This is a genomic window from Pseudoalteromonas sp. MEBiC 03607, assembly GCF_004792295.1.
Lineage (GTDB): Bacteria > Pseudomonadota > Gammaproteobacteria > Enterobacterales > Alteromonadaceae > Pseudoalteromonas > Pseudoalteromonas lipolytica_C.
In genome coordinates this window covers 1,557,574-1,615,244 of record NZ_SRRY01000001.1, presented here as the reverse complement: position 1 = coordinate 1,615,244, position 57,671 = coordinate 1,557,574, and the positions used below count along the sequence as shown (strand labels likewise).

Sequence of the window (57,671 nt, the reverse complement as noted above, 5' to 3'; positions counted from 1 at the left end):
AATTTCTTTGGTAAGAAATCAAGCGCACCGGCATCTAATGCATCAAGAGTGGCTGTTGCACCATCACGAGTAAGCGATGAAAACATTAAAATAGGCGTGGGTGTGGCTGCCATAATTTCTTTAACGGCACTTATGCCATCAAGTACAGGCATTTCCACATCCATGGTAATTACATCAGGCTTTAGTTCTCGGGCCTTATCAACCGCTTCGCGCCCATTTACTGCAAACCCTATTACCTGAATATTGCTGTCTTGCTCTAATATTTCGCTCACTCTACGGCGAAAAAAGCTTGAATCATCAACAACTAATACTTTGACTGCCATTGGCACTCTCTTGTTATTTATCGTATTTAATGCAGCCTATTGGCTGCAAATTACTATTTCTTATTAGCCAACGTAGTGCTTGAGCATACTCGGTACATCTAAAATTAACGCAATGCCACCATCTGATGTGATTGTTGCACCAGCCATACCAGGTGTACCTTGAAGTAATGCATCAAGAGGTTTAATTACGACCTCTTCTTGACCAATCAATGAGTCAACAACAAACCCTACTTGCTTGGTACCAATTTGCACAATCACCACGTGACCTTCTGCTTTTCGCTCTTGGCGGTTGGCTCCTTTCACTAACCAGTGTTGTAAATAGAAAAGCGGAATTGCTTTTTTACGCACAATAATTGTTAGCTGACCATCAACAACGTTAGTTTTAGTTAAATCAAGATGGAAAATTTCGCTAACACCTGCAAGTGGTAATGCGAAAGTTTGCTCACCTACCACAACCATAAGGGTCGGTAAGATAGCCAGTGTTAATGGCACCTTGATTTCAAGCGCAGTACCTACTCCCAATTCTGACTGGATATTAACCGAGCCATTAAGCTGGGTGATCTTCGTTTTTACTACATCCATGCCGACACCACGGCCTGAAATGTCAGAGATCTCTTCTTTCGTTGAGAAACCCGGTGCAAAAATTAGATTATAAGCCTCGGTGTCAGATAAACGACTTGCTTGATCATGGTCAATAACCCCTTTGCTAATCGCTATTTTCTTCAGCTTTTCAGCATCCATACCTGCACCATCATCACGAATGGTCAGTAAGATATGGTCACCTTCTTGAGATGCCGATAAAGTGACAGTACCTGTGCGAGGTTTACCCGCAGCTTCACGCACTTCTGGCATTTCAATACCATGGTCAACAGAGTTACGCACTAAGTGCACCAATGGATCTGCTAACGCTTCTACAAGGTTTTTATCTAAATCTGTTTCTTCACCAACCAGCTGCAGATTAATATCTTTTTTCAAGCTACGTGCTAAGTCTCGTACTACGCGAGGGAAGCGACCAAATACCTTTTTAATTGGTTGCATGCGGGTTTTCATAACCGCACCTTGCAAGTCTGCTGTAACCACATCAAGGTTTGAAATAGCTTTGCCCATTGACTCACTGTTTGTGTTATTAGCAAGGCTCACTAATCGATTGCGCACTAATACAAGCTCGCCCACCATGTTCATAATTTCATCTAGGCGTTTTGTATCAACACGTACAGTGGTTTCGGCCTGAGGTGGCGGCGCTTTTTTCGGTGCAGCAGCAGACTCAGGCGCTTTAGCTGGTGCAGGAGTCGCTTTACTTGGTGCTGCTGGTTTACTCGGTGCAGCTTGTTGTGGCGCAGCTTTAGCAACAGGTTTCTCTGCTTGCGTTGGTTTCTCTGGCTCTACGCTCGGTGCGGCTGTTGGGGTGCTTTCAAGTGACTTTGGTGCACTCCCTTTGCCATGTAATTCGTCAAGTAATGCTTCAAATTCATCATCACTGATCTCGTCATCACCATCACTACTTACACTGGTGGTGCTAGGAGCAGCAGGTTTTAGAGCTTCAGGTTGAGGGGTATCGGGTTGTTTAACTTCACCAAAACTGCCCACACCATGAAGTTCGTCTAATAAGCTATCAAACTCATCGTCGGTAATGTCATCACTATCATTGCTGCTTGAATCGAGAGTCGCAGCTGCAGGTCCTTGACCTTTACCATGTAACTCATCAAGTAAACTTTCAAATTCGTCTTCAGTGATTTCATCAATATTCTGTGAAGCACTCTCTTGGGCTAAACCACCACCATCAAATAGCATATCAAAAGCAAACGGGTCGCTTTCATCAATATTATCAGTGTTTATGTCGGCTGTTACATCAGCAGTATCAACAACAGGTTCTTCTACTACTGGCTCTTCAGGTGCAGGGGTTGTGTCTTCAATAACACTTGTGTCTTCTCCTGCAAGCTCTTCTGCTGTTGGTGGCTGACTTAACTTATGAAGTACATCAAGTAGAGCAGGATCGGCAGGCTCTGGTTGCTCACGATTTTGAATAGTTGAGAACATTTCGTTGATGGTATCAAGAGCTTGAAGAATAACATCCATTAATTCAGGTGTTACACTACGCACACCTTGGCGAAGTAAATCGAAGACATTTTCTGCACCATGACAAGCGTCAACAAGCTCTGTCATACTCAAGAAACCTGCCCCACCTTTTACAGTGTGGAAACCTCTAAAAATTGCGTTAAGTAAGTCTTTGTCTTCTGGGTTGTTCTCAAGCTGAACCAATTGTTCTGACAAAAGCTCTAGAATTTCCCCTGCTTCAACAAGGAAATCCTGTAAAATATCTTCATCGACTTCAAAGCTCATGCAGTTACTCTCCTCTTAGAAGCCCAAACTTGATAATAGGTCATCAACTTCATCTTGTCCTGAGACAACATCATCACGTGACTCTGCATCAATAATTGGCCCTTCAGGACCTGCTAGCGTATCGCTTGTTGCAGGTGCTTGTTCTGTGGCCTGTTTTTCTTGTTTTTGCTGACCATCTTCTTGACTGCCGAATACAGTTAAGAGATTAATTAAACTGTCTTCAACTTCTCGTACTAGTTCAATAACACGGCGAATTACCTGACCAGTTAAATCTTGGTAGTCTTGTGCCATAAGCACATTGGTCATCAAGCCTTGTAATTCATCAGTTTTAGTATGAGAGTTGTTCATGAACTTATCTAAGCTATGGCATAAGGTTTTAAACTCACCAAGCTCAATTTCTCGGTTCATCAATCGATCCCACGTGGGCTTGATTGTTGCAATTTCATCAGCAAGTTGTTGTGCAATAGGTAAACTTGCCTCAACAGCATCCATGGTTTTATTTGCTGCATTTTCTGTCATTTCCATGACATAGTTTAATCGCTGTTTAGCGTCGGGTATCGCATCGGTAGTTAAATCGGCGAGACGAGTATCAAGATCAAAGTTCTTTAACGCTTCATGCAGTTGACGCGTCAATTTACCGACTTCGGCAAACAACTCTGATTGTTCTTTTGATGCGGCTTCAAGAATTAGCTTATCTGCCTTCTCTTGTTCACCTTTTTCAAGATACTCAACAAGTTGACGAGCTTGCTCTAAACTTATATGAGGCGCAGCAGGTGCTGACATAAGCCTCTCCCCTTAGATTAACCTAAACGTTCAAACACTTTTTCCAATTTGGTTTTAAGTGTCGCAGCAGTAAATGGTTTAACAATGTAGCCATTAACACCTGCTTGAGCAGCAGCAACAATTTGTTCTTTTTTCGCTTCAGCTGTTACCATTAAAACAGGAATGTGTTTAAGGCTATCATCGGCACGTATAGCACGTAACAAATCAATACCTTGCATGCCAGGCATATTCCAATCTGTTACAACAAAATCAAATTCTTGATTTTGTAGCATTGGTAATGCTGTTGAACCATCATCAGCTTCCTGCACATTGGTAAAACCTAAATCCCTTAATAGATTTTTAATGATACGTCTCATTGTAGAAAAATCGTCAACAACAAGAATCTTCATGTTTTTATCCAAAACATCCTCCGGTGAGGTTTGAACCTATATTTACTTACTACTAATTAATCCAGTCATTGATTTTTGCTTTGAGCTTAATCATCGCCTGACCATGTATTTGACTCACACGCGACTCGCTAACATCGAGTATGTGTCCTATTTCTTTCAAGTTCATTTCATCGTTGTAATACAAAGACAAAACAAGGGCATCTCTTTCTGGTAACGATTGGATAGCCGTTAATAGAGACTGGTTAAACCGCTCATTTTTAACGTTATTAAACGGTTTGTCTAGTGCTAAATCATGACCCATTGGTGTTATTACGTCTTCATCTACACCTAAATCCTCGATACCTAATACTTTACTAGAATTAACGTCATGTAGAATATGATGGTACTCATCTAGTGTAATATCAAGTTTTTCAGCAACTTCTGTGTCTTTGGGCTCGCGGTTTAAGGTACTTTCTAATTCAGCAATTGTTTCTGCGACTAGACGTGCATTTCGATGCACAGAGCGTGGTGCCCAATCGCCTCGACGGATTTCATCAAGCATTGCACCGCGAATTCTGATACCTGCAAAGGTTTCAAAACTTGCACCTTTACTAGCGTCGAAGTTTTTTGACGCCTCAATAAGGCCGATCATGCCTGACTGAATTAAATCATCGAGCTGAACACTAGCAGGTAAACGAGCAATCAAATGACACGCCACTTTTTTGACTAAAGAGGCGTGCTTTTCAACAATCGCATTTAAATTCTGTGCTGATTGATATCCCATCGCTTTATTCACCGATGTTGTCATAGTTAGCCGTTTACTAGTTTCTCAATAAAAAATTCTAAGTGACCAGACGGTTGGTTAGGGATCGGCCACTTAACTGCTTTCGTTGCTAATGTTTTAAACGCCACCGCTGCTGGTGAGTTTGGAAATAACTCAACGATAACCTTTTGACGTCGCGTAGATTTACGCATATTTTCGTCATAGGGAATCGTTGCGACTAATTCCATAGAAACATCTAAAAAACGATCCGTTACTTTTGAAAGTTTAGCAAATAATTCTTGCCCTTCACGCATGCTACGCACCATGTTGGCAACAATTTTAAATTTATATACACCATGCTCTCGGCTTAACACTTTAATAAGCGCGTAGGCATCTGTAATTGAGGTAGGTTCATCACATACAACCACAACGACATCTTGTGCTGCACGTGAAAAGCTTAATACCATGTCCGAAATACCTGCGGCGGTATCGACAATTAAAATATCAAACTCGGTGTTTAATTCGCTAAAAGCGCGAATAAGGCCAGCATGCTCAGAAGGAGTTAACTCCACCATGCTTTGCGAGCCAGACGTTGCTGGCACAATTTTAATACCAGCAGGGCCTTCTACAAGAATTTCATCAAGCTCACATTCGCCAGATAAAACATGAGATAAATTACGTTCAACACGTAAACCAAGCATCACGTCGCAGTTTGCCAACCCTAAATCGGCATCCAATACTAATACGCGGTTTCCTTGCTGACCTAATGCAATTGCAGTGTTGAGTGATACATTCGTTTTTCCCACACCACCTTTGCCGCCAGTAACAGCGATAACTTTAACGCCACTATTATTATTTTGATTCATTTTGCGCAGGCCGCTTGCTTGATCTAATACTGTGTTAATCATACATCCCTACTGTGTTCGACGCTACTGCTTGACGTCGTGAATGTTGTGCTTTTGCTCGTTTTAAATACAATTGTTCAGCTTTTTTCACTAGTTTTTCAGCATTCGCTACGCGAATATCTTCTGGAACACGCTGACCATTAGTAAGATACCCTATTGGCAGGCGATTTTGAATCGCTATGCTAATAATCTCACCTAAACTCAACGATTCATCCAATTTAGTGAAGATACAGCCACTTAGCTGAACCTTTTTAAAGTGTCTTACGGTTTCTTGTAGCACATTAATTTGTGCTGTAGCACTCAACACTAAATAACTACGAATATCAACTCGCTGATTACGCATTAAGGTATTAAGTTGCTCAGTTAAGCGTAAATCACGTTGGCTCATACCTGCAGTGTCTATTAATACTAGACGCTTATTTCGTAAATGGTATAGCACTTCAGCCAATTCATTGGCATCTTTTACTTGCTTCACACCACAACCAATAATACGGCCATAAGTTGCAAGTTGCTCGTAGGCACCAATACGGTAAGTATCAGTCGTGATAAGCGCCACTTTATCGGCACCATATTTTTGTGCACCAAGTGCTGCGAGTTTTGCAACAGTGGTTGTTTTACCAACACCTGTAGGGCCAACTAAAGCGAATACACCACCTTGACGCAGGATTTCGTTATTAGTTGTATGCATTTGGTTTTCAACCATTTGCAGAAGTGCTTGCCAAGCTTGTTGACGTGATACATCGTCAGGAATAAAACAGGCCATTTGCTCTGCAACGTCACGCTCAATACCCATACCAGCTAAACGGTCAATCATACACGCACGAGTCGGATCGCGACGCGCCATATCTTGTTGCATTAAGCCTGATACTTGATGTTCAAGTAATTGACGAATGGCATTCATTTCTTCGCGCATTGTCGCAATTTCAGATTGGTTTGCCGGCGCTGCTTGTTTGCGCTCTGTAGGTGTATCAAGATCATCAAATCCTGAGTCTAAGTCATCATCAAAACCTAAACTGTGCGCTTGTGTTTGCATACGTGGAGCAGCTTGCTCTTGATAGCGTGGTTTTGGAGCATATTCAGGACGAGGTTGGTCATAACTTTGCTCTTTAGGTTGATAGTGTTCACTCGTATCAATACCTGACTGACTGAACATTGACGCCAGCTCTGGCGAACGAGGGCGTGGGGCTTGACGCTCTAGTAACGCTTGTAAGCTATCGGCAACTTTTGCTTGCGGCTCAGGCTTGGCACGCATTGGCTCAGGTTTGACGAAGTTATGCTGTGGCGCAGGTGCTGATTGCACTGGCGCTGGGTTTGCTTCTGCTTTCGGGGCTGCTTTGTCATAATCAACAGCTGCAACGATTTCAACGCCGTTGGCTAGCTTTTTGTTTGACATAATTACCGCATCAACACCTAACTCGTCTTTCACTTCCTTGAGTGCTGTGCGCATATCTTTGGCAAAAAAACGTTTAATTTTCATGGTTCAACCCCTTTACTATCCTATTGTTGGCCTACTGAGCTGACAATCTTGATCTGTCTTTCGTCTGGTACCTCTTGGTAAGACATCACCCTTAAACCTGGGATGGTGTACTTAACGAAGCGAGATAACACAGTACGTAACATTCCTGACGTTAACAGTATCGAAGGTTCACCGGCCATTTCTTGGTTTTGATGCGCTTCGTTCAATGATTGTTGAAGTCGCTCTGCAAGGCCTGGCTCAATTCCGGCACCTTCGTCACCTGCATTCTGAAGTGACTGATGCAACATCTGTTCCAACTCAGGCGCCAAGGTTATGACAGGGATTTCTGAAGACATACCAACGGCGTCTTGAACGATTAGTCTGCGCAGTGAAATTCGCACTGCAGCCGTTAGTACATCTGGGTCTTGGCTACGTGGGCCATATTCAACAAGGGTCTGTACAATTGAGCGCATATCGCGAATTGCCACCCCTTCGTTTAGTAAATTTTGTAGCACTTTTACGATTGTTGTGAGTGGTAATACGTCAGGAACCAGTCCTTCAACTAAACGAGGATGACTCTTCGCTAACATATCTAATAAGTTTTGCACTTCTTCATGGCCAAGTAGTAACGCTGCACTGTTAGTAAGTAACTGACTAATATGAGTCGCAACAACAGTTGCTGAGTCGACTACGGTGTAGCCTAATGATTGCGCTTCATCTTTTTGATCTGGTTTGATCCATACCGCATCTAAACCAAATGCAGGGTCTTTAGTAGCCACGCCTTTGATTGGACCAAATACTTGACCAGGATTGATCGCGAGCTCATCGCCATGCTTAAGCTCGCCCTCGCCGCTTGAAACACCCATCATCGTGATTCTGTAAGCGTTAGGGTCAAGTTCTAAGTTATCGCGAATGTGTACAGGAGGTACCAAGAAGCCAAGTTCCTGAGACAGCTTTTTACGCACACCTTTGATACGATTTAACAGTTCACCACCTTGAGATTGGTCAACAAGTGGAATTAAGCGATAACCTACTTCTAAACCAATCACATCAACTTGCTGTACATCATCCCAGCCAAGTTCTTTTTGTTCTTGTTTGTTAGCAACACCTGTACCCGTTGCACCGCCATTAGCTTCTTGCTCTGCTTTCTCAGCTGCAGCTTTAAGTTTTTGTTGTTGCGTGTAATACGCTAAATAACCTAACAATGCACCTAAGCTTAAAAATGCAATATGTGGCATGCCCGGTACTAAGCCCATAATGATTAGGATACCAGAGGCAATGAATAACGATTTTTCATTACCCAATTGCGTTTTAAACTGATCGCCCATGTTGTGCGATTCATTTTGACGGGTTACAACAATCGCTGTGCCGATTGATAATAATAGCGAAGGTAATTGCGCAACAAGACCATCACCAATGGTTAGAAGAGTGTAAACTTCCATTGCACGACCAAAAGTAAGATCATGCTGGATCATACCAACAAATAAACCACCAACAATGTTAATAACCAAGATGACAATACCAGCAATCGCATCACCTTTTACGAATTTACTCGCACCATCCATCGAGCCATAGAAATCGGCTTCGCGAGTTACTTCTTCACGGCGTTCACGGGCTTGCTCAGCACTAATAAAACCAGCGTTTAAGTCAGCATCAATTGCCATTTGTTTACCTGGCATTGCGTCAAGGGTGAAACGAGCTGACACTTCAGAAATACGGCCAGCACCTTTGGTGATAACCACAAAGTTAATAATGATTAAAATCAGGAAGACCACTAAACCAACCGCATAGTTACCACCGATAACCACCGAGCCAAAGGCCTCGATTACTTTACCCGCAGCGTCCCCACCATTATGACCTTCAAGCAATACCACACGGGTACTGGCTACATTCAGTGCTAAGCGCATGATGGTTGCAATCAGAAGTACCGCTGGGAACATACCAAACTCAAGCGGTTTCATGGTGTACACAGTAACAAGTAACACCACTAGGGCTAACGCGATATTAAACGAAAAAAGAATATCTAAAAGAAATGGAGGCAGGGGTAAAATAACCATACCCAAGGCTGCAAGTACCAGCAGTGGCGTACCGACACCCTTAGCATATTCTTTTTTATCTCTGTTAAGTTGTTGTAATACCGCTTTAAATTCCATAATTCAACAATTTCAAAAAATTGACACTACACGGAATTTGCAATAACTATTCCAAGTTATAAGGCTAGGAATTAATATTTGTAACCATCTGGAATCGGTAACTTTTTGTCGAGTGGAACAGGCCGTTTACCACGCCCTTTTTGGAAGCGTTTTAACTGGAATACATAAGCGAGAACCTGAGCAACTGCAGTGAACAGCTGATCCGGAATTTGCTGGCCCACATCGGTGGTGTGATAAAGCGCACGAGTAAGCATTGGAGACTCAACAATAGGCACATCGTTTCCTTTACCAACCTTACGAATTTGCATAGCAAGTTCATCAACCCCTTTAGCAAGCACAATAGGCGCACCCGCTTTGGCTGTATCATATTTTAGCGCCACAGAGTAATGAGTCGGGTTGGTAACAATAACATCGGCATCGGGGACATCTTGCATCATGCGCCTTTGCGACATTTCACGCTGCGTACGGCGAATACGCGCTTTAATTTGTGGGTCACCCTCTGAGTTTTTGTATTCGTCTTTTACTTCTTGTAGGGTCATCTTCAGCTCTTTATGATGCTTGTGGCTTTGATATGGAGCATCAATCGCTGCGATGATTATCAACGTGCAGGTCAATCCTAAAAACATCCAAGAGAGGATCTCAAGCGCATGAATAAAATTACTGGGTGCGCTTTCTTGGCTCAAATGAAGTATTTCATCAAAAAAGGTATTAATTAAAAACACCGCAAAGCCTGCAACCACTGCAAACTTCAAAATGGATTTAACAAGCTCTACGCCAGCTTGAGGGCCAAGCATACGTTTAATACCTTTTGCAGGCGACATTTTACTCGCTTTTGGTGCTGCGGCTTCCCAGCTAAAATTAAATCCGCCTAGCAAGGTATTTCCTATAAAACCAGCAATGACAATGATAAAAACGAACATCGCCATAGGGAAAATCAACGCATCAGCAACAATTCCCCACACAGAGAACATTTTAGTGGTGTCGTAGGTTTCATTGCGGTTCAGGCTCAATAATCGGCCCATAATGTTGTACAAACCTTTGCCGATTTCAGGACCATAAATTAGTAACGAAATTGCTGAGAAAATAAGTACAAACATAGTGCCGAGCTCTTTTGAGCGCGCTACTTGGCCTTTTTTCTTGGCATCTTCTATTTTTTTCCCGGTGGGTTCTTCGGTTTTTTCTTGACCTGAATCTTCAGCCATGGCTCGCTCCTAAGGTGTACAACCAACAAGGCTGCACATTAACTCAACCATTTTTAACCACTGAAACTCAAACTGAGTCATAAAGTTACCAAGCGTTGCCCAAATAATCACAAGCCCAGCAACAAGAGTAAACGGGAAACCTATGGAAAAGATATTAAGTTGCGGCGCTGCACGGGTCATTACACCAAACGACATGTTAATAACCAGCATAGCTGTTAGTGGTGCCAAGGCAAGTACTAAGGCTGTGGTAAACATCCAACCGCCCCAAGTAACGATATCCCAGTAATGATCCACCGCCCACCAATTACCATCGATTGGCAATACCTCAAAGCTATGAATAACCATTTGAATCATCATCAAATGACCGTTAAACACAAAGAACAGCAAAGTAGCCAAAATGAGATAAAACTGGCCCACTGCTGGAACATTCATACCGTTTGACGGGTCAACGACCGACGCAAAACCAAGACCGGTTTGCATTGCTAGTATTTGTCCGGCAAGAACAAAGGTATTGAGCAGTAAGACTGAAGCAAAGCCAATCGCAACACCAATCAGCATTTGCTGTATCACGACTAATATCATTTCAAATGAGAAAAGATTATTAAAGCTTGCCTGCGGCAACATAGGTACAGCAACAAACGTTACTACAATAGCTAAACCTAGTTTAATTCGTGTGGGAACGTTTTTCGCGCCAAGACCAGCCATAATCATGATCATTGAGCTTATGCGGACCAACGGCAGTAGAAAATCACTGAGCCATTGAATTATGACTGCAAATGGAAACTCCATTTAGCCTGCAATCTCCGGTATCGACATCACTAAACGCGTAAAGTAATCCATAAGCTCTTGAGTAAACCAATGGCCCCCGATAATAAGTGCACTTATGGTAATTAACAAACGCGGTAAGAAGCTTAAGGTTTGCTCATTGATTGATGTTGCCGCTTGGAAAACTGCCACTACAAGACCAACTAATAAGCCTGGCACCACGATTGCTGACACTAACTTTATGACTAAAAACAGCGCGTCACTGAGTATATCGACAAAAATTTCTGGTTCCATTTTGTCTCTCCTACCTAATTATGTGCTTGTAATTGCATGGCTACACCCCAAGCCCAAAGCTCTTCGCCAATGTGCCCATCACAAGGCTCCAACCATCTACTAGCACAAACAGCATAATCTTAAAGGGTAAGGACACAATCATAGGTGAGAGCATCATCATACCCATGGCCATTAATACCGAGGCGACAACTAAATCAACTATCAAAAACGGGATGAAGAACATAAAACCAATGATAAAGGCCGTTTGCAATTCGCTGGTAACAAACGCAGGAATTAAAACAATTAGCGGAGTATCTTCTGGTGAATCTAATTTATCGTAGCCGGCAATTTTTGCGAAGGTTTCTAAATCTTTTATGCGAACTTGCGAGAGCATAAAAGCTTTCATTGGCTCTTTTGCAAGCTCCAATGCTTGTGTAGAAGTAACCTGTTCATTTAAATAAGGCTCAATTGCACGTTCGTTTACCTGCTGGTAGATAGGAGCCATTATAAAAATACTTAAGAACAATGACATACCAAGCAATATCTGATTCGATGGAGTTTGTTGTAAACCAATAGCCTGACGCAAAATAGCAAGTACAACTATGATACGTGTAAATGAGGTCATCATGATGACTGCGGCAGGAATGAAGCTCAGCGCAGTCATGATCGCTAACACTTGCAGCGTTACCGAGTAATCTTGCGAGCCATCAGGGTTAGTGGTGATAGTGAGCGCTTCGACACCTTCTGCATTGACGGAAGGTAAAAACAACACACTTGCTAAAATAACGAGCCACTTGATCATAGCGTTAATTCTTTTTATTAGAAGGTGATTGTGGGTTTAATAGTTTGCCAAATCGTTTTGCTAGTTCTGGCAATTCTTTTTCTTTTAAGGGTGTTTCAAGCTTATGTAAGTAATTAATACTGTGAGGTGTCACACCAATTAAGTGTTGAGCGTTATCTATTTCAATCACCATTAATCGCTCACGTGAGCCTAACGGTAAACTTCGGACAACTTTAAACTCATCACTGTTAGCGAGATTCGGATTAAGCTTTTTTACAAAAAAGGCTAATCCAATAATAACAACCAACACCAAAAGCAAAGACATCACCATAGACAGAAGATCTGCCGTCGGTGATGCCGTTGGAAACACAGTGCTCGACGCACTCGATAAAGCGATAAGTGCGTTCATCGTAACTTTTTAATACGCTCTACTTGGCTAATCACATCCGTTAAGCGAATACCAAACTTGTCGTTTACAACGACCACTTCACCATGCGCAATTAGCGTACCATTAACCAACACATCAAGCGGTTCACCTGCAACCCGATCAAGTTCAACCACAGAACCTTGGTTTAATTGCAATAAGTTACGAATATTGATTTTTGAACGACCGACCTCCATCGAAATAGTCACCGGAATGTCTAAGATGGTATCAAGCTTTCGTTTTTCGTCACTTGAGAGCTCATGCCTTTCATCTTTTAATTCATCAAGCTCTGCCACAGAAGCATCACTTGTGGCATTTTCGGCTTCCTCAGCTTCGGCTAAGGCCGCAGCCCATTCGTCCATTGTATCTTGATCATCACTCATTATATTTAACCTTATAAATCGACTACCAGTCTAAATCGACACCATCAGAAAGGTGTAGATCTTCTTCTAGTTCTGCTAATTCTGCATCTGAATCCAGTTTTTTGCCACCTTTTGTGAACACATGAAGCTCAGACTTAACTGATTCAGGGCGTTTAATTTTTTCGCTAATTTGTAGAGCAACATTATCTCTAGAGCGGCCCATTTTTGCTCTAAATGTCGGTAACTCTTCAACAAACACAGTGATATGCTCTGGCATTTCAACCGGAATAATATCACCCGCTTTAAGCTCCATAATCTGCTGTAGCGTTAAATCTATTTCGAGAAGCTGTGTTGATAAGTCAACCTCAACATCCATAATTTCGTCGCGCAGTGCTTTACTCCAGCGTAAATCAGTATCTTCTGTATCTGATTGCACACCGGCATCAAGTAATTCACGGATAGGTTCAAGCATTGAGTAAGGCAAGGCGATGTGAAAATCACCACCACCACCATCAAGTTCAATGTGAAATGAACTGATAACAACCACTTCTGTTGGGCTAACGATATTGGCCATGGCTGGGTTTACTTCTGAGTCTAAATACTCAAACGACACATCCATTACCGGCGCCCATGCTTCTTTATAATCTTCGAAGATAATTTTTAGCAGCATTTGCACGATACGGCGTTCTGTTGGGGTAAATTCGCGGCCTTCAATTTTGGCATGGTAACGACCATCACCACCAAAGAAGTTATCAACCAAAATAAACACCAAGCGTGCTTCCATGGTGATAAGCCCTGTGCCTTTTAGCGGACGAAAACGCACCATATTCAAGCTTGTAGGAACAAATAAGGTATGAATATATTCACCGAATTTGATCATTTGTACGCCGTTAATCGAGACTTCAGCGGTGCGGCGCATCATATTGAATAAGCTAATACGCATGTGACGCGCAAAACGTTCATTCACGATTTCCAGCGTCGGCATTCGACCACGTACGATACGATCTTGTGAAGAAAAATCATATTGCAGTGTATTACTGTCTAAGTCATCACCTTCGTGAATATCTTCCTCATCGACTTCATCAACACCATGTAAGAGCGCATCAATTTCGTCTTGAGATAATAAATCGCTCACGCTGACCCCTTATTGCATCACAAAGCCGGTAAACAGTACCCGCTCGATCACTTTGCTGCCTTCCACATCATTTAAAGCAGATTGCACTTTTTCAAGTGCTGCAACACGAACAGACTCTTTACCTTCACTGGTACCTAGCTCATCCGCTGTCGTTGTTGACAGTACGCTTAATAAGGTACTTTCAATGAGTGGAATATGCTTTTTGGCAGTTTCTTCGTTCACTTCACCGCGAACAAGTAGCTGCACTTTAATTTGCACAATACGGTCACGACTAGCGCCCGGTACATTGAAAACAAAAGGACGAGGCATAGCAACATACAAAGCAGAGCCAATTTCAGCAGAACTTGAAGGTGCCGCGGCTTCTGCTGCCGTTGTTTCGTCGGCAAGACTTTCTACTGGTTCTTCACCACCCATAAATAAAAAGTAGCCTGCTGCAGCAGCCACTATCACAACGACCGCAGCAATGATAATTATGAGCTTCTTTTTACCTTTACCTGTATCTTCTATTTCTAAATTTGCTTCTTCGGCCATTGTCACTTCCTTAAGCGTTACAACAGTTAGGAAATATACTCATTGTAACTATTTTATTTCTTATAATAGCAGGACTTATGCATAGTAATCTATTGATGATGAAGATTGTTGTCGAGAAGTTTCTGCACTTTGTGCTGTTACCTCTTGTTGCTGCTCTTCATTGTGCTGATTACCAGCTAACTGGCCTTGACCAGGCTCTCCATCCTGCTGCTGCTCAGGGCTACCCTGCTGAATACTACTTTCACCTAGCTCTATTCCCTGCTGAGCAAGCATTTCGCGTAGTCGGGGCATAGATTGTTCAAGCGCTTCTTTAGCTTGCTGGTTTTGTACTACAAAGTTTATTTGTGCCTGCTCTGCGTCACTGCGGATACGTATTTGCATACTGCCCATTTCAGGCGGATCAAGACGGATTTCAGCTTCTTTATTATTAATATTTAACAAAGCACTGACTCGTTCCTGAAGCATTTTCGCGGCATCACTTTTAATGATATTAATCGCTTGCATAACCCCAGGATCTACACTCACCGATTTGCTCTGCGCTTGCTGAGTTGTTTGCGTCTGCATAATATGCGCATCTATTGCATTTTCATGATGATGCTGAGCAATATCATGTGCAGTTGGCTGAATCGACGTCGCCACAGGCGACGTTAACTGATTTAATAACTGAGTAACTCGCGGGGTACTAACCTCCTGCGAACGTTCAGCATTAAGCTTAATATCTCGCTCAGCTGATGACTCTTCAGAATTATTTACGTTACCTACCGCAAGGGCTAACTTTTCAGCTCGCGTAGGTGTTGTATTACTATTTTCTACCGCGCTTGCATTGGCTGTAGTAACTGGCGTAGTTAGATTTGTTTTCTCGGTAGTGTTAACAGCCTCTGAAAGCCAAGCCTTAGCTGCTGTTAGCTTTTCAAATTGGCTAGTACCAGCTGTGACTGTTTGTAGTTGTGCATTAACCTTGTTCAACAGCGCTTGTTGCTCATCTTTTGTCAATGCAGCCAGTTGCTTTTCAACACCTACAGGCAATTTAAAGTCACTTGTTTTTTGCTCAGATAACTTAACATCTTGCTGTATTTGCGACTCATCAGCCGTTAATTGTGAGGCTTGATTTTGCGTGACTTGCAACGGCGTAGTTTTGTTCATCAATTCTGTAAGCAAGTTTTTAATAGTTTCAGCGTCTTTTGAGTCTAACTTGTGATCTGTCTTTAACTGATTAATTTGTTGTTCAAGCTGTTGTTGCTGCTCGTGGGTAAGTGATAAACCTTTTGCAAATTCACTAACAGCTTTACCATCACCGCTTTGCACCTTAGCAAACAAACTGATAATTGATTTATCTGTTACAGAATTTTCTATCCCTTGGTTAACTTTAGGTGAATCAAGGTTTTGCTCAGTAGAGGAAACAGTTTTGGCATTAGTGACTTCTGCAACCACAGAACTGGCGACACTAGCTTGGTTATTTTGAGCGGCGAGCTGTGCTGATGTTGGTTTTTGAGCATCAGCCTCTCCCGTAGCCTTTAACAGACTATTAAGGCTATTTTTTTCCGAGAGGTTTGCTTTTGTCTCTTTAGCTGATTCGGACTGTTGCGGCACTGTATTTGGCGTATCAGCTGCAGAAACAGTTAGTTTTTTATCGATTAATGGGCTATCACTATCAGACGTTTTTGCATCTTTCTGCGCTATTTCAGTACCAGCTTTTAACTGATTATCGACAGCTGTCGCAACTTTTGATTTATGTAATACGCTCGCAGCAGTATTGTTGATATCAGAATTGCCAGCAGACTTATCAGCATCAGACATAGAGTTCATTGGTGATGGAATTATTGGGGTAACAGAATCACCAGAGACTGGCTTTTTAGCAGTTACATCATCGCCTAACTCATTATCTTCAATAAGTTTATTAACCCGTGTACTCATCGCTTGGGCTGCATTAATTTGCGAAAGTAATGAGTTTTCTTCATTTAGGCTTGAGTCTGTTTGTGACTCATCTTGCTCTTTTGTTACAGTCTCACTCGTATTCTTTTTGCTATCGCTTACATCTGCTGTGGCTGATTCGTGGTCATAGTCTGTATCGACAGTCAGCTCTTCAGACTCTTGTTCACTTTTTTCAAGACGAGAATACTCGTTGTCATTTTTAGATTGAGAGGTTGTTTGGGCATTTGCCGCTTCACTTGCTTCTGTTAATGACGTTAAAAAGCGCAACCCTGAAGCTGTATCGTAAGACTCCGTCTCTTTGCTAGAAAAACCAGTACCTTGCTCAGTTTTAACCTGCAAATTGATATCACTGATCGCCATAATTCACCTAAAAAGAAAGAGGCAATTTGCCGCCGCAAGTGCCAAAATTAATGCTTCTGATTAAGTAAATGCAATTAACATGCCTAAAAAGATTAGGATTTTAGAGAAGTGCGTTTTTAAGCTGACGTTGATAAAACTGATTTGAAGCAAATTCGTCCAACATTTTTTGCTCCGCTTTTGCCACTAGCATCGCTTGCTTTTCAGCTTGTTTCTCAATTAACTTTGCCACCGCTTTTGCTTTCACTTGCTGTTTTAACCACAAGGCTTTGCGCTGCGTAACAACTTGCTTTGCAGTGTTAACAGTGCTTGCTTGCTGGCGAATCGCTTCTTCTATTTTGGCAATAAAAGCATGGTATTGGCTAAACCCAGCACTAGACAAACCTGAGCGCCCTTTCAAATGTAACTGCTGAGAATACTCCATGCGAAAGTTATTCAGCCCCTGCAGTTTTTGTTGATTACTTTGTAAGTGCTGCTGCGCTTTTAAGTAATCCATGCGTAAAGACTCTTCTTTATCACTCTCAAGCTTTAACAATAAATCAAGTTTACTTTTAGCCATTAACCTTGTCCTAATAACTGCGCTAGACCTTGCAGACCATCATCATAACTAATAACGTCTTTCATGCCTTGCTGAAGGAATTGATTGACTCGCGGCATCATATTGATTGCTTGGTCGAGCATAGGGTCGGTACCTTTTTGATATGCACCTAACGTAATCATGTCTTTATTCTGTTGATACATTGAATACACTTGCTTGAGCACTCGCGCTTGTTGCATATGCGCTTCAGAGACCACTTGCGGCATAACACGGGAAATTGATTTTTCGATATCAATAGCCGGGTAATGACCACTGTCGGCTAAATCCCGAGATAAAACAATGTGACCATCTAAAATAGCACGGGCAGAGTCTGCAATTGGGTCTTGCATATCATCGCCCTCACTGAGCACGGTGAAAAATGCCGTAATCGCACCTTGCCCTTCACCACCATTACCAGCACGCTCCACCAGCGCAGGCAGTTTAGCAAATACTGAAGGCGGGTAACCTTTGGTTGCAGGCGGCTCGCCAACCGCTAAAGCGATTTCACGTTGTGCCATGGCATAACGGGTAACAGAGTCCAGTAACAACAATACGTTAAGACCTTGATCACGAAAATATTCAGCAATGGTTACTGCACTTTCGCAACCTTTTAAACGCATTAATGGTGAAGCATCGGCCGGAGCAGCTACTACAACTGAACGTTTACGACCTTCAACACCTAAAATCTCTTCAATAAATTCTTTTACCTCGCGGCCGCGTTCACCCACCAAACCGACCACAATCACATCAGCCTCAGAGCCACGTGTCATCATCCCAAGTAGCACTGACTTACCAACACCAGAGCCTGCAAATAGCCCCATACGCTGGCCTTGACCTACGGTAATAACAGAGTTGATAGCCCGTACACCTACATCCATAGGCTGGCTAATTGGACGTCTTGCAAGGGGGTTTATGGAATTTTGGGCAAATTTAAGATGGTGCTCAGCATTAATCGCCCCTAAACCATCGAGTGGACGACCAAGACCATCAACGACACGCCCAAGCAAACACATACCCACAGGTAAACCAGTTTCATTCATCTGCGGGATCACTCGTGCCCCAGGCAATACACCAGAAATATGGTCATTGGGCATTAAATACAAAGTTTGGTCGTTAAAGCCAACCACTTCTGCATCAACAAAGCCATTTATCGTCTCAATTTTACATTGACTGCCAACCGGCGCTCTGAGCCCTTTCGCTTCGAGTGTTAAACCAACAACACGCGTCAAAATACCAGCAACAGCTGGTTTTGGGGCTTTGATATGTTTTTCGTAGCGTTTTAAGCGATCGCTAAGGGTCATTGCGTGAGTACTCATAAAGAGCCTAATAAATGTTATATACCACTGCTATGCAAAAAGTTTTCCAACGTTTCTTTGACGCGGGTTTTAACTGTCATATCCAAAGACGACTGCGGGGTTTTGATTTCACAACCACCACGTTCTAAGGTTGGCTCTGCAACTAACTGCCAATGATTATCTGCAATAGTTTGTTCGCCATAGCTTTGTGTAATTAATGCTATGTCATCAGGATGTAAGTGAATACGTACTTTCGCTTGTTCTTCGCCTAATGCGTCAATGGCTTGCTTTAATGCATGCAAGATGACTTCTGGTGAGGTTTTAATTTCTTGGTAAACTAATACCTCAGTTAGCATGACCGCTAACTGCACCAACTGCTTCTCTGCACTTTCATCAACTTTTGCTAATGGTTGAGATAAGCTATCAAGCAAACTTCTCAGTGTGGTTAACTGCTCTTCTAAAATTGGCTTTATTTCTTCTTGGCCTTGCTCTTTGCCTAGTTCAACGCCTTCTTTGAAGCCTGCTTCTTTGCCTTCATGAGCCCCTTTTTCAAAGCCATCAATATAGCCTTGCTCATGACCTTGCTTAAGCCCTTCTTCGTAAGCATCTTGGCGAATTTTTTCAAGCTCTGCCATGGTCAGAGCAGGAATTTCCGGCTCTTCGGGCTGTTCTTCTACCGCTTGTTTTTGACGCTCCTTGCGGTACATGTCAGCTAAAGGCGTACCATAGGCAGTTGAACGTCCAGCCAACTTTCTGGTGTCTTGTGCAACATCAGGAATTGGCCAGTTTTCAAGAAGTTCATCCACTGCTTCACTAGGGTGAATTGGCCGACCTTTATGTAAAGAAGGTTTAGACATGGTTTATAGGAACTCCTCACCACCGCCGCCGCCAAGCATTATTTCGCCTGAGTCAGCTAAACGACGTGCTGTCGACAAGATTTCTTTTTGTGCAGCTTCAACTTCACTAATACGCACAGGTCCCATCGCCTCAAGGTCATCTGCTAATAGCTCAGCAGCACGTTTCGACATGTTACTTAAAATCTTCTCTTTCAGTGCTTCATCTGTTCCTTTAATTGCTTTCATAAGTACATCTTGTTGTACTTCACGAAGAATTGCTTGAATGCCTCGGTCTTCAACATCCATTAAGTTTTCAAATACAAACATGAGATCTTGGATTTGCTGCGACATTTCTTCGTCATGCTCACGGATCGAATCCATCAACTGACCTTCAATATTGGTATCTAGGTAGTTCATGATATCTGCCGCTGCTTTCAAGCCTCCCATTTTCGCAGCTTGCGCACCTGCTTGACCTGCGAACTGTTTCTCCATGATTTCGTTTAGCTCTTGGAGTGCTGCTGGTTGAACTTCTTCAAGGTTAGCAATACGCATGGTTAAATCTAAGCGCACTTTTTCAGGAAATTGCGACAAGATTTCAGCTGATTGCTCAGGCTCTAAATACGATAAAACAATAGTTTGGATCTGCGGGTGCTCATTACGAATAATATTCGCTACTTGTTTTGAGTCCATCCACTTCAGTGAATCAAGGCCTTTGGCGCCAGAGCCCATAACAATTTGGTCAATAAGGCTGGCAGCCTTATCTTCACCAAGTGCCGCTGTAAGCGCTTTTTTGATAAAGTCTTCAGATTGGAAACCTATGGTGCTGAAGCTTTGAATTTGCTCAATAAACAAGTTGTGAACAGCGCTAATTTTCGCTTGTGATAAATCATCCAGCGCCGCCATCGCCATACCTACTTTTTGTACTTGCTTAGGCTCTAAATGTTTTAGAATTTGCGCAGCATCTTCTTCCGATAAACTCAGCAATAAAATAGCTGCTTTATCGACACCGTCTAATTTATCAACATCAAACGCCGGTGGTAGTTGTTTTTGTTCTTGATCAGTCATCTTCAGTTAACCACGCTTTCACCACTTGAGAAGACAGTTCTGGTTCATTAGCAACCAATGCACGAACTGCTTTGAGTAAATCTTCATCGCCATGTAAATCTGGCAGCTGTAGTGTACCATCACTTGAGAATCCTACAGCAGCAGAGTCAAAGTCTTTATTTAGCATATCTAGCGTGCTATCACCAATATCTACACCCGCACTTAACGCATCTTCATCATACTCTTCAAGTGTATCGTCTGGGTAGATTAAGCGTTTCAGCATTGGTTTAACAACAGCCAAGATAAGTACGATAATAACCAAAGCACCTAACGCTAAGCGAAGCATTTTCATGAACCAGTCTTGTTCCCACAGCGGCACTTCAATCGCCATTTCTGTGTTTTCACGAACAAACGGAACTGTGACCACTTCAAGTGCATCACCACGTTGCATATCAAAGCCTACACCACCTTGTAGTAAACGACGAATATTTGACAATGCTTCGACAGAACGAGGCACCATAGTCGTTTCACCGTTTTCACCAACTTCTGGTACGTAATCAACAGCGACTGATACGCTAATACGACGAATAACACCTGTTTGCTGACGCTTATGAGAAATCGTGGTATCTAACTCGTAGTTGCGTGTTGCTTCTTTGTGAGAACGGCTAGGGTTAGTCGCTGAGCCTGCACTGCCTTGACCTGCAATTTCAGGAATATTCGAGTTTGCAGGTGGCTGATTTGTAAGCGCACCAGGAATACCTACAGCAAGACCGCCGATGTTATTTTCTTCGAAAGTCGTTTCGCTTCGCACTGCTGGTAAATCAGGGTTATAGCGTTTTTGAGTTTCTTCTACTGCACTAAAATCCATATTTAAATCAACTTGCGCAGTGTAGTTACCTAAACCAACCACTGGAATGAGAATGCTGTCGATTTTATTTAAGTACTCTTCTTCACGTTTGCGCTCTATTTCATACTCTTTACGAGAACGTGCAGCGAGTGAATTTTGTGAGCCTGAGTTTAGTAAGCGACCATTTTGATCGGTAACAGTAACACGCTCTGGCGATAAACCTTGTACCGCTGAGGCAACAATATCAACAACTGAGTCAACTTCTTCACCATCAAGCGTACGGCCGCGTTTGAGTGTTAAAACCACTGTAGCTGAAGGTTGTTTTTCGCGACGAGCAAATACGTTTTCTTTTGGAATAGCTAAAAGTACTTTGGCGCGAGTAACATTTTTTAGCTCTTCGATAGTGCGAGCAAGTTGTTGCTCACGACCATGTTTTAAACGTTCACGTTCTAGGCGTTGGCTTACACCAAATCCCATATCTTGCATGATGATGTCAGTACCTGAGCTTGGCGCTTGCTCAAGGCCTTCACGAGCCATCAATAACTTAATGTTTTGGTACTCACCTTCTTCTACAGAGATGACATTACCATCGAGTTCGTAATCAATCTTTTGTGCGTCTAAAAAGTCTAGCGTTTGAATAAGCTCTTCCGTTGGCATTTTACCAAGCGGACGCATATCTGGCTGACGTGCCCAAATGATAATAAAAATTGCGATAGCCAAACAAATTGCCAAAGCAATCACTAAAGTAACCTGGCGTAAAACATCTACACCGTTTAAGGCACTTAAGTAGCCTGACTTTTGCTCTTGTTGATCATCAGTATCGGTAGAATCGATACCGCCGCCTGCTAGGGCTAGATCAGTTGATTGATTAGATTGCGCCACGATAATTCTCCACTACCTAGTTACACAGGCATGTTCATGATTTCTTTATATGCTTCAACAAGTTTATTACGAACCTGTACCGTTGCTTCGAATGCAACTGATGATTTTTGTGAAGCAATCATCACATCTGCAAGCGATACACTGCGATCACCCATTTCAAGAGCCGTCACTTTTTGCTTGGCTTCTTGTTGCAAGCCATTTACTGTATCTAATGCATTGGTAAGTAGATCACCAAATTGTGCCGTTGATGTAGGCTGTGTCTGAGTTGGTAAATTTGTAATTGAGTTACTACGGCTAGCTTCAAGGGCCATAGATTGCATTTCTTGAAATAATGCGCTGTTTTGAACTTTCATAATACTCTCTGACAATACAGTTTACTTATAAACTGATAAAGCACAAACCGTGCCACAAAACAAAACCAATATTTTCAATGACTTATACCATTTATTTTGCTTGTCAGAGTTTTGACAGCAAACAAGCCCACATGCTGTGAGCTTGTTTGACACTGTTTTGGAAGGAGAATTAGGCTGGCAGTGCAATCCCAAGATCGCGCATCTGCGCTAGTTTATATCGCAAGGTGCGGGGGCTAATGCCTAAGGTCTCAGCCACCTCTTTTCGCTTACCATTACAGCGTGCGAGGGTTTCTAAAATAATACGATGCTCTTTGTCTTTAAGCTCGTCTTTATAATTACCTTGCTCACTCACCTGTGGCACTGTATCTAAATTAACTTCAACGGGTTGCTCTTGATACACCGGTGCATTATGCGGTGGCGTAGCAACTGACTTTATCTCTACCGTTAGTAACTCTTCAATGAAGACATCATCTTCATGAATGCTGTTACCATCACATAATATCAGCGCACGTTGAATAACATTATCAAGCTCTCGCACATTACCCGGCCAAGCATGTGTTAGCAGCTTTTGCTTAGCTGACTCGGTCAACATAGCAATGGGTTCTTTACTTTTCAGGCAATGGCGCTCAATTAAATGCTCTGCCAATACAACAATGTCGCCCGGGCGTTCTGCTAATGGTTTCCACATCAGCGGGAACACATTTAAGCGATAATATAAATCTTCTCTAAATAGGTTTTCACTCACCGCTTCTTTTAAATCACGGTTACTCGTAGCTAAGACACGAACATCAAGCTCTATGGTTTTACGGCCGCCTAAGCGCTCTACTTCACGCTCTTGTAGTACACGCAGTAATTTTGCTTGCAGACCTAAATCCATCTCGGTGATCTCATCAAGTAATATGGTACCGCCTTGTGCTTGTTCAAATTTACCAGGGCAGGCCTGAATGGCACCGGTAAACGCGCCTTTTTCATAGCCAAATAAGGTTGCTTCAAGCATATTTTCAGGAATAGCGGCACAGTTAATGGCAACAAAGGGAGCATCTGCTCGATTCGATTTATCATGAATATAGCGGGCTAACACTTCTTTACCTGAACCACTTGGGCCAAGAACCATAACACTGGCATCTGAACGCGCTACTTTGCTCGCAAGTTCGAGTAACTTAATACTCGATGGATCTGCAACAATTGGCCCGTCTGTTTCTTTTTCCTTTTCAGGTAAATAACGACTGACCATATTAAGCAATACTTCTGGGGCAAATGGTTTTGCCATGTAATCAATCGCACCTAAACGCATCGCTTCAACTGCATCATCAATGGTGGCATAAGCTGTCATCATAAGTACAGGTAGTTCAGGGTAGTTGAGCTTAATACTGCGAAGTAAATCAAGGCCACTCATCGCGCCCATTTGTACATCGCTGACCACTAATGAATACGTGCCTTGTTTTAACAGCACCATTGCTTGCTCAGCACTATCTGCTGCGATGCAATCAATTCCTGACATTTCGAGTGTATCAATCAAAGCTTCTCGTAAGCCTGCGTCGTCTTCAACGACTAAAATTGCGTTCGTATTCATTTTGCCTCCGCTGACGTAAATTCTGCACTTATTGGCAGGATCAAGCTAAAACATGCCCCCCCATGGGCATTATTAGTCACTTCAACCCGTCCTTGGTGCGCATTAGCGACTGAACTCACAACAGCAAGTCCAAGCCCTGTGCCTTGGCTTTTTGTAGTAAAGAAAGGTTCAAATAATTTCTCGGCCTGACTCATATCTACGCCTGGACCGTTGTCACTTACACTGATGCGAACACTGTTATCATTTGCGGTGTCGCGCTCAGCACTAAGCGATACTTCTGCATGTTTGCCAATTATTTGAATACTGTTATGAATTAAGTTTTGAATCGCACTGGCAAGTGCGGTTTTATTACCCACAATCTCAATGTCTGGTTCTGGCAAGTTAACGGCTAAGGTACTTTGGTTTTGTGCCACCATTGCATCCGCCCCCGCTTTTACTTCATTGAGTAACTGTTGCATCGAGACACTTTCAACAACTTGCTGTTCGCCACTTTTTGCAAATAACAGCATGTCATTTACTTGGGTTTCTAAATCTTTTAAACGTGACATTAATTTAGTATGAAAATTACCACGCGAGCTTTCTGGTAAACGCTTTGAACCCAAGTTTGCGGCATAAAGCATGGCGGCTGACAACGGCGTTCTGACCTGATGAGCAAGCGAAGCAACCATTTTACCAAGCGCACTTAAGCGCTGCATATGTGCTACTCGTTTTTGTAAACGCCTAGTTTCTGTTAAATCTGTCATTAAAATTAACTGCCCTGGCTCAGGTGCAAGCGCAGTAATATCAAGCTTTATTAAACGCCCATCTTTGAGTGATACCTCATGACCATCATCTTGCTTTGGTCGAAATGAGCGCTGAATAACGCTAAACCATTTTTCACCTTCAAGCGGTTCACCCAACATATCAATAGCAATTTGATTTGCTTTTGCAATCATGCCTCGACCATCTAAAACCACAACGCCCGCAGGCATAGTATGCACTAAATGACTTAGCCAACTAGCTTGCTGGCGAAGCTCACTCAACTCGCCAACATACTCTTCTTGCTGTAAGCATGGGTTATATTGATTAGCTGTGATAAATTGTGGTTTTAATACATGTGCCAAGGCCATAATCGATACTCAAAAAATCGTGTCTACACAGCTAAATGCACAATTCATACCATAATTATTTTTGTTTTATTTCAATAAATTAAAGTCAAAATAAACACCGACAAAAAAATGACATTTGCGAGGGAACAATGCAAAAAGAACACCACTGTCGCTGCCCGTGGCTCGACACCAGCAAAGAAGATTATGTGGCCTACCACGACCAAGAATGGGGGGTGCCATTATATGATGATCACCGTTTGTTTGAGTTTATAACCTTAGAGTCAGCACAAGCCGGGCTTAGTTGGTATACCATACTTAAAAAGCGTGATGGCTATCGCAGCGCCTTTAAAAACTTTGTTGTTGAAGAGGTTGCCAAAATGACTGAGGACGACGTCGAGCGGTTAATGCAGTTTGATGGCATTATTCGTAATCGAGCCAAGATCGCCGCGACTATCAATAACGCGCAGCGTTTTATTGAAATTCAAAAAGAGTTTGGTAGTTTCTCAAACTACCAATGGCAGTTTGTAGGTGGTAAGCCTTTGGTAAACAACCTAGATAAACTAGAGGATTACCCGGCTATTACTGAAGCCTCCACAGCATTTGCCAAAGATTTAAAAAAGCGTGGTTTTAAGTTTTTAGGCCCAACGACTGTGTATGCGCATATGCAGGCCTGTGGTATGGTGAATGATCACAGTAATGATTGTTTTAGAAAAGCCGAAATAGTGAGTGAATATTAGCCGCAAATCTGCAGAAACATGCTTTATGTAGAGAGCGTTAAACCTACCGCGAGTTAATCTCGCGATAGGTTATACTTTTTCATCTTCTCAACGAGAGTTGTACGGCGAACACCTAAGATTTCAGCCGCACGCGCTACGACATAGTCATAGCGCTCTAATGCTTGGCTAATTAAGCTGATTTCAAGCTCAGCAAGATACTCTTTCAGCTCAATGCCTTCATCGGGTAATAAACCAGAGTCAACCGTTGTTGCTGGCGTGTCAAGCTCTTCGTCTTCGTAATCACTAAAGCCTGTGCTAAAAATATCGTTGAAAGCATCTCGTTCCATCAGCTCTTCAGGGTACTCAGGCTCATACGCTTCGACCTCAATGTAACGATATTTAGCTGGTAGGTCTGGCACATCAACCACTTTATCAGGGAACATAATGACCATGCGCTCCACTAAGTTGGCTAGCTCACGGATATTTCCCGGCCATGCATGCTCTTTTAAGCTTTGAATTGCCCGTTCGGTGAATTTTGCTGTTGTGCCACTTTGCTCATTCACACGGCGCATTAACTCTTTTAAAAGTAGAGGAATGTCGTCTGCACGCTCACTTAGCGAAGGGTTTTCAATTGGAAACACGTTTAAGCGATAAAAAAGGTCTTCGCGGAAGTCGCCCTTTTCAATCATTTCTTCAAGATTACGATGTGTTGCAGCAATAATTCGTACATCAGCTTGAATAGGCTTTGTCCCACCTACTCGTTCATAACTGCGCTCTTGTAATACTCGTAAAAGCTTAACCTGCATTTGCAGTGGCATGTCACCAATTTCATCTAAAAACAGTGTACCGCCTTGTGCTAATTCAAAACGCCCTTTTCGCGCTGAAATTGCCCCAGTAAATGCCCCTTTTTCGTGACCAAATAACTCACTTTCAAGTAACTCACCAGGAATAGCACCGCAGTTTACTGGCACAAATGGCCCGCTATTTCGTTTAGATAGTAGGTGAACGTTTCGTGCTACCACCTCTTTACCTGTGCCAGACTCACCTAAAATAAGTACATTGGCATCGGTTTTAGCCACCTGCTCAATTAAAAAACGAACATCTTTTACAGCATCAGTTTCACCAACAAGTCCATCAAACGATTTTTGCGACTTAGACTGTTTATGAGCACCGGGCAGCATACGCTGATATTGCTGACAGTCATGCAATAACTGAGTGGTTACGTCATGATTGAAAGGCTCACATATCAAGCCTACAACATTAGCAATACTAAGAAGGGGTTTGAGGGTTTCACCTATTAACAAAAATGGAATAGCTGGAAACTGTTTGATCACAGCTTCATGATTAAGCTGCTGTAGAGCCCCCAAAATGACCATACATTCTTGTTGCTGGTGTTTTTCACAAAATGCTTGAAGATTTGTTTCATTAACTAATTGTGCTGTTTCACCAATGAAGGTGAGTGAAGCATGTAAACCTATCGCACGATTATTATTATTGTCTAAAATTAAGATCATTATTGGCGAACCACAGTTACCACGGGGTTTGTTAATGTTAAATTGTAAGCGAGTTTAGGAGGGATGCAAGCGCTAAGCGGCAATTTATTGACATCAACGCCAAAAAATAGTCACTTAACGCCTAAAAATAAGACTAAAGTATTAAAGCAAACCTAAGATAGATTCTGCTGAACGATTCGCTTGACCACGTAAAGCGATTGAAGCTTGCGACAAAATATCGTTAGCTACTTGATCAGACACTGCTTTTGCGTAATCAGTATCTTCAATGCGGCTTCGACTCGCAGCAATGTTCTCCCGTTGGTTTCCCAACCCTTTTATCGTACTTTCTAAAGTGTTTTGGAAAGCGCCAAGTTCAGCACGCTGATTATTAATCTCTTCAGCAGCTTGATCGCTGATATCAATGGCCGCTTGCGCACCTGCTTGGGTAGAAATATCAATACCCGCAATCACAGAAGCAATACTGCCATCAGATGGCGTTAATGATTGCGTCGTGTTGGCATCAGGACCAACCTGAAACGACACTTGCTCACCATCAAATAAAGGTTTGCCAGCAAATGTCGCATTTTCAAATGTTTCTGAAATTTGCGTTTGCAATTGTGACACTTCTTCTTGTAGTGCTGCTCTGTCAGTATCTGTGAGCGCACCGTTACCCGCTTGGATAGACAGCTCTCTAATGCGTGATACTGCATCATTTACACCTGATAGGTTTGATTCAGTAACTTGTGAATAAGAAATACCATCGTAGGCATTGTTGATAGCTTGGCTATAACCATCTTGCTGCGATGTTAATCTATCAATAATTTGCAGTGCAGCGGCATCATCTGCTGCTGAGTTTACTTTTTTACCTGACGCTAATTGCTCAGCAAGCTTATTACCTGTTTGCTGAGTCTGATTTAAAAACCCGGTATTGGGTGATTGAATTTTCATGGCGGCCTCCGACAAACCGATTGCTTAAATTATAGCTTAATTTGCCAAAATTTGTACTTTGTACCATGGTTTAGATAAATTAACTTGGCATCTGACTTGCTAGTGTATTAGTTAATAGTTAAATTACTGAGAATTGAGTCAAAATTCTCTTTTTGCGTATCAAACGCCAATGATAAATAACTTAGGTAACGCTATGTTCGACAACAAAACGATTTTAATCACCGGTGGTACCGGTTCATTCGGTAAAAAATACGTCAAAACACTGCTCGAACGCTATAAACCTAAAAAGATCATTATTTTTTCACGGGACGAACTAAAGCAGTTTGAAATGCAACAAGAGTTTGACCAACCTTGTATGCGCTATTTCATTGGTGATGTACGTGACAAAGACAGGCTTCGCCGTGCCATGCGCGGCGTGAACTATGTGATTCACGCAGCAGCATTAAAACAAGTACCTGCCGCTGAATACAACCCAATGGAATGTATCAAAACCAATATTAATGGTGCTGAAAACGTCATTGATGCTGCCCTTGATAATAACGTAGAAAAAGTCATTGCACTGTCGACTGATAAAGCAGCGAATCCAATCAACTTATATGGCGCAACGAAGCTTGCATCAGACAAACTATTTGTTGCCGCTAATAATATTGCTGGCGGCCATAAAACAACCTTTTCAGTAGTAAGATACGGTAACGTAGTGTGCTCGCGTGGCTCTGTAGTGCCTATTTTCCAAAAGTTTATCGACCAAGGCCGTGACCATATTCCGATTACTCATGAAGAAATGACCCGCTTTTGGATAAGCCTGCAGCAAGGTGTTGATTTTGTTCTAACTAATTTTGAGCGTATGCTGGGTGGTGAGATTTTCGTGCCGAAGATCCCTTCAATTCGTATTACTGATCTTGCCAAAGCCATGGCACCTGACTTACCAATTAAGGTTATAGGCATTCGCCCAGGTGAAAAGTTACATGAAGTCATGTGCCCGGCCGACTTATGCTTTGAAACGTACGAATACAATGATCATTTTGTTATCGCACCGGGCATTAAATTTAGTAGCCGTAGTAACGATTTTACAGTTAATGCTATTGGTGAGAAGGGTAAAAAAGTAGCGCAAGGATTCGAGTATAACTCACTTGATAACCCTGATTATATGAGCATTGAAGAGATTAAAAACTTCAATGTTCAAGCTTTACTGTAATATTTCTCATGACAAATAAGCTAATTCCCTACGGTAAGCAAAGTATTTCACAAGATGACATTAATGCCGTAATTGATGTCTTGCAGTCTGACTGGTTAACACAAGGTCCTAAAGTACCCGCATTTGAAAGTGCCATTGCTGAATATTGCGGTGCTAACCATGCCTGTGCCACCAACAGTGCTACTTCAGCCTTACATATTGCTTGCCTAGCTTTAGGTGTAGGTATTGGTGACATCGTATGGACATCACCAATCTCCTTTGTCGCATCAAGTAACTGCGCACTGTATTGTGGCGCAAGTGTCGACTTTGTTGATATCGACCTTGAGACAGGCAATATGTCTGTTGTTGCCCTTAAAGAAAAACTAGCGATAGCCAAACAAAACCAGCAACTCCCTAAAGTTGTGATCCCAGTTCATTTAGCTGGCCAGTCATGCGATATGGCAGCAATCAATGAACTTGCCAAAGAGTATGGTTTTAAGGTGATTGAAGATGCCTCTCATGCTATTGGCGCCAAGTATAAAGGTAACCCTGTTGGCAGTTGTGATTACTCTGACATCACTGTTTTTAGCTTTCATCCAGTTAAGATAATCACATCTGCTGAAGGGGGTATGGCTGTTACCAACTGTGAAACGCTTGATAAAAAGATGAAACGCTTACGTAGTCATGGCATTACAAATCATCCTGATGAAATGACCGAGCCAAGTCACGGTCCTTGGTATTATCAACAAATTGAACTTGGTTTTAATTATAGAATGACTGAATTGCAAGCCGCATTAGGGCTTAGCCAGTTAAAACAATTAGATAACTTTATTTCTATTAGAAACCAAATAGCTAAAGATTTTGATAAGTACTTTACAAGTCAGGGGCTTGAGCCGTTAAAACAAAAGTCAGAGAGTTACAGCAGTTATCACTTATATATCTTGAAAATCAACTTTACGACCCAGCAACAACAAGCTCAGATGGTAACACGGTTAAGAGAGCAAGGTGTTCAAGCTCACCTTCACTACATTCCGATTTTTTTACAGCCTTACTACCAAGAACTTGGGTTTAATAAGTGTGACTTCTCGCAAAGCATGCAGTATTACCAACAAGCAATGACAATTCCATTGCATCCATCTTTGTCATCACAAGATATTGATTATATTAAGCAGGCTGTGCTTAAAACCTATCAGCAATTAATTTGAAAACGCCATTAATAGATTTTCGCCATCCCACAGGTAATTAAACGTTAACGCTGAACCGAGAGGTGTTACTCTAAGCGCTTGGGAAGATAATTTTTCTAGCTCGGAAGTGGTTAAGCCAAAACAAGAAACAGTCTGTAATTTTGCATGTGTCACAAAATCAAAATTTTCTAGTTCAAAGCTTAGTAAGAGTCCATCGCCTTTGTGATCAGCTAAAATAGCTAAATCAAAAGGTGCAGCTTCACAAATTAAACCCGCAACAGATTTATAAGTGTTTTCGACACTAAATTGATGCATCAATAATAATCGCTGAAAGTTATATAAACGATTATATTGAGCGGTTTGTGAAAATGCTTCATCATTGTACTGCACTTTATCCTTTAAAGACTGCCAGAATAACGCTTGTAAGGATTTACTTGTTTTATGCCACAAAACCGCTTTTATAGAAGAGCAAGCTTGTTGTGAGAAAGGTACATAATCACGTGTAAAGCGTATAGCAGCATCTTCTATTTCAGCTTCACTTTCAAGGTGTAACACGGCAATGGAGAAGCGATCTGGAAAGCAAATCTGGTTTGTTACGGGTGATTGCTGGTTAATTTTAGCAATTGCGTCATCACCGCCCCAAATTACCCGCATATCACATAGTTCACTAAAATATCGTGTTAGTTCTTCAGCTGAACTTGGGTAAGAAACAATGCAAATTAAAGCATGTAATACTGATTGAGGACGCTGACTTAAAAAGCGCTTTAGAGAACCAATTAGCTGATACGCTTCATCCCCACTTCGATCACTAATGCGCACTATGTTGCTGTTACCACACAGAATACTAAGGATTAAGCTGTAAAAATAAACGGTATCAACATTTGCTGGGGTAATATGAAAGATAAGCCCTTTCGGTGATGAGTGAGCAAAGCTTTTAAAATCGCTCTTCATTGCCAATACGTTACTTTTACGGCACCAAAAGCCCAACGCCGAATGAGCATTAGAGTGCTGTGCTTTTAAAAGAAAAGTTGAAAAAGCAGTTATTTCATTTATGACATCATCACTAAATGCGGTGTCTAAACAGCTCAAGTTAGTGGGGTTACCAAATAAAAACTCTACTTGAGGATCATCAACTAAAGGTATCACTGCAACCCCTCACCTGTGACTTCGCCAAACGGCCAAGCACTGAAAAATATTTACCTAAGCGACCACAAGCACAATCATCTTCACCATGGATCACTCCTAAATCCTCGGTCAATAATCGATGACCAGGGTAACTCTTTGGTAAAACCGAATTAAGAAGAATCACGCCCGCTTGATTATTACCAAGAGGCTCAGCGGTGGCTGCATCAACAACAGTTATATCTGACCAAACAGGTGCGTGTAAATGACCATGTTCACACTCAATATAAATGGTACCAGTTTGTTCAACCATACCGTAATAATCATGCACGCTAATAGCACCAAGAGATTGCGCTATTTGCTGCTTAAACACATCATTGCTTACCGCTGATTGCTGCATTTTTTTCCAGCCACCACCATGCAGTAGCATGCCTTTTGAAAACGAATAGCGTTTCCCCATTTGCACCAGCTGTTGAATAAACTGCTGCCAAACAATAAAAGTAAAGCCAAACATAAAAACTGGGGTGTCTTTATACTTCTCAAAAAATTGCTCAATGACTTCAATATTTAATGTCATATCATCGTTTAATGCAAAATGTGGATCGCGGCCAAAAAACAACATGCCTTGAATACCAGCTGCGCGGGCGGACATACCAGCTTTCTTTTGTATGGTTGCCTTTGCATCAATAACAAGCATTGGAAGCCGTTGCTTCCCTAGCCAATGCTGTAAGGTTTTCGTTAAAATTCGGCTTTGTAACTGCGCAGTTTCAGAATCTAACGTTATTTTAGAGGTAGGTCCTTGCGTGCCTGATGAGGTTAGCAAACGATGCTGATCCTCGGCTGTAATACTGGTTAACAAAAACTCTTTAAATAATGGTACTGTCAAAGGCGATACTTGCTCACAGCCTTGTTGCAAGCGCTGATACAAGGCACAGTGCTGAAGGTGGTAGTTATCTAAAAAGCTTAATTGCGATGCAAGAAACGCCTGCTTTTGCGCTTTGTTTAAGCCATAAATTGGTAACTCGAGGAGTTGCTCATTGCTTAAGTGCATTGTAGTCCACCTTAGAGTTACTTAGTCTTGGGATCGCTTCGAGCACGACTGTTTGTATTAAACGACTATGGCACTTAAGCTTAGCGGCTAATTGTTTTATTAGTTCCGCTTCGATAGGTTGCTCTGAATAAACAACTATTTCATCTTCACTACCAACACAGACCACTTCAAATTGGCACAAAGCGTCGAGCCACGATTGCAATTCATCAAGATTAATCCGACGCCCAGCTATTTTACAGATGCGCTTAGAGCGCCCGACAATTTGATATAAACCCGATGGCGATTGTATTGCAATATCGCCGGTATGGAGCAAAGAAATATCTTCGAAATAGCCCAGCTCTGCCAGTGTTTCACTATAACCGCCAAATATATTGCCACCACGAACACACAGCTCACCTTGGCTATCAAACTGCTCAACTCGTTCACCTTCTGAGTCAAGAAGCTGTAGCTCAACACCGGGGATCTCTTTACCAATAAAACCAATTTGACGACTAAAATACTCTGCGGGTAAATAGGCTATGCGCGCTGTTGCTTCGGTTTGACCATACATAACAAAAAAATCAATGTCATTGTTGTGCGTGTAATCACTTAATAATTGCCAATCACGTGCGAGTAACTTACCACCAGCTTGTGCCATGTAACGAACATTGCCAAGCGGCATTTTTTCAAGGCCCAGTCTATTAAGTAATTGATAACTCAGTGGTACACCATAAAAGCTGGTCACCTTATAGTGCTCAAAATTATGCCAAAAATCAGCCGACATAGGGCTACCTGATTGCAGCACAATACTCGCACCCATTGCTAAATGGGTATGCAAAATAGACAAACCAAACGAATAGGATAACGGTAAAAAGGTCATTACCACATCATCTTTAAGTATCGGTAAAAACTGATTTATTGAAGCGCAGTTTGCAGCCAAATTAGCTTTACTTAACTTTACCAACTTAGGGGAGCCCGTTGAACCACTGGTTGATAGTAACAAACATAGTTCATCAGCTAATTGATGTGTGTAATTACTTAATGAGTGAATTTTATTTCCTTCAATAAGCAGATTAACTTGATAGTGCTCTAGTAGCTCATTTATGTCGTTTTCAGCGAGGCCTGCATCAACTAATAACACAACATGAGATTGTCTAAGAGCTGCTAAGTAAAAAATGACAAAGTCGAGTGTTGATTGCGCAACTAAAGCAATTAAACAGCGCTCAGATGGCAATGAGTTTACGGCCTGCTGCACTTGAGCTTCTAGCTCATTGTAATCTATGCAATGGTCTTTGTAATAAAGCTTTGCCTCAGGGTTTTTATTATCTAATTGCCAAAACTCACCATGCATATTACAACCTTAAACCACCATCAACAGCGATATTTTGTGCTGTAATATAGCGACTTTCATCAGCTAATAAAAAACGAACTAAATTAGCGACTTCGCTTGCCGCGCCTAAGCGTTTTAGTGCTGACTTTTCTGCTAGTTGCTGCTTTTTTTCATCATCGTAGTGAGCAAGCAAAGGAGTGTCTATTACGCCCGGGCTTACACAGTTAACACGAATATTAAATGTACCAAGCTCTTGGGCAAGACTTTTAACCAATCCGCTCATCGCTGATTTCATACTTGCATAAACAACTTGCCCACTGCTTCCTTGTTCAGCCACAACAGAGCTTACCAGGACTAAACTGCCCTGTTTCGCTCTGAGCATCATTTTACTGGCGCTTTGACAAAGCATTAGTGCAGATTTTAAATGGACAGCGTATTGCTCATCAATTTGCTCTTCTCGTACCATCATCAATGGCGCTTCAAGCATACTTCCCGCGCAATGGACAAGCCCTGACAATGAACATTTTTGTTGCTGCAAATAAGCAAATATTTTCTTTATTTCAGCAGGAACAGACGTGTCGGCAACAAAAACAACAACATCTGCATCTGGATAATCCGCTTTAAGCGCTTGCTGCGCTGCTTGTAAACGTTGTTCGTCCCGCGCTACCAATAATAGTTTTGAGTCATCCTCTAGCAGTCGCTTTGCCACCGCAAAGCCAATACCGCTGCTACCACCAGTGATCAATACTCGGCTGCTATTACTCGTCAAATGACACCCCATATTTTGATAGAATTTGTTTGGCTTTTAAAAACGAACTCATATCAATAATATCATCCGTATCAAGCATAATATCAAATTGCGCTTCTAATTCTGCCACCAGCATCATATGGCTCATAGAGTCCCATTTGGGATGCTCTGAATAGCTTAACTGGTCACATACTTCGTCTTGTTCGATTTCTAATACGCTAACAAACGCATCTGTCAGTTTATTAAGTGACACATTAACCTCGGTTTAAAAATGACTTAAGTTTAGGCGTTGCATGAAAATAGTCGTCATGAGTTAACGAAATACTGACTAACGCCTGGTTTGTTGGGTGGTCTGCCAATTGGTAGCCAAGTTGTTGATTATAGCGGATTGCCGCTGTATTTTCTCGCCTTACTTCTGAATATAACTCTTTAACATTTAACTCATTAAAAAGATAATCAATCAATGCAAGCGAAGGCGCAAAGGCAATTAAATTACCCAAAAAATGAGTGTCACTGATATAAATACCAATTTCAGCTCGGTTGGCGTTTTCAATCGGCTGATCTGACTTAACATTAATCACGCCTATTGGCTGCTCTTTGTAGTAAATAACAAAATGACGTTGGCAATTATCAACCAACATATTCTTAAACCAAATTTGGTGATCATCCCATGGGATAGATTGTTGGTTGGTCATTTGCTGACGCACATGTGGCATGTTGCGCCACTGCCAGACACGCTCACAATCTTGTTCGGTTACCCGCTTTAATGTAACAGCATAATTTGCGATGTGCATATTATTCACCTAAGCGCTTTTGATGTACATGTAAATTAAGCTGCGCAATAGCTGGATGCTGTGCTAAAAAAGCCATTATATCTTGACTGCTTGCACACAGAAGATCATCAGGGTAGGTAGCAACTAGCGCTTCAAACATTGTAAAATCGGCAGGCTCATCAATACATAACCTCGCAGCACTACTGATATTAGTCAACGCTTTAAAGTGACCACATTTGAATAACTCAGGATGCTGATAGATGTACGGTGTAACGTGCTCACGCTCATAGTCCTTAGTAGCTTGTTTTGCTGCATACCTAAGTGCTGCAACTGACATAATTTCTGCGTCAAATCCACGAATAAGATTGCCCGTATTAAGACTTGTATAGTCATCACCTTGCGCTAAGTGACTACTAACTAACTCATCAATCAATTTGCTATCAACTAATGGGCAATCAGCCGTCAAACGAATAATACGGTCCTCGTTATCTAATGCTAATTCATCTGCCACTGCGTTGAAACGAAGCAGTACATTATCTTTGCTGCCTCTAATAACTCTAACGCCTCGTTGCTCGCAAAATGCGACTATCTTATTGTCATTTTCATTCTCGCTGGTCGCAATAACATGCTCAAACAATTTTGTAGCTTGAGTAACACGGCTGATGTGGTAGTCAAGTAACGACTTCCCCCCAACCTGTAGCAATACTTTTCCAGGTAACCGTGTTGAATCAAGTCGCGCTTGTGAGCAGGCTACAATCTTCATTGTGTTACGTACTCTAGTTTCATCGGTGTTCCTTTCGTTAACGCTTGTTTCGCAGGTTTACCAATTAATTCATCTAAATAACGCGGATGCAATCCTAAGCCAGGACGTACAGAACGCAGGTTTTGTTCGGTAAATAACTCGCCCTCTTTGATATCTTCTGCAATATAAAGTGAACGACGAAATGCAACATTATCTTGCTCGCTTTTTGCCAGTCTAAAACTTGGCTCACCCAGTGCGCTTTTGGTATTTTTAACCGCAGACACCATGCGAGAAAACTCATTTGGGTCTAATGAAAAAGCGGCATCGACACTGGTTGTATCGTTCGCCATTTTGAAGTGCTTTTCAATAATACTGCCACCTAAGGCAACAGAGGCAATCGCAGCAGTATCCGCCAAACTGTGATCACTTAAACCCACTGGTATATCTAAATACTGATGTAAATAGGCCAAGGTTGAAAGATTACAATCAGCAATTGGAGTAGGATACCCACTCACGCAATGAAGAATAGCTAACTGCGTGCCACCCGCTTCTTTCACAGCAGTGACTGCTTCTTCAATCTCAGCGAGCGTCGCCATCCCCGTCGACATGATGATAGGCTTACCCGTTTTAGCAGCGTATTGAATCAGACCAATATCAGTAATTTCGAATGAGGCTATTTTATATGCAGGGCAATTTAAATCTTCGAGTAAATCAATTGCTGTTTTATCAAATGGTGAAGAAAACAAAGTGATGCCATGCTCTTTAGCTCGTGCAAATAATGCCTCGTGCCAATGCCAAGGTGTATGTGCTTCCTCATATAATTCATATAAGGTGCGACCCTGCCATAATTTATCTTTCACAACAAATTCAGGACCATCATGATCCAGGGTAATTGTATCTGGACGATATGTTTGAATTTTAATTGCACTTGCACCTGTTTTTGCTGCTGCATCAATTAGTTCAAGTGCTTTATTAATATCGCCACCGTGATTTCCTGAAAGTTCGGCAATCGTGTAAGGTTGATAATTTTCACCAATATCGACACCATCAATATTGATACTCTTGTGCAATTGCCCAACATCAAATTTTTTCATTATATTACTTCGACCATTATTTGATTAATCTAGCGCTTCAATAATGCGCTCTGCTGCCATGCCATCAATTGCCTGTTGGCCATAAAGTGACAACTTTCTCTTTTTATCGGCTGAATTAAGCAAAAATAGAGCCTGTTTTACCACATTAGCAAAGTCAGTCTGCTCATTTCTAAAATCTATGCATTGATAAGCCGTATTGTTTAGTGAGGAGTCTAACGCTTGAGATTGGTTATCAACCAAAACTAAAGCAATAGTTGGTACGCCTAAATACATTAATTCGTACAAACTCCCCCCTGCTGACGTAATAGCGATATCAGCTTCACTCATTAATCTAGCGAGATTTGGATAATCAATATGTAATTCAAACTTAGCATGTTGCTTTAACCTGTTGAGCAAAGTAAGTGTATTTTCTGAACAACTACTGCTCACTGCAACAACGAGCTTTGTAATATCATTACTAGCAACAAGTTGTTGGCAAAGCTCGGGAGTCAACATTTTGACATCCGTACCACCTAAACTAATGAAGATACTCTTTTCAATAAAGCGTTCGCGCGCCCTATACGATTTAAACTCACTTCTTATTAGCCGATAATCTAAACCTTGTAACACCCTAGGCGCTTTATGAATTGTATCGACTACATCACTAGGATTGACGATTAAATCAAATTCTAATGGCTCCTGATACGTGCCATCATCAAATATAACAAGTTGTTTTACGGTATTTTTTAACTGAATTATTGTTTCGTTTGATAGAGCATAATCATCGACAATTAAAATATCGGCTTTTGATAGCATGGTTACAAGAGCGATTTCATCTACAGCACACTTTAGAACCACCCCCATCCCGCTGAGTTTACCATGCAATTGAGGGGCTAAATCACGGTAAAAAAGTGTGACCTTATGCTGTTTGTTAAGCAGCACTTCGATCAACGCTATTTGTCGCATTACATGCCCATAGCCAATTTGCTGGCTTGCATTTGCATAGATTGCTATCATACTGAATGCCTATATTAACTTATTGAAAAAGTTATAAATTAGCTTAAATTAAAGTCACTTTATCACGTCGTGTGGCAAGCTTAATAGAGAAACGTGTCCACAACCAGAACCATTAGGCTAAATGACCACTTTATTATGGTCTATAATTTGCTTACAAAAAAACTATAAATACCAAAGAATTATATTATGTCGCACGCTATTTTTATTTTTGGTGCAGGTGAAGCCGGTAAGGCCGCTTTGAAATACCTGCAAAATGACTTCCAGGTACTGGGCTTTGTTGATAATGACACAACCAAACAGGCTAATAAACTGGCAGGTTTAACAGTGCATGCGCCAGAAGAATTGCTAAAAATGCAATTTGATTATGTTTATGTCGCCAGCGAGTTTTTTGAACAAATTGAACGCCAACTACAAACTGAATTAGCAATTAATGTAAATAAAATACGTATCCTCCCTGCACATGCAATCAAAGGAATTCAGCTAGGTAATACAGAAGCCAACCAAAATGCTCTTAAGTTACTTGCGATAGTTACAGAGACATTAAACAAAGATAATGTCGCATATTATGTCGATGCAGGAACTTTGCTCGGTATAGTTCGAGATAATGCGCTTATCCCATGGGATGATGACTTAGATATAGCCATAAATAGCACAGACACAGATAAGTGTTTTCAATCAATTACCTCCCTGCTTGAAAGACTAGAGCTAGAATTTAATACACCTTGGGAGCTCTTTATAAATAAAGCGCGTAATGACTATAACAGTATCCATAAAGGTGATTGCGCTTCATTTAAGTTAAGACCAATCAAAGCTCAGCGCAAACTTGCACAACTTGACGTTTTTATTAAATACGTTGATGAGGAGCTAATGCATTATGTTATTTCATCGCGAGGATTTACTATGCCTAGTTCACACCTTTTAACTACAGAAAAATACCAGTTTAATGATATCACTCTCAACTTACCCTCTAATGCGACAAGTTACTTAGCAACACATTACGGTGACGATTGGCAAACCCCTAAAAAAGACTGGAATTTAAGTATGATCAAAAGTGCAACAGTATTTGAGAGTTAATTAATGAAAACAATACTTACATACGGCACCTTTGATCTTTTTCATATAGGCCATCTCAATTTACTGAAGAAACTAAAAGGTATGGGAGATCATCTTATCGTCGGCGTATCTACTGATGAATTTAATTTAGAAAAAGGCAAACAAAGTATTTATAAATATCAGGATCGTGCCGATATAGTAGCTGCACTTGAATATGTTGACTGTGTAATCCCAGAACATAGCTGGAAACAAAAAGTACAGGATATTCAGAAGTATAATGTTGATGTTTTCGCAATTGGGAATGACTGGCAAGGTAAATTTGACGAATTGAAATCGTATTGCGAAGTTATTTACCTGCCTAGAACTGAAAATATCTCATCAACCGCAGTGAAAGAAAGTATAAACGCACTAAATGCTGCAAAAATTGATGAGTTAAAAACAGCTCTAGATGGCATCAAAGCGATTATTAACACGATTCAGTAAGAAATAGGCTTCTGATGAATTTACACGATTTATATTTAAATAGCGAAATAAGCGCTGAAATTGATCTTATCTTTAAAAATAAAGAGGTTAAGGTCGTATCTTTTGATATTTTTGACACTTTATTAAGACGTAAGTGCTGCGCTCCAACTGATATATTTACGTTGGTTGCAAAAACAGCTATCGAACGAAATATACCAATAAAATCTGATCCTGAAACATTCAGAAATAGTAGAATTTTCTTCGAAAAAAAAGCCCGATTACAAAGCCCCTATCAAGATATCACTCTACCAGAAATTTATGCATGCTCACCTTATACGGAATCAGTTCAATTATCATTAATCGAAATTGAGCATGAAGTTGAAGCAAAATATTTATACCCTGACCCTATCTGTAAAGAAGTTATCCAACATTTGTTTAAATACAATGTCGAATTTATTGCTACATCAGATATGTATTTAAGTAATTCGTTTTTATCAAAACTACTCAGAACCAATTTTCCAGAAGTTAACTTCACTCATATTTTTGTTTCAAGTGAAACTCGCTTAACAAAAGCAAGCGGTGATATGTATTCACATTTATTGGACCAACTTAATATTTCGCAAGAGCAAATAATTCACATAGGCGATAACTTAAAATCAGATGTAATAAATGCTTCAGCTGCAAAAATAAAGTCGCTACATTTTGCTCCACCACGATGGATTCAGCGTGTCTTATCACGAGAGAAAATCTTCAAAGATTTCTATCCTAACGAGATTAATCAAGCTCGAATTTTCGCAGCAATGCTCGCTCCTAGCTTCTTATCGTTCGAAGAAAAACTAGCATTCCTTATTGGCGCCGTAATACATGGCCCAACGTTGGCAGGATTTGCCAAATGGATTAAAGATCAATGTGAGCATAATGAAATAAGTCACCCCCTATTTCTGATGCGTGAGGGTGAAATATATAAGCATGTTTTTGATTTTTTCTTTCAGGAAGCGGGAGTATTTTCAACAAGAAAGTTTTATGCTTCTCGAAAAGCAACCTACTTACCATCAATAGATCCAAAAGAATTGAGTCGTGACATATCTCAAGTTCTTACAAGAAAAAATTATTGTGTTAAGAATCTACTTACCGACCTCCAACTTCCTTATGAGAAAGATGACTCTTTACAATCAATTCTTGATGAGGAAGTTAATAAAATTTCAAATGATAAGGTTAAAGTTCAACTTATTAATGCATTCTTAGAAAAGCATCGTGAGCAGCTTACACTATCAATAAAGCAAAAACAGACTCTGTTAGACTTGTATATTGAGCAAGTCACAAAAAATGAAGACTATGCTTTTGTAGACTTTGGCGCAGGTGGCACTATTAACCATCAGATTGAAAAATCGACAACAAAGTCCGCAAAACTCAATATTCTTTTTTATACTACGGAACGAGCTTACAACCATGCTAATGAATTAATTTTCATGTCGTTTCTGCCTTTCGTTACATCTACTTTTACTGATGTAATGGCTATTTCTCGAAGCCCAGAAATAGTGGAGTATTTTTTAGTCGGCAAAAACACAACAACTTTAGATTTTACTATTGAAAATGAAAAAGTGATGCCTATTTGCGCAAAAGATACCTCACCGGAAAAACACAAGCAGCTAGTCACTGCATTTAATTTTGGCGTTGACAGCTACTTATACTTCAGTAAATCATTAAATTTAAATGAACATACTTACAACAACAGACTGGCGGCGGTTACTTCTATTGCACGCCAAGTTAGATTTCCAACTGAAATTGAAGCAAAGTTTTTAGGTAACCTGAAGCATGAAGATAATTTTGGTTCAGAAAGCCAATATTCAATTATCGAACAAAATGAGATCGATGAAATAAGAAATATTGGTTTGAATGAATTTTGGAGTAATCACTTAACATTCAAAGGACTTTTATCTAAGCGTGTTACTTGGCCTCAAGGTTTAATCACTCGACTTGATCCTCTCTTTTTGTCAAAAAATGTTTTTTTTCACAATGAAACTGAAAGCAAACACCAAGAATCTATAATGACAATCCACGAACAGTTAAAAGAGCTGAAATTAACAGAAGTTGTTGTCTATGGTGCAGGAGAGTTTTTTGATGAACTTGAGTTGCTACTAAAGTCCCTTAGTATAAGAATTGTTCACTTAGTTGATAAAAAAGCAGAATTTGGAAATTATAGCAAACGAGGCTTTAACGTTATAAGCCCTACTCAAGCATCTAACTTGAATTTACCTGTCGTGGTAGCATCTGAGTCATTCTTAGATGAAATCCAAAAGCACATTGAAAATCTGAATATAAGTAACGGAGTTATAATTAAATGCTGAACTTCAAGAATGAATTAGAAAAAAGAAAGTTTATATTTCATCCGGAGCAAACTTTAGATTGGCGAGTTAGCAAGAGCTTGGCGGAGTTAGACTGTAGTTTGAAGTCACATATTATATCTGACATAAAAGACTTAAGCCTTCTTATAGCAGAGATCCATGCTTTAGACTTTCAACAAGAACTAATACTTACATTGGTAAATGAGCACTTAAATACTGCGAAAGAAGAAATTGAGAATGAATTATTTGAACATGGTTTTGTAAGAAGTTATATCGACTATCATTATTACACTTACGATAAGCTTTATGATAATCAGAAGTTTACTTTGGGTAGTTTTCGATTTTTAGGAAACACTCAAGACACGCAAGACTCGTTAATATGGTTGAAAGAGAACCGCGACTTGCATATGGACATGCTTAGGGAGTCTGGCGCCCGCTCAGATGCCCACACCTACCGTTATGTATGGGCATGTAACTTTATACGAGAAGGCGATACTGTCATCGATTGCGCTTCAGGGTTAGGCTATGGTGGCTATTTACTTTCAAACTTATCAAAAGCACAACGTGTTTATGGCTTAGATATTTGCCAAGATAGCGTCAATTATTCGAATACTATTTATGGCAATAGTGAATTATCTTATCAACAATATGATTTAGATCTACTCGATAAATTAAATACTCCTCGCGTAGATACCATAACGTCTTTTGAAACGATTGAGCATCTTAGAAACTATGAGAACTTTTTTAAATTTTGCACTACCAATTTAAAACCTGATGGTCGCTTAGTCCTTAGCGTTCCATATTTATGGGTGGATGAGACAGGTAAAGACCCTAACCCGTTCCATTTTCATGAATTTGATTGGAATAAGTTTAAAACGCTTATTGAAAGCTATGGGTTCATGATTGAAAAAAGATTCGCACAAACCGCGCCTGGCGGATTTAAACTCCTTGATGCTGCAAGAACCTATAGCGAACTATCACCTAGCCAAGGCGAATTTGAAACTGAATGGATTATCGTTGTTGCGACGCCAAATTTAACGAATCCAATGTGGGCAAAAATCAATAGTGATTTAAGCTACGAGAATCCCCAATACTCAAGTAACAACTTACCTTCGTATATTGACTTTGCGAACGGTATGGACTCTCCTTGGCTGCATAGACAGGTTGTTCAAGTTGGCCAACGTATTGAAGACAAAAAATTAAGATCTTCTTATGCACTCGAACTCCTTAATAGCGATACCTCTTTGCAAAACAGATTGCTACTTAACACTATTATAAGCTATGCAGAAGATGAACATACCCAAAAATGGCTCGATGACAGCTTGGCCTTACTTGATGAAGCTGAAAAGGCAAAACCTTCTGGCTTTACATTAAGGTGGCTAATTTCACTGCGCTTCTCTCTCGGAAGTTACTTCTATAGCACAGGTAACTTTGCAGAAGCTGAAAAACAATTTTGCATTCTTGAAGGCTATAGAATTGAGAAGTTTTGCTCACTATTAGTAACCAAAACTGCTCAATCAAGCTTATATTTAGCACTAATTTTATTATCAAGAGGATTGAAAGAGAAAAGCCACTATCACTTAACACTTGCCAAAAATAAAGTTCTAGAAGCGAGTGAGGCAATTTATCATGAACTTAAAAATGGCCGTGATAATAACGCTCCATTCTTATGGACAGAACTTGCAGAAATTATTGACTTGGGTGATAGCATAAACCGCTGTATTCTTGCTCTAGATGGAGCAAATATAGAAAAGAATAAGCTTACGATTGCTAACATATTGAACTCTCGCAGGTTTGGTTTATTCGATCTTTCAGAAAAACTGAAACTACTTAATTCTCGGGTAGACTCTCATCAAGTTGATCAAGTTCTAAGAATTATCGACATTAATTTGATTAAAAAAATAAAACTTATTCAACCAAAGAAAGTAGCTTTTTGGGGAATTTCAGCTTTATCAAACCATTTAGAGAGTTCCTTGAAAGAGTACATTGGTGATAACTACTTCTTCATCGATTCTAATCCTGATAAACATGCTTCGTCACTTACTAAGACTATAATGACACCGCTAGAGGCGTATAAAGAGCATCCAGATTTAATAATCATTTGCTCTATAACATCTGCTGATGCAATTAAGAATCAAATTCCAAAAAATATAAAATCATTAAGTATCTCTATAAGTGAATAATGAGATGAGTTTAGACAAATTAATAGATAGCATTAAAAGTGAATATGATGAGCACGACACCCTTATCTTAAGAAATCACGAATTAAAAAATGAACTAAAAGCAAAATTCTTACCTATTGTAAGTTCTAATTTTGGTGAGAACATATGGGTTGGTGCAAAAAGCAGTCGATTTTTTGACAAAGGTTTAAAACCAAAAGTAATCAGCTACTACACTAAAAATACAAGTTATCAAGACTGTGCAATGGAACTTAAAAGTTCACTTGATACTATTGGGTACGATAATTACCTAATACATGGTGTTGACTCCGCGGGTGATTGGGAAGTCAATTGCAGTTTAAAGCCTGAATTCATTTTAAACACATTAAAAGAAACTAAAGGCCCCGTTCTTTGGGTTGACGCTGATGCAAAAGTAAAAAGAGCTCCATTGATCCCTCATTATGTAGACTTTGGTGTTCATTTATACGATGACTGGGAATTCGCCAGTGGAACTCTTTTTTTCAATTACACCGAAAACGCCATTGAGTTATTAGAAAACTGGACCTTTTTAAGCAAAATAAAGCCCTTGATATGGGATCAAATGTTATTAGATCAGGCTTGGTGTGAAGTTTCGACTTCTTCGCCACTGATCACTTGTTGGTTACCGAATAGTTACACTTATATATTCGATCAAAAAAACTGTATTTCTGCGCCGCACATAATCCATTATCAAGAGTCACGCACGCAAACTAAGAAGAAAAAACCTAACTTTAGTAATAGGCTAGTATCTTCACGTAAAAACAATATAGCTAATGAAGAGAGGTTTGATATTTTGCCTACAGGAACATCAATTGATGACTATACTTGGCCAGACATTATTCTGGACCTCAATATATTAATAGATAGACTTTACAGCATTAAAGGTGGCTCTGGTAAGCGCTTTGAGTTTATTCAAGTGGGTGCTATGGATGGTAAACGATTCGACCCCCTTCACAAGCATATAAAAGCGAAAAATTTAAAAGGAATTCTATTAGAGCCAAATAAAGAGATGTTTGACTTATTGGTAGAAAATTACCGAGCTTATGATCAATTAACACTCATCAATGCTGCAATTCATGATGAAGAAAAAATCATACTCAATAGGATCCCCAGAGATGTAATAGAAAATGAAATCTTACCTGAATGGGCATTAGGAATTTCATCTATATATACAGACAGAAATGCATTAGGGGGAAAGCAAGTAGACAATGAAACCCTCTCGCTAATACAAAAATATATGGTCTCTGAAGAAGTTGATTGTGTCACACTTGAAAGCTTAATTTCTGAATATAACATCTCAGAATTAGATTTACTTCAGATAGATACGGAAGGCCACGATTGGCAAGTGCTATCTTCATTTCCAATTAAAAAAATAAAGCCAATGATTATAAACTTTGAATATTATAATCTACCAAAAGATGAACAATTAGAGGCTCAACAATGGCTTATAGACCATGGTTACGCTTTTACAAAAGACCATAAAGACATCACAGCTACATTATTGAGGCTTCCTAAATGAATCAATTTGAAGTGTACATCTACTTTGCATCAATGGGGCGTTCAGGAAGCACATTAATCGCTAATTACTTTACAAAGCCTGATGCCAAACAGTTTATGTTTGTCGAACCTAATGTATCAGAAAATAATCGCTTTAATGTTAATTTAATAAATCAATTAACCGACTTTTCTTTACAAAATGACCCTAGCTCATTGCCTGAAACGTTAAAATCATTAAAAGAAAAAAACTACAAAATAGGAATAAAAGAAGTAAAGTCTGACATACACTCTCAAGTTAACAAGCTTATCTTTCCTGAAAAAATCGTTGTAACATGCAGAAATATTAAAGATATTTATTTAAGTTTAGTTGAGAAACACAGGCAACAAAATGTGCCTTTAAACGAAGATTGGTCTTACGAATATTGCTTAAGAGAATCAAAGTATATATTAGGTTTTTGCGAAAAGAATAGCTGTTCTAAAATCATTCGATACGAAGACTTTATTGATTCTTATGATTACAGAAGTGAGCTTTGCCAGCTACTAGAACTTGAAGGGGAAGGTGTTGTAGATAGAAATTTTGACATCTACAACAGGACATTTGAACAGGAATTATTTAAAGGTGAAATAAGAAAACGTGACAAGCCTTACAGGCATATTGTCCAAAAAGATATCCAACAAGCTGAAAAGCTTTCTGAAGAGTGCCAAGCTTACCAAGCTTATTTTGATTACGTGTAATAATACATTAGCTCATCTAACCAACGTCTAGGCGTTGGTTAGATAATCTTAGTACCCATATAAGTTAAGTAACTCATGACAATTAGCTTCTATTTCTGCTCTTTCTTCATTTGTTATATATTTGAGAAGTAACTTGTCATTCTCAATGTATGAGTTGAGGCTTACAATTTCTTCTTCTGCTGTTTTAACTATATCTTCATCTAATAAATTCGCTATCTCACTATTAATGATTAATGGACTGAGAATAAAATCTTCAAATTTAATTACCACCATGCTCTTCAAGGTAAGATTAAATTTATAGTTATAATAAGAACAAAAGTTAGCTAAAGCAGATTGACCACTTGAAATTATAGACCTAAATTTCTTATCCTTGAATGCTTTAACCATTGACATTAGCTTGCTAGTAATTTCTAGCTCTAAATCTTTGCTATTGATATAGTATTTTTTCATTTCAGCATACATAAGCACAGGATTTCTTATAAAAACAACCCCCTTCTCGTTGCCAATAAAATCAGATAGCAGATTATTAAAAATGATAATGTCATTTTTCTGAAAACCTAACTCGCTGATCAGAGGATCGGCAGTATAAGCTTCTATGCATTCAGACGATGAAAATGATTTAACAAGCTTCCTAGAAGCAACTGGCTCATCAACTAAATTTCGACCTACAAATTTAAAGCTTGAGTCAAGCTTAGATAAATATTGATATAAAACATCTACAGCAGTATAGGCAGAACTATATACTTGTAACACTTTTAAAGGATTGCCTTGTTTCAAAAGCGTAGGACTCTTAGAAGCAAAGCTCCAGTCACATTTTTTATTACATGATACTGGAAAGTCACTTCTTATATCACTTAAGTAAGATAACCATATCTTATTTAAGCCATTATAAATCTCTATATTATTTTCTTCATCATTCAAGCTATAGAGCACAGATTGCATTGGTGTATGGAAATATAATAATGAGCCTTTTAAAATATTGAAGTAAAATCGATTAACCGTGTCTTTATATGAGTATATATACCTTGATTGTCTCATCAAGTTATCAGCAGCCTCTTTAACGGTGAGCACACTTTCACTAGCTATTGATATTAAGTGACTTATAATTTCATCAAAAACTGTTTTAATTCTCTCAACATGTGAATTTGAAGGTATATTTATCTGCGAGAATAAGCCTTTAACGAAGTCTACTTCTTCAATTTTATTAACACTATAACCTAGTTCAATTAGCTCATCACTGTGAACAGGAGTAGCACCATTGATTGATAACCCATCTCCAACATTTTTAACATCACATTTTGGAAATAAACTTATTAATAGCTCTAATTGATGATTAGACACCTTAAATGTGCTATTAGTCTTAATTAATTTATTGAAGTTTCCAATAACTGAATCTGAGTCTAAATCCAATTCTTCGTAATCAAACTTACCTTTATGTAAATCATTATAAACACTTAATTGTGAGTGAATAAGCCCTTCATTGACACTCCCATTATCAACTCCAAATAAATATATATCCTTGAAGCCAAAGCTCAAAGCAAAGGATAAAGCTGTATTTGCGACAAGAGGATTTGAATGCGGTATAAATGGCAGCCCTTTTTTATTCTTAATATAGTGCTGAAGATTAATATAGTCAGAGCCGGCTTCGTTACCTTTAAGAGCCAAACCTGACCACTTATATAAATCGACTGTATCTGGATAAACAGTATTAACAGATAATAAATTAACTTTTTTATACTCGCCAACAGGTAGCATGTCTAACAAAGCTTCATAATTGCGCAGCGGCCTCTCCACTAATACATGAAAATCCGCATTTACACCGGCCTTAACTAATGAACCAAGCGCAGTCCCGCATGCAAAAATAATTGCTTTGTCTTGATTTCGCTTAATGTACTCTATTGACTCATCTAAAGAAGGGCCATTTCCTACTATGAATACTGGAGGGTTGGTTCCATTTCGTTTTATTTTATCTAAATCTTGATTGAAAAAATTTTCATTGTTTTGCGCATGAATCAAAGAGTGCGCAAAGCCAGTAATTGCATCATTATAGAAACCAAAACCGAACTGAAAACGAAAATAATCTGAGAAAAATTTCTGCGCCAATTTTGATAATTTATTATCTTGATAGTGCTGAAAACAAAAACTATTTACTATACAAAAAGCACCAATATCTTCTGCGATAGCACTGAGATCCTCCGCTAATTCCTGCTCGCTAGCTCCTAGCAGTAAAAATAAGCACCCTTTTGCATCATCAACCCTTTGAATTAACTTAGACCAGTCTATGCAAAATAAACTCGCAAAGAAGACTTCAAAATCTGGTTCAATGATAAATATATAAGAAAACTCAACACGCTCTATCAAGCTTTCAACAGCATAACCTAACCCTAAACCAAAAATCATTGCAGAAGGAAATGATCCCTTAATCTCACTTAAGCTATCTGATTGCTCGTATAAACCTATCTTCCTGATATATTCGACTAATTTTTGCATGTATTGAATATGCAAACGTTCATCGAAGTTTAATAAGTCTACTTTTGTATATTCAGTTTTAGCAATGGTTGGGTTCGTGAGTGCCGTATTCACTTGTGTATTGACTTGCTGATATGGATCTTCACCATATAGCGGAGCTTCTTTTCCTTTTGGCACAAAATTGCCATGACCAGACTTAGTCACATGAAGACAAAAATCTTCTCTCGGTTGAAACTCCTGAATCGCTTTAAATACATCTGGGTAGTATTGTTCAAAGGCTGCGAGGTTTTTAGAAAATCGTTCATTAGCTTCAATAGCAAACTTTTGCTCTCGTAGCTCATGTGCTTGAGCTTCAGCTAATTTTTGCTCGAGTTGCTTAAATTCTTCGTTAAAATTTTCTGGGAGGGTCATAAAAATATGCCTATTTCAGTTGGTTATAGATCCCAACCTTTTTTTTATTTTTTACAAGTGTAGATAATTCTTGCTTAGTTTGCTCTTTCTTTTCAGCTGTGTCTTTACAGAGCTTTATCAAACGAGAGTTAATAGAAGTGAGCACTTCTTTTTGCTGTTCAGTGAGAGGATCTTCCGCATCGAAAATAGACTCTAAGCTAGTGGTAAGCTGCTGAATACGAGAGCTAGATTCATTAATATCTAGCTCATTTAAGTGTTTTTCTAGTTCAGATAGAGTTAACTCAATTTGCTCTAATTTAGCTTGCATGAGCACTATTTTCAGCAAAGGTTTGATTGCGTATATCAACAGGAATTGCATCCCATGCTGATTTAATCTCTTTTAATAAACCAGAAACTTCATCAATGATGCTAGTGTCATTTTTAACGCTTGCATCAATTAGACGATCAATCATATAAGAATACAGAGCGTATAGATTTTCAGTAACCTCACCGCCTACTTCAAAATCTAAACAGCCTCTAAGCGCTTCTAAAATTGCGGAAGCTTTAGATAAATGCTCGCTTTTAGCTTCTAAGTGCTTCTTGTCGATTGCTACTTTTGCTAAGACCATCTTTTCAATTGCACCTGACATAAGCATCTGAATAATTTCGTATCTGTCTGCGCCGGCGACTCGCGTCTTTAGCGCTTCTTTTTGATAGTTTTTTACTCTGGCGTTATACATAGTTCACCTTTGGTCTTAAATAATAAATTTAAATTCGCTTATTTAGGTTTCGAAAAGCCTGGTAAGCTAGAAAGCTGGGCACTTAAATACGTTTGAGTAGATTGCATTTGCGCAAGCAAAACATCTAAGCCCGAATACTGCTTTCTTAAACGCGCTTCCAGTGATTCCATTCGAAACTCATGATTTATAACATCATCTTCTAATTCGTCTAGTTGCGAATTTAACGAATCCTCACGTTGCTTCATTATACCTTTAGAATCAACATAATTATCTAGAAGTGATTCTAATTGCTTAGCAATTCCGTTTTCACCTGCAAAAGCCTTGCCAATATCGTCATAATTTTCATCCATTGCTTCATTTAAGCTACGGACAAGACTAGACTTTTCAAGGTATCCATCCTTGTTGACTGTTAGGCCAATATCAAAAATACTTGTAAAGGGACCTGCATCAGTTAGCTTTGTAGCTAATGTGCTTGATAATTGTGAATCAAATGAGCGAATTGTCGAATCTGCATTTAACGGTTTACCAACACGTGTTTGCAAACCAATTTGGCCAATTAAGTTGTTGTAATTAGTTATAAGTTCATCAACCAATTTGGTAACACTGTTTCTATCAACTGCAACAGATAGTTTTGCGGTTTCTCCGTCAACGCTTTGGCGTTTCGCTACAATTGTCATATCTTGAACAGCGTCTTTGAAGGTGTTTGTATCATTTGTGATGGTAATACCATCCACTTTGATCATCGCACTAGAGGCTTCGTTTCCGGCTGCAATAGCCATTCCGCCTGCAGTGACCCCATCATTTGCCAGTGTCGAAACCTTATCAAGTTCGGCATTATCGTTTGTGATTACAAGGTCATTACCTGTACCACTTACCGATGAAGTGAGTACAAGTTTTGATTCTGTGCCGGTATTCACGATATTCGCGGTCACACCAAAGTTGTCTTCAGAATCATTTATTGCATCACGTAAATCTGCAAGTGTAGCGCCAGCTTCTAGAGTTAGGTCAAAGCTTTTGTCACCCGCAGCAAACGACAACGTTCCGCCTGACGCACTGACAACGTCATCAGTTGAGGTAAATAAACCATCATTAGATGTAACGCGACTACCTTGTGCAAGCTCCAGTACTTCAATTTTAAAGTCACCTGGAGTAATTTTTGATGTAGGTGTAACTGAAATAAGATCACCGTCATCACTTGCCGGTTGTTGAATATTGGCAATACGCTTATTGAAGTTATCGATATCTGCTAGTTTTTCTATGGTGTCTTGCAGTTTAGACATTGCAGATTTTACTTCTCCTAACGAAGATAGCTCAACCTGTAACGTTTCTTCTTTTTTTGCAAACGCAGCTAATTTAGGGGTATTCTCAGCATCAAGAGTCGCACTGATAATACTTTCAAGATCTAATCCAGAGCCAACCCCTGCGGATGTGATTAATGGCATAATAATACTCCCAAATTCTAATACTGCTAAGCGGTTCTATTGAACAACAAACCTTTATTGGTTAGTTTATCGGCAAATTCTTCCAAAGCTTTAGCAACTTCTCGAAACTCTTCTGTCGGGATCTCTCGGATCACTTCATCGTTTTCTTTATCCAGTACTTTTATGATGGGTGGATCACCAAGTTCATCAAATTCAAAAATTAAATTAGTTGACGTTACTGGTATGTAATCATTTAACTTTTCTAGATTTTGCTTAACTTCAGCAATCAGATCTTTTTTATCTTTTTGCTCAGCTTTGGCTGCCGTATCTATATCTACTGGCTCCCTACCAGCAAGTTCCGTGCCTTTAACTAGCTTCGAGTCATTTAATTCAGCTTTTAAATTAGCTGCCCCACTCGCTGTTGATAGGTTGTCACTAGACCTTTGTGTTGAATTAAGATCTATCATAATCGCACCTCAAAATATTCATAGTCAAAAGTATAAGCCACTTCAGGAAAAAATGCCTAAGTCCAAAGTGGCTTATAAATCAAGTAAATTAGCCTAGTAATGAAAGCGCTACTTGAGGACGTTGATTTGCTTGACTTAAAATTGATTGGCTAGCTTGTTGTAAGATTTGCATCTTCGTTAAGTTAGCTGTCTCTTGAGCAAAGTCTGTATCTTGAATACGTGATTTCGCAGCACTTAAGTTTTCAGCAATATTTGATTGGTTACGAATTGTAGATTGGAAACGGTTTTGCACAGCACCTAGCTCTGCACGTTTCTTGTCAACAACAGCAATTAAAGAGTCCATACCTGCAAGCACTGCTTGTGCATTTGCTTGCGTAGATACACTGATACCACCCGCTGTAAATGTCGTTGCAAAATCTAGTGATGCAGCTGTAACTGAGCTATCAATTGCACTGATACCTTCAGCTAGCTCTGCTAGTGTATTACCTGTCACGCCTGCAGCAACACCCGCAATACCAGAAATAGTGAAACCACCATTTGCTTCTAGGCTATTTGTTGTTGCACCCACAGTTTGCATACTGAAGTTGATAGTTTGTACTGCATCAGCACCTACTTGGAACTTCGCATCATAGCTACCATCAAGAAGGTTTTGACCACCAAATGTAGTATCTGCAGCAACACGGTTTACTTCTGAAGAAAGTGAACGGATTTCTTCTTGTAGTGCTAAGCGGTCTTCGTCGGTATTTGTACCATTTGACGCTTGCTGTGCAAGTGTACGCATACGTTGGAACATTGACGTTACTTCGTCAAGTGCACCCTCAGCAGTTTGCGCTAGTGAAATACCATCGTTAGCATTTCGGTTACCTTGATTTAAACCATTAACTTGGCTAGTTAAACGGTTAGCAATCTGCATACCTGCAGCATCATCTTTTGCACTGTTAATGCGTAAACCTGAAGATAAACGCTGAAAAGATGTATCAAGTGAATTGCCAGATTTCATTAACTGGCGTTGTGCGTTCAATGAACTCACATTAGTGTTTACGTATAAAGCCATATTAGCCTCCGCTTTATCATTTTATAGCTAAACAGCGGGATACCCCTACCCTGCTATTTAACCGACTTAGAGTCCTAGATTTATAGTTCTCTAACTCAGTTATCGTCTGATAAAGCGAAAGCTTTAGCTTTATTTGTAAATTTTTAACTTTATTTTTTAACTTTAACCTTGTAATAAGCTTAAAGCAGCCTGAGGTCGTTGATTTGCTTGACCTAAAATTGTTTGGCTTGCTTGCTGTAGAATTTGGTTTTTAGTTAATGCAGCCGTTTCTGCTGCGAAATCAGCATCTTTGATTCGCGATTTCGCTGCTGACAAGTTTTCTGAAATGTTAGCCTGGTTACGAATAGTTGATTGGAAACGGTTCTGCACAGCACCAAGCTCTGCACGTTTTTTATCAACAACCGCAATCAGTGAATCCATACCTGCAAGCACTGCTTGTGCATTTACTTGGGTCGAAACACTGATACCATCAGCTGTAAACACTGACTCAAATGTTAAAGAGGCCGCTGTTGTTGTACCATCAATAGCACTAATACCTGCAGCAAGTACATCGTAATCTTTACCACCAACTGCAGCAGCGATACCAGCGATACCTGAAATAGTGAAACCACCATTCGCTTCAAGGCTATTCGTTGTAGCACCTACTGACTGCATGCTGAAACCAATAACTTGCACTGCATCAGCACCCACTTGGAAGCTCGCTGAGTAACTACCATCAAGTAAGTTTTGACCACCAAAGGTTGTATCTGAAGCAATTCGATTTACTTCAGCAGATAATTGACGGATCTCTTCTTGAAGAGCTAATCGGTCTTCATCTGTATTAGAACCATTGGCAGCTTGTTGCGACAGGGTTCTGATACGTTGGAACGTTGAAGTAATTTCGTCTAACGCACCTTCAGCAGTTTGTGCCAAAGAAATACCGTCATTTGCATTTCGGTTACCTTGGTTAAGACCTAGGATTTGTGATTGCAAACGGTCAGAAATCTGTAGACCAGCAGCATCATCGGCAGCACTATTAATACGAAGACCCGATGACAGACGCTTAAATGAAGTGTCTAAATCTGTACCAGACCGATCTAACTGTCTTTGTGCATTTAATGCGCTAACATTAGTATTTACATATAAAGCCATAATAAACTCTCTTCTTATCTGTCAAAGTTAAGTCACTTTAAAAGTGTTTTGACAAAGTGGCTTACTAGGCGGCAATTCTAAGTTGCCTAAGGCAAAAAGCTGCCACTTTGCGTGTTAGTTAGTTAACTTGAATTAAATAGAGCAATAAATAGGCCAACTATTGATAAAATAGTAACAGAATGAAAAAAGGCTCCTAAAAGGAGCCTTGAAAGAGATAAGTTGAGAGTGGGTTAAATCAACACAAACTATGGCACAGTCTGTGCTTAGTATTTTATGTTCTTACAAATGTTAGAACACTACTGTCAGGATTTTGAGCGCCTCCGCTTTATAATCCGATCTTAGCGCCTTTGTTAATACCCCATTAGACAAAGGCGCTTTTCTTTTGAGTCAAAGTTTTGACTTCACTTCAACTCAAGTTCCCAACTATTAACCTAGTAAGCTTAATGCCGCTTGAGGACGTTGGTTTGCTTGGCTTAAGATTGTTTGGCTAGCTTGTTGTAAGATTTGCATCTTAGTTAAGTTAGCTGTTTCTTGAGCGAAGTCAGTATCTTTGATACGTGATTTAGCAGCACTTAGGTTTTCAGCAATATTCGATTGGTTACGAATTGTTGATTGGAAGCGGTTTTGTACCGCACCTAGTTCTGCACGTTTCTTATCTACTACTGCGATAAGTGAATCCATACCTGCTAGTACAGCCTGTGCATTTGCTTGAGTAGATACACTGATACCACCTGCTGTAAATGTCGTTGCGAAATCTAGTGATGCCGCTGTAACAGAGCTATCAATTGCACTGATACCTTCAGCAAGTTCAGCTAGTGTATTACCAGTTACACCTGCAGCAACACCCGCGATACCAGAGATAGTGAAACCGCCATTTGCTTCAAGGCTATTCGTTGTAGCGCCTACCGTTTGCATACTGAAGTTAATTGTTTGTACTGCATCAGCACCTACTTGGAACTTCGCGTCGTATGTACCATCTAGTAGGTTTTGACCACCGAAAGTTGTATCACCTGCAACACGGTTAACTTCTGCAGAAAGAGAACGCATCTCTTCTTGGATTGCTAAACGGTCTTCATCAGTGTTTGAACCGTTTGCTGCTTGTTGTGCAAGTGTACGCATACGTTGGAACATTGATGTTACTTCGTCTAATGCACCTTCAGCTGTTTGTGCTAAAGAGATACCATCATTCGCGTTACGGTTACCTTGGTTTAGGCCGTTAATTTGTGATGTTAAACGGTCTGAAATTTGTAGACCTGCCGCATCATCTTTCGCACTATTGATACGAAGACCTGATGATAAACGTTGGAATGAAGTGTCTAGTGCATTACCAGAATTCATTAATTGTCTTTGTGCGTTTAATGAACTAACATTTGTATTTACATAAAGTGCCATGATATTTCTCCCGAAGTAAACTTATCATTTACTCTCAAACTTACTCTAATTAAGCGGTAACTGTTATTTGCTACGCTGCTTGGTTAATTAAGTTATCGGTCCGGTCAAAAAATCCTTTAGCGAATTTTTAAACAATTTTTCATTTTTTATTTAAATCGTTGTATTTAAATGAAAATTAATTTTAAAAATCTTTATCAATCATTTTAGAGTAGCTAAAAAATAGTTTTAGATATGTATTGTAGACGTTAAAAACTTTATAAATATTTCGCTCAAAAGGCTCTTTGGTAGGTAATTTAAAGCAGGTTTTAAAGGTTAAGCCCAAAAAATGAGCTTAACCTAGATTAATTATAGATAATCAAACAAAGAAAGATTGGCTAAACGACCGAATGTGGCCTGCGATGCCTGCAGTGCAGTCTCTTGTTTAGTAAGCTCTGTAATTGCTTCAGCCATATCAAGCTCAACTAACTCGGCTTTTGCAGCTTTGTTGTTAATATCAAGATCGCTATTAGACTCTTCAATTTTCTTTGCTGTGTTTAAACGGCCACCTAAACCGGCTTGAACCAGAGATACTTGGTTTTTAGCATTATTTAGCTGTACAACAGCATCGGCAAGCACCTGATCAAACTCTTCTTGCGTTAAGTTCGGCGCTGTCAGGCCAGCAATTAAATCATCTAAGGTATTAAGGGCATTCTCTTTTTGTGGTGCTTCTAGGTCTACATCAACTTGCCCGTTAGCAACAGGGTCAATAGTGACTTGCATTCCTTTAAAATTAATTTTGCCTTCATCAAAGCTACCGCTGCCAATTGTTACACCCGCTTGCTGTACCACATAAGTATTTGGTGTACCTGTGGTGGTAATAAAGCTTAATGTATTTGCATTCGCTGCTGCAGCCGGATCAGCATTGTAGTTAGATTTATGGAAGCTATCAAAATCGCCCTGCTCTGTGACATAAATTTTAGAACTTGTGATACCGCCTGACACAGTGCCGTTATTTGAGGCCACATTTAGTCGAGCATTTACTTTTTCAAACGTATCAAAACCATTATCACTCGACTTTATTTCTACACCTTCGGCCACTTTAATTTTGTGCTGACCTTGGTCACCACCGTATTCGTAACGACCTGATGCACTGTCATAGCTATAAGTAGGCGTGTTATCTTGGTAACCAGAAAAGATATATTTTCCGTCTTCCGTTTTTGCATTCATTAAATCAAGCACCGTGCTTTGCAATGCTTTAACTTCTTCAGCAATACCTTCACGGTCGATATCACTATAAGCACCATTACCTGCTTGAATAGATAATGTATAAGCAGATTCAAGTGCGCCTTTGATGTTTTGCAGCACACTTTCTTCCGTCGTTAAACGACTATTCAGCATAGTGATATTTTTTGTGAACTGTTCATTACCTTGAATGCGGTCGCTATAAAGTAACGCACGTGCAGTTGCTGAAGGATCATCCGCAGCAGTTAATACGCGCTTTTGGGTATTAACCTGCTCTTGTGCTTTATTAACATTTTGCTGTGAGTTAAGAATAGAATTAAGGTTATTCTTATACATCATGTTATTTGAAATACGCATAATTACCTCGCCGCACTTAATAAGGTGTCAAAAATAGTACG

55 protein-coding genes (2 of these 55 only partly in view) are annotated in these 57,671 nt (G+C 40.1%); 9 read left to right on the top strand and 46 right to left on the bottom strand.

All coding sequences use genetic code 11. The annotated features are described in order from the left end of the window. The 25 genes from E5N72_RS07395 to E5N72_RS07275 all read right to left on the bottom strand — a co-directional run. A protein-coding gene (locus tag E5N72_RS07395; RefSeq protein WP_135923875.1) for a chemotaxis response regulator protein-glutamate methylesterase crosses the window boundary here: on the bottom strand, positions 1-323 show its start. It extends 817 nt beyond the left edge of the window; the window shows 323 of its 1,140 coding nt (coding positions 1-323); it begins with the start codon at positions 321-323; the stop codon falls past the left edge of the window. Between the two features lie 63 nt (positions 324-386). Then, positions 387-2,663 carry a chemotaxis protein CheA gene (locus tag E5N72_RS07390; RefSeq protein ID WP_135923874.1) on the bottom strand — a complete coding sequence of 759 codons (2,277 nt, stop codon included), beginning with the start codon at positions 2,661-2,663 and terminating at the stop codon, positions 387-389. A 15-nt stretch (positions 2,664-2,678) separates the two neighbouring features. Next, on the bottom strand, positions 2,679-3,446 hold the full coding sequence (locus E5N72_RS07385) for a protein phosphatase CheZ (RefSeq protein ID WP_135923873.1): 768 nt from the start codon (positions 3,444-3,446) through the stop codon (positions 2,679-2,681). A gap of 17 nt (positions 3,447-3,463) precedes the next feature. Beyond that, the gene (gene cheY / locus E5N72_RS07380; protein ID WP_016708035.1) at positions 3,464-3,847 is read right to left on the bottom strand and encodes a chemotaxis response regulator CheY; all 384 of its coding nucleotides are present in this window, start codon (positions 3,845-3,847) and stop codon (positions 3,464-3,466) included. Positions 3,848-3,887: 40 nt separating this feature from the next. Further along, positions 3,888-4,598 carry an RNA polymerase sigma factor FliA gene (locus E5N72_RS07375; protein ID WP_135926251.1) on the bottom strand — a complete coding sequence of 237 codons (711 nt, stop codon included), beginning with the start codon at positions 4,596-4,598 and terminating at the stop codon, positions 3,888-3,890. Between the two features lie 26 nt (positions 4,599-4,624). Next, the gene (locus E5N72_RS07370) at positions 4,625-5,485 is read right to left on the bottom strand and encodes a MinD/ParA family protein (protein WP_135923872.1); all 861 of its coding nucleotides are present in this window, start codon (positions 5,483-5,485) and stop codon (positions 4,625-4,627) included. Then, entirely contained in the window at positions 5,478-6,959 is a 1,482-nt protein-coding gene (flhF, locus tag E5N72_RS07365; RefSeq protein WP_135923871.1) for a flagellar biosynthesis protein FlhF, read from the bottom strand. Before flhF ends, E5N72_RS07370 begins: the two co-directional genes overlap by 8 nt. A 20-nt stretch (positions 6,960-6,979) precedes the next feature. After that, complete coding sequence (flhA, locus tag E5N72_RS07360) at positions 6,980-9,091, bottom strand: flagellar biosynthesis protein FlhA (RefSeq protein ID WP_135923870.1); 2,112 nt, start codon at positions 9,089-9,091, stop codon at positions 6,980-6,982. A 71-nt stretch (positions 9,092-9,162) separates the two neighbouring features. After that, on the bottom strand, positions 9,163-10,293 hold the full coding sequence (gene flhB, locus E5N72_RS07355) for a flagellar biosynthesis protein FlhB (RefSeq protein ID WP_135923869.1): 1,131 nt from the start codon (positions 10,291-10,293) through the stop codon (positions 9,163-9,165). A 9-nt stretch (positions 10,294-10,302) separates the two neighbouring features. After that, on the bottom strand, positions 10,303-11,082 hold the full coding sequence (gene fliR, locus E5N72_RS07350) for a flagellar biosynthetic protein FliR (RefSeq protein WP_135923868.1): 780 nt from the start codon (positions 11,080-11,082) through the stop codon (positions 10,303-10,305). Continuing rightward, a complete protein-coding gene (gene fliQ / locus E5N72_RS07345) occupies positions 11,083-11,352 on the bottom strand; it encodes a flagellar biosynthesis protein FliQ (protein WP_054553264.1) in 270 nt (89 codons plus the stop codon). Between the two features lie 40 nt (positions 11,353-11,392). Continuing rightward, complete coding sequence (gene fliP / locus E5N72_RS07340; protein WP_135923867.1) at positions 11,393-12,133, bottom strand: flagellar type III secretion system pore protein FliP; 741 nt, start codon at positions 12,131-12,133, stop codon at positions 11,393-11,395. Between the two features lie 4 nt (positions 12,134-12,137). Then, positions 12,138-12,521 (bottom strand): flagellar biosynthetic protein FliO, encoded by a 384-nt coding sequence (gene fliO / locus E5N72_RS07335; protein ID WP_135923866.1) that lies wholly within the window; start codon positions 12,519-12,521, stop codon positions 12,138-12,140. Beyond that, positions 12,518-12,919: a flagellar motor switch protein FliN gene (fliN, locus tag E5N72_RS07330; RefSeq protein ID WP_135923865.1), complete on the bottom strand. Its 402-nt coding sequence runs from the start codon at positions 12,917-12,919 to the stop codon at positions 12,518-12,520. The genes fliO and fliN overlap by 4 nt, the downstream gene beginning before the upstream one ends. Positions 12,920-12,941: 22 nt before the next feature. Then, a complete protein-coding gene (gene fliM, locus E5N72_RS07325; protein ID WP_135923864.1) occupies positions 12,942-14,033 on the bottom strand; it encodes a flagellar motor switch protein FliM in 1,092 nt (363 codons plus the stop codon). 9 nt (positions 14,034-14,042) lie between these two features. Continuing rightward, entirely contained in the window at positions 14,043-14,564 is a 522-nt protein-coding gene (gene fliL, locus E5N72_RS07320) for a flagellar basal body-associated protein FliL (RefSeq protein ID WP_135923863.1), read from the bottom strand. Between the two features lie 75 nt (positions 14,565-14,639). Then, positions 14,640-16,856: a flagellar hook-length control protein FliK gene (locus E5N72_RS07315; RefSeq protein ID WP_135923862.1), complete on the bottom strand. Its 2,217-nt coding sequence runs from the start codon at positions 16,854-16,856 to the stop codon at positions 14,640-14,642. A gap of 100 nt (positions 16,857-16,956) precedes the next feature. Continuing rightward, positions 16,957-17,412 (bottom strand): flagellar export protein FliJ, encoded by a 456-nt coding sequence (fliJ, locus tag E5N72_RS07310; protein ID WP_063706592.1) that lies wholly within the window; start codon positions 17,410-17,412, stop codon positions 16,957-16,959. Next, on the bottom strand, positions 17,412-18,746 hold the full coding sequence (fliI, locus tag E5N72_RS07305; protein WP_135923861.1) for a flagellar protein export ATPase FliI: 1,335 nt from the start codon (positions 18,744-18,746) through the stop codon (positions 17,412-17,414). Before fliI ends, fliJ begins: the two co-directional genes overlap by 1 nt. Before the next feature lie 17 nt (positions 18,747-18,763). After that, the gene (gene fliH, locus E5N72_RS07300) at positions 18,764-19,582 is read right to left on the bottom strand and encodes a flagellar assembly protein FliH (RefSeq protein WP_135923860.1); all 819 of its coding nucleotides are present in this window, start codon (positions 19,580-19,582) and stop codon (positions 18,764-18,766) included. Positions 19,583-19,585: 3 nt separating this feature from the next. Continuing rightward, entirely contained in the window at positions 19,586-20,626 is a 1,041-nt protein-coding gene (gene fliG, locus E5N72_RS07295) for a flagellar motor switch protein FliG (protein WP_036970138.1), read from the bottom strand. Continuing rightward, positions 20,619-22,334 carry a flagellar basal-body MS-ring/collar protein FliF gene (gene fliF / locus E5N72_RS07290; RefSeq protein WP_135923859.1) on the bottom strand — a complete coding sequence of 572 codons (1,716 nt, stop codon included), beginning with the start codon at positions 22,332-22,334 and terminating at the stop codon, positions 20,619-20,621. Before fliF ends, fliG begins: the two co-directional genes overlap by 8 nt. 20 nt (positions 22,335-22,354) lie before the next feature. Further along, complete coding sequence (gene fliE / locus E5N72_RS07285) at positions 22,355-22,687, bottom strand: flagellar hook-basal body complex protein FliE (protein ID WP_135923858.1); 333 nt, start codon at positions 22,685-22,687, stop codon at positions 22,355-22,357. A gap of 169 nt (positions 22,688-22,856) precedes the next feature. Then, the gene (locus tag E5N72_RS07280; RefSeq protein WP_135923857.1) at positions 22,857-24,260 is read right to left on the bottom strand and encodes a sigma-54 dependent transcriptional regulator; all 1,404 of its coding nucleotides are present in this window, start codon (positions 24,258-24,260) and stop codon (positions 22,857-22,859) included. After that, positions 24,257-25,369 carry an ATP-binding protein gene (locus tag E5N72_RS07275; protein WP_135923856.1) on the bottom strand — a complete coding sequence of 371 codons (1,113 nt, stop codon included), beginning with the start codon at positions 25,367-25,369 and terminating at the stop codon, positions 24,257-24,259. Before E5N72_RS07275 ends, E5N72_RS07280 begins: the two co-directional genes overlap by 4 nt. Positions 25,370-25,497: 128 nt before the next feature. Here E5N72_RS07275 and E5N72_RS07270 point away from each other — a divergent pair, with 128 nt between their 5' ends. Next, a complete protein-coding gene (locus E5N72_RS07270) occupies positions 25,498-26,085 on the top strand; it encodes a DNA-3-methyladenine glycosylase I (RefSeq protein WP_135923855.1) in 588 nt (195 codons plus the stop codon). Between the two features lie 53 nt (positions 26,086-26,138). Here E5N72_RS07270 and E5N72_RS07265 read toward each other — a convergent pair whose 3' ends face one another. After that, positions 26,139-27,578: a sigma-54 dependent transcriptional regulator gene (locus E5N72_RS07265; protein WP_135923854.1), complete on the bottom strand. Its 1,440-nt coding sequence runs from the start codon at positions 27,576-27,578 to the stop codon at positions 26,139-26,141. A 141-nt stretch (positions 27,579-27,719) separates the two neighbouring features. Then, positions 27,720-28,505, bottom strand: a complete 786-nt coding sequence (locus tag E5N72_RS07260; RefSeq protein ID WP_135923853.1) for a flagellin — start codon at positions 28,503-28,505, stop codon at positions 27,720-27,722. A 193-nt stretch (positions 28,506-28,698) separates the two neighbouring features. Between E5N72_RS07260 and pseB the strand changes: the two genes are divergently transcribed. Next, positions 28,699-29,700, top strand: coding sequence for a UDP-N-acetylglucosamine 4,6-dehydratase (inverting) (pseB, locus tag E5N72_RS07255; protein ID WP_135923852.1), 1,002 nt, complete (start codon positions 28,699-28,701; stop codon positions 29,698-29,700). 8 nt (positions 29,701-29,708) lie between these two features. Then, positions 29,709-30,884 carry a UDP-4-amino-4,6-dideoxy-N-acetyl-beta-L-altrosamine transaminase gene (pseC, locus tag E5N72_RS07250; RefSeq protein ID WP_135923851.1) on the top strand — a complete coding sequence of 392 codons (1,176 nt, stop codon included), beginning with the start codon at positions 29,709-29,711 and terminating at the stop codon, positions 30,882-30,884. Here the strand turns inward: pseC and E5N72_RS07245 are convergent. From E5N72_RS07245 to pseG, 9 genes are read right to left on the bottom strand one after another with little or no spacing between them, the layout of a single operon-like run. After that, entirely contained in the window at positions 30,876-32,009 is a 1,134-nt protein-coding gene (locus tag E5N72_RS07245) for an acyl-CoA reductase (RefSeq protein ID WP_135923850.1), read from the bottom strand. The genes pseC and E5N72_RS07245 overlap by 9 nt on opposite strands. Next, a complete protein-coding gene (locus E5N72_RS07240) occupies positions 31,993-33,036 on the bottom strand; it encodes an acyl-protein synthetase (protein ID WP_135923849.1) in 1,044 nt (347 codons plus the stop codon). The genes E5N72_RS07245 and E5N72_RS07240 overlap by 17 nt, the downstream gene beginning before the upstream one ends. Then, a complete protein-coding gene (locus E5N72_RS07235) occupies positions 33,020-34,366 on the bottom strand; it encodes an AMP-binding protein (RefSeq protein ID WP_135923848.1) in 1,347 nt (448 codons plus the stop codon). Before E5N72_RS07235 ends, E5N72_RS07240 begins: the two co-directional genes overlap by 17 nt. A gap of 1 nt (position 34,367) precedes the next feature. Continuing rightward, positions 34,368-35,114: an SDR family NAD(P)-dependent oxidoreductase gene (locus E5N72_RS07230; protein WP_168246718.1), complete on the bottom strand. Its 747-nt coding sequence runs from the start codon at positions 35,112-35,114 to the stop codon at positions 34,368-34,370. Beyond that, on the bottom strand, positions 35,104-35,346 hold the full coding sequence (locus E5N72_RS07225) for an acyl carrier protein (RefSeq protein ID WP_119853507.1): 243 nt from the start codon (positions 35,344-35,346) through the stop codon (positions 35,104-35,106). The genes E5N72_RS07230 and E5N72_RS07225 overlap by 11 nt, the downstream gene beginning before the upstream one ends. A 1-nt stretch (position 35,347) precedes the next feature. Next, the gene (gene pseH, locus E5N72_RS07220; RefSeq protein WP_135923846.1) at positions 35,348-35,887 is read right to left on the bottom strand and encodes a UDP-4-amino-4,6-dideoxy-N-acetyl-beta-L-altrosamine N-acetyltransferase; all 540 of its coding nucleotides are present in this window, start codon (positions 35,885-35,887) and stop codon (positions 35,348-35,350) included. A 1-nt stretch (position 35,888) separates the two neighbouring features. Then, positions 35,889-36,629: a glycosyltransferase family protein gene (locus E5N72_RS07215; protein ID WP_135923845.1), complete on the bottom strand. Its 741-nt coding sequence runs from the start codon at positions 36,627-36,629 to the stop codon at positions 35,889-35,891. Further along, a complete protein-coding gene (pseI, locus tag E5N72_RS07210) occupies positions 36,626-37,702 on the bottom strand; it encodes a pseudaminic acid synthase (RefSeq protein WP_135923844.1) in 1,077 nt (358 codons plus the stop codon). The genes E5N72_RS07215 and pseI overlap by 4 nt, the downstream gene beginning before the upstream one ends. Positions 37,703-37,726: 24 nt before the next feature. Continuing rightward, positions 37,727-38,698, bottom strand: coding sequence for a UDP-2,4-diacetamido-2,4,6-trideoxy-beta-L-altropyranose hydrolase (gene pseG, locus E5N72_RS07205; RefSeq protein WP_135923843.1), 972 nt, complete (start codon positions 38,696-38,698; stop codon positions 37,727-37,729). Positions 38,699-38,884: 186 nt separating this feature from the next. On the opposite strand from pseG, the gene E5N72_RS07200 reads away from it, so the two are divergent. The 6 genes from E5N72_RS07200 to E5N72_RS07175 are packed head-to-tail and all read left to right on the top strand — an operon-like array spanning position 38,885 to position 46,988. Beyond that, positions 38,885-39,772, top strand: coding sequence for a LicD family protein (locus E5N72_RS07200; RefSeq protein WP_135923842.1), 888 nt, complete (start codon positions 38,885-38,887; stop codon positions 39,770-39,772). A 3-nt stretch (positions 39,773-39,775) separates the two neighbouring features. Further along, positions 39,776-40,234 (top strand): glycerol-3-phosphate cytidylyltransferase, encoded by a 459-nt coding sequence (gene tagD / locus E5N72_RS07195; RefSeq protein WP_135923841.1) that lies wholly within the window; start codon positions 39,776-39,778, stop codon positions 40,232-40,234. A gap of 14 nt (positions 40,235-40,248) precedes the next feature. Beyond that, positions 40,249-42,561, top strand: coding sequence for an HAD-IA family hydrolase (locus E5N72_RS07190; RefSeq protein WP_135923840.1), 2,313 nt, complete (start codon positions 40,249-40,251; stop codon positions 42,559-42,561). Further along, a complete protein-coding gene (locus tag E5N72_RS07185) occupies positions 42,555-44,741 on the top strand; it encodes a class I SAM-dependent methyltransferase (RefSeq protein ID WP_135923839.1) in 2,187 nt (728 codons plus the stop codon). Before E5N72_RS07190 ends, E5N72_RS07185 begins: the two co-directional genes overlap by 7 nt. 4 nt (positions 44,742-44,745) lie before the next feature. Then, positions 44,746-46,275, top strand: a complete 1,530-nt coding sequence (locus E5N72_RS07180; RefSeq protein WP_135923838.1) for an FkbM family methyltransferase — start codon at positions 44,746-44,748, stop codon at positions 46,273-46,275. After that, a complete protein-coding gene (locus E5N72_RS07175; protein ID WP_135923837.1) occupies positions 46,272-46,988 on the top strand; it encodes a hypothetical protein in 717 nt (238 codons plus the stop codon). Before E5N72_RS07180 ends, E5N72_RS07175 begins: the two co-directional genes overlap by 4 nt. A gap of 48 nt (positions 46,989-47,036) precedes the next feature. Here E5N72_RS07175 and E5N72_RS07170 read toward each other — a convergent pair whose 3' ends face one another. The 10 genes from E5N72_RS07170 to flgK form a co-directional block, all read right to left on the bottom strand. Beyond that, entirely contained in the window at positions 47,037-49,868 is a 2,832-nt protein-coding gene (locus tag E5N72_RS07170) for a 6-hydroxymethylpterin diphosphokinase MptE-like protein (RefSeq protein ID WP_135923836.1), read from the bottom strand. A gap of 10 nt (positions 49,869-49,878) precedes the next feature. Further along, positions 49,879-50,175 (bottom strand): hypothetical protein, encoded by a 297-nt coding sequence (locus tag E5N72_RS07165; protein ID WP_135923835.1) that lies wholly within the window; start codon positions 50,173-50,175, stop codon positions 49,879-49,881. Then, positions 50,165-50,587, bottom strand: a complete 423-nt coding sequence (gene fliS / locus E5N72_RS07160; RefSeq protein ID WP_135923834.1) for a flagellar export chaperone FliS — start codon at positions 50,585-50,587, stop codon at positions 50,165-50,167. The genes E5N72_RS07165 and fliS overlap by 11 nt, the downstream gene beginning before the upstream one ends. 38 nt (positions 50,588-50,625) lie before the next feature. Further along, a complete protein-coding gene (gene fliD, locus E5N72_RS07155; protein WP_135923833.1) occupies positions 50,626-52,029 on the bottom strand; it encodes a flagellar filament capping protein FliD in 1,404 nt (467 codons plus the stop codon). Positions 52,030-52,055: 26 nt separating this feature from the next. Next, positions 52,056-52,475, bottom strand: a complete 420-nt coding sequence (locus tag E5N72_RS07150) for a flagellar protein FlaG (RefSeq protein WP_135923832.1) — start codon at positions 52,473-52,475, stop codon at positions 52,056-52,058. A gap of 88 nt (positions 52,476-52,563) precedes the next feature. Next, positions 52,564-53,529: a flagellin gene (locus E5N72_RS07145; RefSeq protein ID WP_135923831.1), complete on the bottom strand. Its 966-nt coding sequence runs from the start codon at positions 53,527-53,529 to the stop codon at positions 52,564-52,566. Positions 53,530-53,691: 162 nt separating this feature from the next. Then, the gene (locus E5N72_RS07140; protein ID WP_135923830.1) at positions 53,692-54,660 is read right to left on the bottom strand and encodes a flagellin; all 969 of its coding nucleotides are present in this window, start codon (positions 54,658-54,660) and stop codon (positions 53,692-53,694) included. A gap of 426 nt (positions 54,661-55,086) precedes the next feature. Next, positions 55,087-56,052, bottom strand: coding sequence for a flagellin (locus tag E5N72_RS07135; RefSeq protein ID WP_135923829.1), 966 nt, complete (start codon positions 56,050-56,052; stop codon positions 55,087-55,089). 345 nt (positions 56,053-56,397) lie between these two features. Continuing rightward, complete coding sequence (gene flgL, locus E5N72_RS07130; RefSeq protein WP_135923828.1) at positions 56,398-57,630, bottom strand: flagellar hook-associated protein FlgL; 1,233 nt, start codon at positions 57,628-57,630, stop codon at positions 56,398-56,400. Positions 57,631-57,632: 2 nt separating this feature from the next. Further along, a protein-coding gene (gene flgK / locus E5N72_RS07125) for a flagellar hook-associated protein FlgK (protein ID WP_135923827.1) crosses the window boundary here: on the bottom strand, positions 57,633-57,671 show its 3' end. The gene runs 1,971 nt beyond the window's last position; only the last 39 of its 2,010 coding nucleotides appear in the window; its start codon lies beyond the right edge, outside the window — the gene reads right to left on this strand; it ends in the stop codon at positions 57,633-57,635.

Excerpts from the sequence above, each read along its gene's own strand:
- E5N72_RS07390 (WP_135923874.1), bottom strand. The coding sequence starts at position 2,663 with ATGAGCTTTGAAGTCGATGAAGATATTTTACAGGATTTCCTTGTTGAA.
- E5N72_RS07385 (WP_135923873.1), bottom strand. The coding sequence starts at position 3,446 with ATGTCAGCACCTGCTGCGCCTCATATAAGTTTAGAGCAAGCTCGTCAA.
- E5N72_RS07375 (WP_135926251.1), bottom strand. The coding sequence starts at position 4,598 with ATGGGATATCAATCAGCACAGAATTTAAATGCGATTGTTGAAAAGCAC.
- E5N72_RS07370 (WP_135923872.1), bottom strand. The coding sequence starts at position 5,485 with ATGATTAACACAGTATTAGATCAAGCAAGCGGCCTGCGCAAAATGAAT.
- flhF (WP_135923871.1), bottom strand. The coding sequence starts at position 6,959 with ATGAAAATTAAACGTTTTTTTGCCAAAGATATGCGCACAGCACTCAAG.
- flhA (WP_135923870.1), bottom strand. The coding sequence starts at position 9,091 with ATGGAATTTAAAGCGGTATTACAACAACTTAACAGAGATAAAAAAGAA.
- flhB (WP_135923869.1), bottom strand. The coding sequence starts at position 10,293 with ATGGCTGAAGATTCAGGTCAAGAAAAAACCGAAGAACCCACCGGGAAA.
- fliR (WP_135923868.1), bottom strand. The coding sequence starts at position 11,082 with ATGGAGTTTCCATTTGCAGTCATAATTCAATGGCTCAGTGATTTTCTA.
- fliQ (WP_054553264.1), bottom strand. The coding sequence starts at position 11,352 with ATGGAACCAGAAATTTTTGTCGATATACTCAGTGACGCGCTGTTTTTA.
- fliP (WP_135923867.1), bottom strand. The coding sequence starts at position 12,133 with ATGATCAAGTGGCTCGTTATTTTAGCAAGTGTGTTGTTTTTACCTTCC.
- fliO (WP_135923866.1), bottom strand. The coding sequence starts at position 12,521 with ATGAACGCACTTATCGCTTTATCGAGTGCGTCGAGCACTGTGTTTCCA.
- fliN (WP_135923865.1), bottom strand. The coding sequence starts at position 12,919 with ATGAGTGATGATCAAGATACAATGGACGAATGGGCTGCGGCCTTAGCC.
- fliL (WP_135923863.1), bottom strand. The coding sequence starts at position 14,564 with ATGGCCGAAGAAGCAAATTTAGAAATAGAAGATACAGGTAAAGGTAAA.
- E5N72_RS07315 (WP_135923862.1), bottom strand. The coding sequence starts at position 16,856 with ATGGCGATCAGTGATATCAATTTGCAGGTTAAAACTGAGCAAGGTACT.
- fliJ (WP_063706592.1), bottom strand. The coding sequence starts at position 17,412 with ATGGCTAAAAGTAAACTTGATTTATTGTTAAAGCTTGAGAGTGATAAA.
- fliI (WP_135923861.1), bottom strand. The coding sequence starts at position 18,746 with ATGAGTACTCACGCAATGACCCTTAGCGATCGCTTAAAACGCTACGAA.
- fliH (WP_135923860.1), bottom strand. The coding sequence starts at position 19,582 with ATGTCTAAACCTTCTTTACATAAAGGTCGGCCAATTCACCCTAGTGAA.
- fliG (WP_036970138.1), bottom strand. The coding sequence starts at position 20,626 with ATGACTGATCAAGAACAAAAACAACTACCACCGGCGTTTGATGTTGAT.
- fliE (WP_135923858.1), bottom strand. The coding sequence starts at position 22,687 with ATGAAAGTTCAAAACAGCGCATTATTTCAAGAAATGCAATCTATGGCC.
- E5N72_RS07280 (WP_135923857.1), bottom strand. The coding sequence starts at position 24,260 with ATGAATACGAACGCAATTTTAGTCGTTGAAGACGACGCAGGCTTACGA.
- E5N72_RS07275 (WP_135923856.1), bottom strand. The coding sequence starts at position 25,369 with ATGGCCTTGGCACATGTATTAAAACCACAATTTATCACAGCTAATCAA.
- E5N72_RS07270 (WP_135923855.1), top strand. The coding sequence starts at position 25,498 with ATGCAAAAAGAACACCACTGTCGCTGCCCGTGGCTCGACACCAGCAAA.
- E5N72_RS07265 (WP_135923854.1), bottom strand. The coding sequence starts at position 27,578 with ATGATCTTAATTTTAGACAATAATAATAATCGTGCGATAGGTTTACAT.
- E5N72_RS07260 (WP_135923853.1), bottom strand. The coding sequence starts at position 28,505 with ATGAAAATTCAATCACCCAATACCGGGTTTTTAAATCAGACTCAGCAA.
- pseB (WP_135923852.1), top strand. The coding sequence starts at position 28,699 with ATGTTCGACAACAAAACGATTTTAATCACCGGTGGTACCGGTTCATTC.
- pseC (WP_135923851.1), top strand. The coding sequence starts at position 29,709 with ATGACAAATAAGCTAATTCCCTACGGTAAGCAAAGTATTTCACAAGAT.
- E5N72_RS07240 (WP_135923849.1), bottom strand. The coding sequence starts at position 33,036 with ATGCACTTAAGCAATGAGCAACTCCTCGAGTTACCAATTTATGGCTTA.
- E5N72_RS07235 (WP_135923848.1), bottom strand. The coding sequence starts at position 34,366 with ATGCATGGTGAGTTTTGGCAATTAGATAATAAAAACCCTGAGGCAAAG.
- pseH (WP_135923846.1), bottom strand. The coding sequence starts at position 35,887 with ATGCACATCGCAAATTATGCTGTTACATTAAAGCGGGTAACCGAACAA.
- E5N72_RS07215 (WP_135923845.1), bottom strand. The coding sequence starts at position 36,629 with ATGAAGATTGTAGCCTGCTCACAAGCGCGACTTGATTCAACACGGTTA.
- pseI (WP_135923844.1), bottom strand. The coding sequence starts at position 37,702 with ATGAAAAAATTTGATGTTGGGCAATTGCACAAGAGTATCAATATTGAT.
- pseG (WP_135923843.1), bottom strand. The coding sequence starts at position 38,698 with ATGATAGCAATCTATGCAAATGCAAGCCAGCAAATTGGCTATGGGCAT.
- E5N72_RS07200 (WP_135923842.1), top strand. The coding sequence starts at position 38,885 with ATGTCGCACGCTATTTTTATTTTTGGTGCAGGTGAAGCCGGTAAGGCC.
- tagD (WP_135923841.1), top strand. The coding sequence starts at position 39,776 with ATGAAAACAATACTTACATACGGCACCTTTGATCTTTTTCATATAGGC.
- E5N72_RS07190 (WP_135923840.1), top strand. The coding sequence starts at position 40,249 with ATGAATTTACACGATTTATATTTAAATAGCGAAATAAGCGCTGAAATT.
- E5N72_RS07185 (WP_135923839.1), top strand. The coding sequence starts at position 42,555 with ATGCTGAACTTCAAGAATGAATTAGAAAAAAGAAAGTTTATATTTCAT.
- E5N72_RS07180 (WP_135923838.1), top strand. The coding sequence starts at position 44,746 with ATGAGTTTAGACAAATTAATAGATAGCATTAAAAGTGAATATGATGAG.
- E5N72_RS07175 (WP_135923837.1), top strand. The coding sequence starts at position 46,272 with ATGAATCAATTTGAAGTGTACATCTACTTTGCATCAATGGGGCGTTCA.
- E5N72_RS07170 (WP_135923836.1), bottom strand. The coding sequence starts at position 49,868 with ATGACCCTCCCAGAAAATTTTAACGAAGAATTTAAGCAACTCGAGCAA.
- E5N72_RS07165 (WP_135923835.1), bottom strand. The coding sequence starts at position 50,175 with ATGCAAGCTAAATTAGAGCAAATTGAGTTAACTCTATCTGAACTAGAA.
- fliS (WP_135923834.1), bottom strand. The coding sequence starts at position 50,587 with ATGTATAACGCCAGAGTAAAAAACTATCAAAAAGAAGCGCTAAAGACG.
- fliD (WP_135923833.1), bottom strand. The coding sequence starts at position 52,029 with ATGCCATTAATCACATCCGCAGGGGTTGGCTCTGGATTAGATCTTGAA.
- E5N72_RS07150 (WP_135923832.1), bottom strand. The coding sequence starts at position 52,475 with ATGATAGATCTTAATTCAACACAAAGGTCTAGTGACAACCTATCAACA.
- E5N72_RS07145 (WP_135923831.1), bottom strand. The coding sequence starts at position 53,529 with ATGGCTTTATACGTAAACACTAATGTGAGTTCATTGAACGCACAACGC.
- E5N72_RS07140 (WP_135923830.1), bottom strand. The coding sequence starts at position 54,660 with ATGGCTTTATATGTAAATACTAATGTTAGCGCATTAAATGCACAAAGA.
- E5N72_RS07135 (WP_135923829.1), bottom strand. The coding sequence starts at position 56,052 with ATGGCACTTTATGTAAATACAAATGTTAGTTCATTAAACGCACAAAGA.
- flgL (WP_135923828.1), bottom strand. The coding sequence starts at position 57,630 with ATGCGTATTTCAAATAACATGATGTATAAGAATAACCTTAATTCTATT.